This is a genomic window from Vibrio amylolyticus, from assembly GCF_023145695.1.
Taxonomy (GTDB): domain Bacteria; phylum Pseudomonadota; class Gammaproteobacteria; order Enterobacterales; family Vibrionaceae; genus Vibrio; species Vibrio amylolyticus.
Genome location: NZ_JAJHVV010000002.1, coordinates 1 through 57671, shown reverse-complemented (window position 1 = coordinate 57671; position 57671 = coordinate 1). Strand labels below are relative to the sequence as shown.

The following is a 57671-nucleotide window of genomic DNA, read 5'->3' as shown; positions in this document are numbered from 1 at the left end:
AGGAAGAAGAAGATGCTGAATAGGTTCACTCAAAGTGACATGAAATTTATGTGCACTCTGAGGATCAAATTCCAGAACCTGATCAAGCGCCTGATCTATGATGCCTGTCGCCATTTCTAATTGTTCAGCAAGGAGGTTTGCTGAAACGGTTGGGGCAATTCCTCTCCCTTTGCGAATAAACAATGTCACACCTAGGTTCTCCTGTAAGCGCTTTAATGCATTGCTTACACCAGGCTGTGTCATATTGAGCACCTCAGCCGCTGTCGTTATCGAGCCAAGGCGGTAGACTTCAATAAAGACACTAAATAGGTTCCAGTCTATTTTTTTCTTTTCCATCAATACATCACCACTGAGAATGTTTTAACGAAATTTTACTTTATGTATATAAATGTTTCATCTGTTTATTATTACCTCAATCCAATACGAATACTTCTTCGAGGTTAAGATGAAAAATACCACATTAAACAAATCAGTTATCGCTCTTGCTGTTATCATTGCGCTTCCAGCAACGGCGGCATCTAATAAGCCTGTTGGCGATATTAGCGCTAACGGTAAGCCAGCGTCAGAGCACACGGCGACTGCCAACCATAAGCTTGCAGCAGAACTTAACTTTGAAGATGTTCGTGCATTTGAGAACAATGACAAAGGCTTAATTACCCCACTTACTGAAGCAACTCGCAAGAGCCTAAGTGATCGATTCTCGCACCTGCATAAAGGTCAAACGATTGCAGCTGATGCACCAGATACGGTAAACCCATCACTATGGCGACAAGCGCAACTTAACCACGCTGCTGGCGGATTGTATGAAATTCGTGAAGGTATTTATCAAGTTCGTGGGACCGACCTTTCTTCTGCATCCTTCATTCGTAGTGAGTCAGGCTGGATCGTCTACGATGTTCTGCTAACTAAAGAAGCGATGGCTGCTTCACTAGAATTCTTTCTAGACAACGTGCCTGAAGGTGGCGATCTTCCCGTTGTTGCTATGATTTACTCACACAGCCATGCCGACCACTTTGGTGGTTCAAAAGCGATTCAAGAACGCTTCCCTAATGTAAAAACGTACGCCCCTCATGGCTTTATTAAAGAGACGATTGATGAAAACGTACTAGCGGGCAATGCGATGTCTCGCCGTACCGCGTATCAATATGGTGGCACACTAGGCAAAGCGTCGGAAACTGGCGCTATCGATGCCGCATTGGCAAACGGCCTCTCTTCTGGCGCTATCACTCTAGTTGCACCGGATGTGACTTTCCCAAGCGGCGAAGATCAAAAGTTCTTCACCACTGAAATTGATGGCCTTGAGTTCGTCTTTATGGATACAGCCGGTACAGAAGCGCCAGCGGGCAGTACCGCATTTATTCCATCAATGAACGCACTTTGGACTGGCGAAATGATGTACCACGGCATGCACAACGTATACACACTGCGTGGCGCTAAAGTTCGTGATTCACTGAAATGGTCAAAAGACATCAACGAAATGATCAATGCATGGGGCGGTGACATTGAGTACCTATTCGGCTCTCACTCATCACCTATCTGGGGCAATGAAGAAATTGCTGAATTCATGAAGCTTCAGCGTGACAATTATGGCTTTGTTCATAACCAAACTCTTCGCCTAGCGAACAACGGCATGGTGATGCAAGACATTGGTGCGAAGATTAATGATGAGCTGCCTGAATCCATCAAAAACTCTTGGCACACGAACGGCTATCACGGTACTTACAGCCACAATGCTCGTGCGGTATACAACATGTACCTAGGCTACTTCGATATGAACCCAGCCAACCTAAACCCGCTTCCTGTTCAAGAAGAAGCAGAAAAGTTCGTTGAATACATGGGTGGTGCAGATGCCGTTGTTGAACGTGCAAAGAATGACTTTAGTGAAGGTAACTATCGCTTTGTTTCAACCGCTCTAAACAAAGTGGTTATCGCACAACCTGAGCACAAAGAAGCACGTAAACTGCTGGCAGATAGCTACGAGCAGCAAGGCTACCAAGCGGAAGGGGCTGGTTGGCGTAACATCTACCTAACAGGTGCCCAAGAGCTTCGTATCGGTACGATGCCAGGCGCACCAAAGACAGCGTCTCCGGATGTTCTTTCTGAAATGACAGTGACTAACTTACTTGACTACTTAGCAGTTCAAGTTGTCGCAACTAAAGCGGATAAAACACCGTTTACCATGAACGTTAATGTTCCTGACATCGGGGAAAAACACTTTGTTGAGATGTCTCACGGTAACTTAAACAACGTGATGACCACTGAACTTAACGAGAATGCCGACGCTACGCTTCATGTTAATAAGGCGGATTTGACGAAAATTCTTCTTGGTCAAGCAACCATGGCAGAATTGCTGAAATCAGGCAGTGCTGGAATCACTGGTGATGCGACAGTTCTAGAAAAAATGAAACAATCTATGGTTCGCTTTGACGATAAATTTGAAATCGTACCTCGCCCCGCGAAAGGGCAAGAAGTCGATGCTGATATCTACCGTCCTCTCGGTCATTAAATATCATTAAGTTATTGGTTTAACCGCTACTAGGACAACAATATAAGGCCATGACAACATGGCCTTTTCTCTTCAAAAGTACTCATCACTATTTGTTTCTCCGCATGGATAACCACACGCTAGAGGTTCATTATGAAATCTAAACTGACGACAACACTGCTCACTGCTCTACTTGGGTTTTCATCGGCGAATACCATCGCATGTGGCATTGATGGCGGCGCTTTCTTTCAAACGATAGGAACCATGCCTTCGGGAACATTCAGTGTTGCTCTTGCGATTAATGAAGCAAAAGAAAATCAACAGATTGTCATTGCTGAAAAGCACTCTCAACGCTTGGATATGGTGTTGTGGCAAGTGCAGCAACGATTGAAACCTCATTATCAAGGCGAAGAGTTTGAAGTGACCATTTATGATATTGCTGGCAATCACTTCCTTAACATCAAAGCCGATGGAAACTCATTAAGTAGCGCCGCTCATGAACTACCAAAAGAAGGGGAAGAGATCGTATTTGGTGTTACTGATGCATCGGTTCTATTTGCTCTTGCTACAGATGAACTAAGTTTTAGCCAAGCTCAAGAGATGGGAGTATGGACTAGTGAAGAAGGTTCTGAAGCATTTAATAGCTTACTTCACGCAGCCTTTGGTTAAGAAAAATTAGTTACATAAAAAGAGGCTCCATAGCTGACTTAGCTTTGGAGCCTCTTTTTCCAAACAATAAATGCTATTTAATCATCAACAGTAAAAAGTTAGTCGACTTTATTTAAATGCACATCCATTTGAGGGAATGGGATTTCAATACCATTTTCATCCAATGCAATTTTGATTGCTTTAAGAGAATCAAAGTACACATCCCAATAGTCAGCTGTTTTACACCACGGACGAACGACAAAGTTAACTGAAGAATCAGCAAGTGCACTCACACCAATCTGAATCCCCTTCTCTTCAATAAGACGAGAGTCCGCTTGTAGTGTCTCGCGAATGACCTGCTCTGTCTTTTTAAGATCGGCGCTGTACGACACACCAATAACCAGATCGACACGACGCGTATCATGACGCGAATAGTTAGTGATTGGGCTGCCAATTACGCTACCATTCGGCACAACAACCATTTTATTGTCAGGTGTTGTTAGAACAGTTTGGAAAATCTGAATTGATTCAACTGAGCCTGCAACTCCACCAATCTCCACGTAGTCACCGGATTTGAATGGACGGAAAGCAACAATCAGCACGCCTGCGGCAAAGTTTGAAAGCGAACCTTGCAATGCAAGACCTACCGCTAAACCAGCGGCACCAATAACAGCAACAACGGACGCCGTTTGAACGCCTAGTCGACCTAATGCAGCAATAAGAACAATAACAAACAGTAGATAACGTACTAAACCATGAATAAACTCGACGACAGCTTTATCCATGTCCTTTTTCTTCAGTACTTTAGCAACACTATTGGCCACTGCTTTAACGATCATATTACCGATAAACAGAATGAGTACTGCAGAAATAATGTTTACACCATACTGAACAAATAAGTCAGAATTATTTGTTAACCAAGTTTCCGCTTGAGTTAATCCGTCAACCAAAGGAGTTTCAATCTCCAGTGAACCATCTGCCATAACTTAATCCTCTAAAATTACATCTAATTCGTAAAACCAATGAATACACAAAAGGTCACTGACACACTCAGTTACATTTAGCGTTGATTTTTGGGCACGATATACTGTTTTGGGCGAACTGAAAAGTAAGCGTTTGGTCAATTCTGACCTTACTTACCAAAAGTACGCTCCGTTTGATAACAACCTGTTACAGGTTACGCATAAATGTAATATTTCGCTAGGTTTAATAACGTCTTAGAAATGAATTTTAGGCATAAAAAAACCCGCCAGTGGCGGGTTTTTGAAACGGTTATCGAAGACTAAATTATAGTACGTCGATTGCGTTTAGGTCAGCAAATGCTTTCTCTAGACGTGTAACCATTGAAGCTTGACCTGCACGTAGCCATACGCGTGGATCGTAGTGCTTCTTGTTTGGTTGGTCTTCGCCTTTAGGGTTACCGATTTGACCTTGTAGGTAATCGAAGTTCTCAGCTGAGTAAGTACGGATACCGTCCCATGTTGCCCACTGTGTATCAGTATCGATGTTCATTTTGATAACACCGTAGCCGATAGACTCTTGGATTTCAGCTTCAGAAGAACCAGAACCACCGTGGAATACGAAGTTTAGAGCGTTAGGTGCAATACCGAACTTCTCTGCACAGTATGCTTGAGAATCACGTAGGATAGTTGGAGTAAGTACTACGTTACCTGCTTGGTAAACACCGTGTACGTTGCCGAAAGAAGCAGCGATAGTGAAACGTGGGCTAACAGCGTTTAGGATTTCGTAAGCGTATGCAACATCTTCAGGAGAAGTGTATAGCTCAGATGCGTCCATATCAGTGTTATCAACGCCGTCTTCTTCACCACCAGTACAACCTAGTTCAATCTCAAGCGTCATGTCCATTTTAGCCATGCGCGCTAGGTATTTAGCACAAGTTTCGATGTTCTCTTCTAGAGACTCTTCAGAAAGGTCGATCATGTGAGAAGAGAAAAGAGGCTTACCAGTTTGTGCGAAGAACTCTTCACCCGCGTCTAGTAGACCGTCGATCCACGGAAGAAGTTTCTTAGCAGCGTGGTCAGTGTGTAGAATTACTGGAACACCGTAAGAAGCAGCAACAGCGTGTACGTATTTTGCACCCGCTACAGCGCCAAGGATTTGTGCACCTTGACCTTCAAGTTTAACGCCTTTACCAGCGAAGAAACCAGCACCGCCGTTAGAGAACTGAACAACAACTGGCGCTTTAACTTTAGCAGCAGCTTCTAGAACACCGTTGATTGAATCAGTGTTTACTACGTTTACAGCTGGAAGTGCAAATTTGTGCTCTTTCGCTACTTCAAATACTTTTTGTACGTCATCGCCAGAGATTACACCTGGTTTTACGAAATCGAAGATCTTAGACATGGAATAAGTCCTATTTTCTGTCGTTTTAATTAAAAGATTGCAAACGTTTGCTCACATTGCGCGGCATTCTATCAAAAAATGACCACTTTCAGCAAACGTAAAAAAGGCGAGATAGTATTCCCGCCTAGATTAATTCGTTATGCTTTAGCACGCTCTTCAAGCATTGCTACAGCAGGTAATACTTTACCTTCTACAAACTCAAGGAAAGCGCCGCCGCCTGTTGAGATGTAAGAAACGTCAGCTTTGATACCGAACTTGTCGATAGCCGCTAGCGTATCGCCACCGCCCGCTACAGAGAAACCTGCAGACTCAGCGATTGCTTTAGAAATGCCAGCAGTACCTGCTTCAAAGTTTTTGAATTCAAATACGCCTACTGGGCCATTCCATAGAATAGTTTTCGCGTTGCCGATGATTTCAGCCAGTGCCGCTGTTGAGTCAGGGCCAAGGTCAAAGATCATGTCGTCGTCTTGAACTTCAGAAACATGCTTGATTTCAGCTTCTGCGTTTTCGTCGAATGCTTTTGCACATGCAACGTCAGTAGCAACAGGAATAGCACACTCTTTCATTAGCTTTTGCGCCGTTTCAACAAGGTCAGCTTCGTAAAGAGACTTACCTACGTTGTGGCCTTCAGCAGCGATGAATGTGTTTGCGATACCACCACCAACAACCAGTTGGTCAGCGATTTTAGATAGTGACTCAAGAACCGTCAGCTTAGTTGATACTTTAGAACCACCAACGATAGCAACTAGTGGACGCGCAGGGTTATCCATTGCTTTGCCTAGAGCTTCAAGCTCTGCAGCAAGTAGAGGACCAGCACATGCTACAGGAGCGTGAGTACCAACACCGTGAGTAGATGCTTGTGCACGGTGAGCCGTACCAAATGCGTCCATTACGAAGATGTCACAAAGTGCAGCGTATTGCTTAGAAAGCGCTTCTTCGTTCTTCTTTTCGCCTTTGTTAAAGCGAACGTTTTCAAGAACAACTAGCTCACCAGTGTTTAGCTCTAGGCCATCTAGGTAATCTTTCGCTAGTTTAACGTCGCAATCTAGTGCGTCGTTTAGGTAGTTAACAACAGGTGCTAGAGAGAACTCTTCGTTGTATTCGCCTTCAGTAGGACGACCTAGGTGAGAAGTAACCATTACTTTAGCGCCAGCTTCTAGGCAACGCTTGATTGTTGGTAGTGATGCAAGAATACGTGCATCTGAAGTTACTTTACCGTCTTTTACTGGCACATTAAGGTCAGCACGGATGAAAATGCGTTTACCTGCAAGTTCCAGGTCAGTCATCTTGATTACAGACATGTTTGTCCTCTCAAATTATTTAATAAATAAAGTTTTTGGAAACCCGGCAACCTTGCCGAGCCTAATAATTCTTCAAACTGGTTACTTATATGGAGATACTTCACATTTATTTCAAGTCTCGAAATAAACATTTCTCCACGGCATCCTTTCCATTCTCTAATCGAATTCGGATGCTTGCATTGCGAGCGCGGTATCCAGCATCCGATTCGCAAAGCCCCATTCGTTGTCACACCAAACTAGCATCTTAACAAGGTGCCCATTGCTTACTCGTGTTTGTGAACCATCAACAATCGCGCTATGAGGATCGTGATTAAAGTCGATAGAAACGAGCGGTGCTTCAGTATAGTCAACAATGCCATCTAATGTACACTGAGATGCGTCTAAAATGGTTTGATTTACGTCATTAACTTTCACATTTGTATTAATTGTGACACTTAAATCCATCGCTGTGACGTTTACTGTGGGAACTCTTACAGAAATCGCTTCAAACTTGTTGGAAAATTTCGGAAAAATACGTTCAATGCCTTTATGAAGTTTGGTATCAACCGGAATAATGGATTGACTGGCTGAGCGCGTTCGACGCAAGTCACTATGATAGGCATCGATCACTTGCTGATCATTCATTGAAGAGTGAATGGTTGTGATCGTGCCCGATTCGATACCAAAATGTTCATCAAGCACTTTAATGATGGGAACGATGCAATTCGTCGTACACGATCCGTTAGAGACAATAAGATCACTGGCTTTCAATGTGTCGTGGTTAACACCGTATATAATCGTGTTATCAAGATCATTATCACCTGGATGGGAAAATAGGACTTTCTTTGCACCAGCAGCGATGTGCGCTTCGCCATCGGCTCGACAACCATAGACACCTGTACAATCAAGAACAAGATCCACTTCAAGATCTCGCCACGGCAGCAGGTCGATTTCTGCTAAGTGTAGGATGCGAATAGAGTCAGTTCGGTCTTTATCATGATGGATGTAAAGATGCTCTTGATCATTACTGACCTTTTTACCGAATCGACCATGGCTGGTATCGTACTGAAGTAAATGAGCCATCGCATCTGGCTGGGCTAATTCATTAACAGCAACGACCTTAATTTGATGATCTTTCCCACTTTCATACAGTGCACGCAGAATGTTGCGACCGATACGGCCAAATCCATTGATCGCTACTTTTAACATAATTCCATTGCCTTACTTCACTCGAATCGTCTTCACAAAGTTTGTGCTACAGATACTAACTGATAGTGGTGAAAAGCGCATCAATATCGTGATTTGCGTCGACTAATGTCGATACTCTGTTTGAGCAATCACACCAACATATAGCATATTAATAATTGTGATACTGACGTATTGAGTGTGTGTATTTCTGGCTGTTTCTAACCTAATTTTTCAACCAGAAGGACCGCACTATGTCATACCCAGCTACTCACTTTTGTAAACAATGCAATCAAGACACCAAGCACGGTGAAGTCCTAGTGCGCAAGCCTAGCAGCTACGATACGCAGACAACCATGCGCGGTAGAATCTTACTTTTCTTGAGAGAGTTTATTAACGGCGGGCATTACTACAACATGGATCGTTATGTGACATGTAAAACGTGTGGTCATCGAGAACTCGACAATAAAGGCAATGAATTCGAATAATGAACGCATTAAAAAACCGAGCAGCAGCTCGGTTTTTATTTTTCATCGGACTAAAGCGCGTTATTTTTCGTCTTCTTCGCCTTCATCTTCTTCAACTAGCGCATCTTCACCTTCGTAGTAAGTGCCCCAACCGTCATAAATAATGTCGAATTTCTCAGCAAGGTTCACTAGCTTTTCAACTTGTGCATCAATAGCTTCGGCGTCTAGAACTGACTCCATTGTTGCATCACAGCAAAGTAGTTTTTTGCCATCTTCATCTTCTGTCTCTTCTGCTTCTAAAACTTCAAAACCTAATTTAAAGGCTTCAACTGCCGCTTTTTCTAGCGTTGCAAAATCTTCAGCAAACAGGTGATGTTCAATCTCATACAGCGAGTCTGGTTCACTTCCATCTTCCAACAATGCTTGAATGATATCGCGAGTCTCTTCCTTTTGAATCTCAATTAAGTCTTCTACTGATAGATATTCATCTTCGTGAGACATAGTTTGTGCTCCAGATCGTGTTCATAAAATTGAAAATATTCGCGACGAATTTTCACATGGATCGAAAATAAATACCACCAACAAAACGATCCAGTGTGGATCTTTATCTTTGCTTTATCGTTTTCACCTCGTCGCCCCCTCCTTTAGTCACAATTCCCTAACATTTGTTACGATATTGCTTAATTCAGAGTTTTATCTCTGCTTTGTAACCCTCAATTTTATGCGAATTGTGGGTGAATATGGCCAATTGTTGAATAGTTCAACCAAACCTATTATGAATAAAGATTTAAAGATCATCTCCGTTTGCGGATTTGATGAATATCTATTCGTGATTAACCTCATTATTTTCTTCTATCCTTAAAAGGAGAAACGCATAGACAAGCATTCATCAGTGATCGGTAAGAAAACCTCTATTTGGAGTTTTTATCTAGTTTACATGCAAAAAAAAGAGATAATAGCTCAATAAGTCAGCAGCGATAGATATAAACATCGCTTTTGTCACTTGCATCTTTACAACAAGCTTGTCATTAATACGGGTTGGACTATTAGTAAGGATACGAAATGAGTAAGTTGTACGTTGGATCTGAAGTCGGTCAGTTAAGACGAGTATTATTAAATCGACCTGAGCGCGCGCTCACTCACCTCACCCCATCAAACTGTCACGAGCTGCTGTTTGATGATGTATTAGCGGTAGAAGCTGCAGGTGAAGAGCATGATGCCTTTGCCAAGACTCTTACTAATCAGGGCGTTGAAGTCCTATTACTGCATGATCTGCTTGTCGATACTCTAGCGATTGAGGAAGCAAAACAGTGGCTTTTGAATACTCAAATTTCAGATTTCCGCTACGGCCCTATCTTCGCTCAAGATCTGCGTAATTACTTATCGCAAATGACGAATGATCACTTAGCGACGGTACTACTGGGTGGATTAGCGTATTCTGAATTGAAGATTCAATCATCATCGATGCTGCCTAAGATGCATCGACCACTCGATTTTGTTATTGAGCCCCTGCCTAATCACCTATTTACTCGTGATACCTCTTGCTGGGTTTACGGCGGTGTGTCTCTTAACCCGATGATGAAAGCTGCTCGTCAACGCGAAACCAATCACTTGCGTGCTATCTATCGTTGGCACCCTGTTTTTGCAGGCCAAGACTTTATTCAATACTTCGGTAACGAAGATCTTCACTATGACAATGCCAATATTGAAGGTGGTGATGTACTGGTGATCGGTAATGATGCGGTCTTAATCGGTATTTCCGAGCGAACTACGCCACAAGGGGTTGAAAACTTCGCCGCTAACCTATTTAAGCATGGCCAAGCAAAAGAAGTGATTGCGGTCGATTTGCCTAAACATCGATCTTGTATGCACTTGGATACTGTCATGACACATATGGATATTGATACTTTCTCCGTTTATCCAGAAATTATGCGCAAAGATCTTGATACATGGCGTCTAACACCGAAAAGCTCTGACGATACTTCCTCTGCCGATGCGATGAAAGTGGAGAAAGTCCCGAGTTATATTCACGCGATTGAAAACGCGTTAGATCTCGACTATTTAAAGATCATCACAACAGGTGGTGATAGCTATGAAGCAGAACGTGAACAATGGAATGATGCGAATAATGTTCTGACTGTCAAACCGGGTGTGGTTATTGGTTATGAGCGCAATGTCTACACCAATGAAAAATACGATAAAGCAGGGATTGAGGTATTAACCATTCCTGGAAATGAGTTAGGTCGAGGACGTGGTGGCGCTCGCTGTATGAGTTGTCCGATTGAACGAGATGGGATCTAATTTAGCTTAGTTATCTTAAAGAACTCCTAAAACAAAAAGCAGCGGAAGGTCGTCCCGCTGCTTTTTTTATTTTTCAATTAAAGGGCTTTTCTTTCATGTCCCTTTATTAACAATACTGACTCTTACTCAGTGCCACCAACAGTTAACATATCGAGCTTCAATGTCGGCTGACCAACACCAACAGGGACACTTTGTCCTGCTTTGCCACACACACCTACGCCGCGATCAAGGCTCAAATCATTGCCCACCATAGAAACTTGCTGCATTGCTTCAATACCAGAACCAATTAATGTCGCACCTTTTACGGGATGAGTGATCTTACCATCTTCAATCATGTAGGCTTCAGAGGCTGAGAAAACGAACTTACCAGAGGTAATATCAACCTGACCACCACCAAAGTTAGGTGCATAAAGACCTTTTTTAACCGTCGAGATGATCTCTTCTGGGGAGTGCTCTCCCGGTAGCATGTAAGTATTGGTCATACGAGGCATTGGCAAGTGCGCATAAGATTCACGTCGACCGTTACCTGTTGGCGCAACACCCATCAAACGAGCATTCAGCTTGTCTTGCATGTAGCCTTTCAGCTTGCCGTTCTCAATTAACGTATTGTATTGTCCACTAACACCTTCATCATCGACATTCAACGATCCACGAAGATCTTTTAATGTGCCATCGTCAACGATTGTACAGTGCTTAGATGTCACCATTTCGCCAATCTTGCCAGAAAAAACGGACGACTCTTTACGGTTAAAGTCCCCTTCAAGACCATGCCCTACCGCTTCATGTAACAATACGCCAGGCCAACCGGAACCAAGAACAACTGGCATTGCCCCTGCAGGTGCAGCTACGGCTTCTAGATTGACTAGAGCTTGACGTATTGCTTCATCAGCAAATTGATACGCTACCTGAGCGCCTTCTTGACCAGATAAGAAGAAGTCATAACCAAAACGGCCACCGCCACCTGAACTACCACGCTCACGACGATCGCCTTTTTGTGCTAGAACCGTAATCGATAAACGAACTAATGGGCGAATATCCCCTGCGTAGGTGCCATCAGTGGCTGCGACAAGCATGTTCTCATGAACACCACTGAGACTAATTGAAACTTCTTCAATCAGTGGTTCTTTCGTTCGGATATAAGCATCAAGCTCTTTCAATAATTCTGTTTTTTGTTGTTTTTTCCAGCTTTCTAACGGGTTTACTGCGGAATAATAAGCTTGATTATCATGGCGGCGAAATGCTTTTACTTGCGCATTTTGACCTTGTTGAGCGATACCACGTGCCGCAATTGCACTTTGGGTTAAGCCATCGAGCTGAATTTGGTCTGAATAAGCAAAGCCTGTTTTTTCACCCGAGACAGCACGAACACCGACGCCGCAATCAATATTAAATGACCCATCTTTAATAATGCTGTCTTCAAGCACTAGCGATTCATGCCAGCTTGATTGAAAGTAGATGTCAGCATAATCAATTTGACGAGTGGCAATGCTGGCTAAAGTATCTGAAATATCTTGCTGCGTGAGGCCGGTTGGCGATAACAACGCATCTTCGATTCGGTTTAGGCTCATAATCTACTCTTAATTATTTTTAAATGTATTATCAAACCGAGTGTGCGACGCCACTGGCATGGTTTTTCTAATTTCGTCCACTTGCTGAATATCAATCTCAACAAGACCACTGCGTAGTTCATCCTCTAAGTTAAGAACAACTTCGCCCCAAGGGCTAATAACCATTGAGTGACCCCAAGTTTCACGACCACATGGATGGCGGCCAACTTGGTTGACAGCGACAACCCAAGATTGAGTCTCTATTGCTCGGGACCTTAATAGTGTTTCCCAGTGCGCCTTACCGGTTACGGCGGTAAATGCGGCAGGCACTAGTAGTATTTGCGCCCCTTTTCTAACTAACTCAGAATAGAGATGTGGAAAACGAACATCATAACAGATAGAGAGACCCAATTGACCAAAAGGCGTCTCAGCAACCACTACATCGGTTCCCGCAGTAAAGGTTTCTGATTCTCGGTAACGCTGATGCGTATCCTCTACATCCACATCAAACATATGCAGCTTGTCATAGTGAGAGACAATCACACCATGACTGTTAATCACTAATGAGGTGGTACTCACATCGCCACTTTCCGTTCGAATGGGCATGCTTCCCACTATCAACCAGACTGAATGCGATTTCGCAATGACGCGCAGTTGGTACTGCAAAGGGCCAGCATCAAGTGGCTCTGCATGTTGGTGGTAATCCTGACGGTGCCCAAAAATCAGAGCATTTTCTGGAGTCACAACCCACGCAGCACCTTGCTCTGAAAGTCTAGCCACTTCTTGTTTGATGTACGCCAAATTCTGCAAAGGATCTGACGACGATGTCATTTGAATAATACCAACACGTTCCATGTGTTTTACTCCGCTTGTGCCTCTTCAATGAGTTTTTCAGGCAGCTTAAATTCGCCTTTACTGCGCGATAATTCATTAACCGAAGGGGAATCTAGAGGGCCTTTTACTTCATAATTAACCTGAGTAAATACCTCAACGACGGGAGCGATGACGGTTGTTATCGCCAAGACGTAAACGGCTGTTTGAGGGGTTACCGCAAAGGCCGTTAGCACGGGGATTCCAGAGGTAATATCGGGAACAAAGTTCACCTCAGCATCGACGGTTCTATCATTAAGGTTAGCAAGACCCTTGATGTTCATCTCACCAGCGACAGCGTCCATTCGAATATCATTGGTCACAAAGATGCCATTACGTACCTCTCCGGTACCTTTGATTGAATTAAACGCCATGCCTTTATCAAAAACATCGGTAAAGTCGAGCTGCATTTTACGAATGATCGAATCAAGACTAAACAGCCCGAGTAAGCGTGCTGCGCCGCTCACGTCAGAAACGACCCCTTTTCCAAGGGTACTTTTCACTTTGCCTTCTAACGTGTCCACATGCATAGACCAAGGTGCACCGTCCCACTTCATTTGAGCTGAAAGATCAAACGGCGCCCTTTGTATACCAGAGCTAATCCCAAATCGCTCCATCAAGTCGCTGTTATTCTCTCCGCGGAGCTCCAGATTAAACTCGGTAAAGCTCTGGGTATCAGTCAAGGTCCACGCGCCATCGATTTCTACGCTATTAGACCCACTGGTGATGGAGATGTCTTTCCACTCTAGCTTGTCACCTTGACGAACTAGATCAACATTCACTTTTCCGACTTTATAGCCTTGCAGCCAAAAGTCATCAATGGTCAGAGTTAAGTTTGGCATTGACTGATGAAAAGCGCGATCAAAGCTTGAAATTAACTCTTTTGGCTCAGTTTCTACAGTCAATAGCGATTGATCGTCATCGATCTCATCAAGAGCGGGGATATAGATATGTAAACGATCAAGTGATACGGCAAGATCATAAGGCTCAATATAGCTCGCCTCACCGCTCACTTCTTGGCTCTCTAAATCAAAGTACCAACCTAAGTTCTTTCTTCTCGCTGAGAAGTCCACATCGTGCCATTCAATACCCGCAAGAGTTAAGTCCGCTACGTTAATATTGACTCTTTGAGGCATTGGAATCGTTGGCGTGTTGAGCTCATCAAGCACCGATTTCTGTGCGGTCACAGGTCGACTAGAGATTTCTAACCATTTATCAAGGTCAAATTTTTGCGTTCGAATCTGAGCGTGATGCCCAACAACCGGGCTGATCTTAAAACTGCCATTGCCCACCACTAAGTTGGTTGCAGTGATCACGGGAACGTCTGGTCGAATGTCAATTTCCGCTTGGTATTTGGCTCTTGGCATCAAAAGACGTGCACTGATGGACTCTTGATTTCCTGATGCTTGTAAACGAGCTTCACCTTTAGTCTTGAGTGGTTTACCCAATGGATATGGGTAATCACTCTGGACCATTTTCATGTCCGCATTAAGCTCTATCTGATAGGTAAAGCCCACATCGTTAAGTTGAATACTTATTTCTGACTGCCAAGGTGCGTGACCTGACAAATCTTGCGTCCAACGCTCTCCAATATAAGGCGTTAGTGGCCTAATGTCCCAGTCACCTAATAAGTCGATACCAACTGCGTAGCCTGTGCCAGAGTTTTCACCAGAAAAATCCAAAGAGATCGGCTGCTTTAACAGTTCAGCGGAAAGGCCTGCTGCTTGTACGACGTCATTATCAAACTCGATTCTTCCTGTAACAGACTCAAGCGTCATTGGCGGAGCATCAATCTCAACATGATTACTTTTTAGATCAGCATAACCCCAAGCTCGAGCCTCTTCTCCATCATGAAACGGAATATAGAGCTGAAATTCAGATTCGACTTCACCATCAATTTGAATCGCGGTTAACGCAGCGCCTACAGAGTCAACCAAAGGAGAGGCGGTCATGTAATTGCGTACGGCATTCCCTTGACCTCTTGCACTCGCTTCAATCTCAATATGACCATTGCCCGCCAATTCAGGGATACGCCCTGTAATGCGCCTTCCCTCAACATCCATAAGGGTGGCATCACGAGAGTCTAGATGCATGGCGTCATTTTCAAACAGTAGATCAAGTTGCAAGTCAGTAATTGGCGGCCAAGCGGTGTCAAAACTAAACTTCGCCTCTTCTAACCCTACCCACGCTTGGAACATGCCGTTATTTTTATGGTAAGGAAAGTTCCCTAATTCACCGTACCAAAGTAGCTTAGAGGTATTGACCTTACCCGCTTGAATCGCGGTTGATAAGTAATCCGTCAAGCTTTGGCCTAACGCTAACGTTGGCAAGTAACGCCAAGTTTGGCTTGCATTGTAAAGATCAGCTTCTGCATAAAAAGAGAGGAAAGGGCTTTTTCCTACAGGAAAATCGAGACGAAATGCCCCCAAGACCTGCAAGTCTGGTGTTGCTGCAGTAACTTTATCCGCCCACAATGACCAACCTTCATCGGTGTTTTCCCAAACAATATCGACCTGACCCTGCCTAATATTCAGCGGCGCTTGGAAAACATCACCATAAGGTAAGACATCATCTATAAGAGAGACCGACGCTTTTGCTTGCTCTGGAGTTCCAAACAAGGAGATCGACGCATGATGTACTTCAGGTAGTAGCCCCCATTGCGCCATACCTGCACTGTGGAGTTCGGCAGAGTACTTCAAAGACTCAATGCCTTTCCCCATAGAAACACGAATATCTTCTAGTTGACCGGTGAAGTTGAACTCTTCAATGAGCTTAACACTGTCATCAAACTCAGGAACGAGTCGAGCAAGTGGACGCAGTGCCTCAAAATCAAGTTGAGAGACATTCAATCGCCATTGTTTTGGCTGCCAATCAAGTGCGATATCTAACTCAGGCCACTCTACCTCATCAGTTCTTAGTTTTAGTGAGTGACCATTCACTATCCAGCCTTGTTTACTAGGTAGAAGCTTCACAATGCCTGACTCAAGCATTAGTACGTGTTGCTCTTTATCACTCCAAACCAGTTCTGAAGGATTAATATCGACAAATGCATCGACCGGACGACCATTTTTCAGCGTTATCCAACTGCTAAAGCTGACATACCCTTTTTCAATGCCCGTTTGCTTTTGAAACTCCCTCGGCAACCATGGGGTGATACGAATATTGTCAGCTGACACATAAAACTCTCCAGACACATCTTGCAAGGATCCATGATCATCGAAGTTAGCACTCACTTGCAAAGAGTTAAGAGAGGTACCTGCAATGCTAATCACACCCTCTGCTTTATGGCTATTACCTTGGTTAAGCCAACGAAGTTTTTCTATATCTAACTGACGAGGATTGCCATCAACCGCTTGATAAACAATTTGTGCATTGGTCATTGAAAAGTCATCAAGCTGACGAAGTAACAGCCTGTCTACCTTGGTAATGAAAGAGCTATCATGATCAGGGACATCTTCATTAAGCTCATCACTGCTTTTAAAAATATCAACAGATTGCATATCAAACTTGAACCCATCAACGGTCAAGTCTGTCACTATGGGCTGAAGTTGAAGCAGAGATTGGATCAGATCAAATTCCACCTCTAGGGTTTGAGCGGATAGATGAATATCTGAATGATCGGGAAGATCGGCTCTCATCCCTTTTAAGGCGATAGAGGGGTGAGTATTGCGCCAGAACCCTTTCACACTATCAATCTTAAACTCAATCCCAGCGCTATTACTTACCCAGGATTGAATCTCATCTTGAAAGTGATTTAGCTTAGGTAGCGCAACTCGCAAGCTTGTCACCAGAATTGCCAAAGTGACAAGTATGGTGAGAAGCAAGAACAAAAATAACCGTAAAAGGCGAACTAAAGCTGAATTCACAAACTGTCCATTACATCATAACAACGTCAAACTGTTCTTGAACATACAAAGGCTCAGCTTGGATGCGAACCTCTTTGCCAATAAACACTTCTAATTCAGCCAACGCATGAGACTCATCATCTTCTAATGACTCTGAAACTGCAGGTGATGCGTAAACCACAAATTTATCTGCATCATAAGCGCGATTGACTCGTGTGATTTCTCGCAGGATCTCAAAACAAACCGTCGCCACCGTTTTCACACTACCGCGCCCTTCACATGCAGGGCAACTGGCACACAAAATATGCTCAATGCTTTCACGAGTACGTTTTCGTGTCATCTCGACCAAACCAAGCTGGGTAAAGCCATTGATATTGGTTTTAACACGATCTTTATTTAAAGCGGCCTCTAAAGAAGTTAGCACTCGCTTACGGTGTTCTTCAGATATCATGTCAATAAAGTCGATAATGATGATACCACCTAGGTTTCGAAGCCTTAACTGACGAGCAATCGCCTGAGTCGCTTCGACGTTGGTGTTAAAAATTGTCTCTTCTAGATTTCGACGACCCACAAACGCGCCGGTATTTATGTCAACCGTGGTCATCGCTTCCGTTTGGTCGATGATCAAATAACCACCAGACTTGAGCTCAACCTTACGATCTAAAGAACGTTGAATTTCATTCTCTGTGTCGTACATATCGAAGATTGGTTTGTCGCCTTCGTACAGCTCAACTTTATCGGTTAACTCAGGCACATATTCACTGGTGAATTCGAGTAAGTTTTCATATTCCAAGCGAGAATCAATCATGATGTTATCAAGTTCAGTGCCTACAAAATCACGAATAATTCGCTGAGCAAGACCAAGTTCACCATAAAGAGTGCTGCGAGTTTTGTACTTCGCTCGGCGCTCGGAAATTTTGGACCATAAGCGCTTTAAAAATGCCGCGTCTTGAGAAAGCTCCTTTTCGTCTGCCCCTTCCGCAGCAGTACGAATAATAAAGCCGCCATGTTCATCACAATAGTGAGAGACGACTTTCTTCAATCGGTTACGTTCTTTTTCACTTTCGATACGCTGTGACACACCGACATGACTGGCCCCCGGCATAAACACAAGGTAACGAGATGGCAACGTAATGTCGGTGGTGAGTCGAGCACCTTTCGTTCCAAGCGGATCTTTAACCACCTGAACGACAATATCTTGCCCTTGACGTACAAGCTCTGAAATATCGCGAACTTGAAACTGCTTCTTCTCATTTTCAGCAACACATTCAGTGTGTGGAACAATGTCTGATGCATGTAAAAACGCCGCTTTGTCTAAACCAATATCAATAAAAGCTGCTTGCATACCCGGTAGAACACGACTGACTTTGCCTTTGTAAATATTGCCAACGATACCGCGTTTTGCTTCACGTTCAATGTGGATTTCTTGTAGGATTCCACCTTCTATCATCGCCACTCGCGTTTCACTTGGCGTGATATTTAACAGTAACTCTGCACTCATGAGCGCACCTCAAAATTATAATTATAAGAATTCGCGCAGCAGTTGATCGGTTTCGTAAAGCGGTAATCCCACCACAGCAAAGTAGCTACCTTCGATTCGAGTAACAAATCGGCCGCCTAGCCCTTGAATACCATAGCTTCCTGCTTTATCGCACGGCTCACCCGTTTGCCAATATTGTTCTATTTCATTATCTGACAACGGTTTAAACCACACGTTCGTTGATACAACAACTGAGCGATGTTTTTGATTCGATATAACGGTGACAGCGGTTAATACTTGATGGCAGCTATCTGAAAGTTGCATTAACATCTGTTTAGAATCAGTAAGATCGTTTGGCTTTTCTAATACATTATCACCACTAACGACTATTGTATCTGAGCCTAGAACAACATTTTTACTGCCACTTTGTAATAGTCCGGCTTTAGCCTTATCAAATGAGAGCCGCTTAACATATTGCTCGGGCGATTCACCAGTTAAACGTTGCTCTTCAACATCGGTAACCAACACTTGAAAGTCATAACCCAGTTGCGCGAGTAACTCTTTACGCCTTGGGGAGCCGGACGCTAAAACTAATGTAGTTGATTGCATTATTTAATTTGCCAATGTCGTCTCACTCGACGCATTAATAAGAACATCCAAGGCCATAAAATACAGTTTATCAAACCGCTCCATAACGAGAGAGGATTAAACGTAATATCTTGGATTAAGAATTCACCACCGAAGATCAACAGCTCAAGCCCTATGGATAATAGAGCTATGATGATCGCTTGCTGCCATAACGCCATGTTCCTAAGGACAAGGAAATTGATCGCGACAATATAGATAATGATCGATAGCATCATCCCTCGGATTCCGAGCGTCGAACCAAGTAGCAAATCCCACAGTAGCCCCAAAACCAACGCGGTACCTACGTTAACACGGTGTGGCAACGCAAGTACCCAGTAACATAGAACCAACAGTAACCAAGCTGGCCTTATAAGATCGAGCATCCCCGGCCACGGAATGGTTTGCAGTATTAGGGCAATAAGAAATGAGGTGACAATCACCAATCGACTAGAGAGCACTCTATTGGCCATCGGTTAACTCCTCATCCATAGTTTCAGGATCCGCTTGCATCGCTTTTTCTACTCTTGACTCATTTGGCCAGATAAGAAGCAAGTACCTTAACCTGTCAAATTCAACCACCAGCTCAGCACTAATGGCGGCAAATTCTTGTTGGGTATCTCTATCGACACTGGAAACATGGGCAACAGGGTAGCCTTCCGGATAGACACCACCCAAACCAGAGGTCACCAGCAGATCACCTTCGATGATATCGGTACTGGTAGGAATGTGCTCAAGCTGAATCTGGTCAATATCACCAGTACCTGAAGCAATCACTCGAATGTCATTACGTATGACTTGCACTGGAATAGCGCTGTTACTGTCAGTCAATAGCAAAACCCGACTGTTATGAGCCGCAACAAAGGTCACTTGCCCTACAATGCCAAATTCATTCGTCACGGGTTGGCCAACATAAACGCCATCGACACGGCCTTTATCAATCACTACCTGGCGGCGATAAGGGGTGGTATCGACTGCCATCACCTCAGTTACGACCTTTCGCTCATCTCGAATGAAAGATGAATCGAGTAATTTGCGTAGGCGATTGTTCTCTTCTCGGTATTGATCGAGCAACAACAGATCGTTTTTTAGCTTCAGCACTTCTCGCTTTAGCATTCGACTCGAATCTAACAGGGTGGTACGGCTATTAAAATTGTCATAGAAGCCATCAAACATCAGACGTGGCATATCCGCCGCGTACTGGATGGGAGCGACTAAGCTATTTAAGAAATATCGGACGCTTGAAAATGCACCTAAACGACTATCAGCCAGCATAAGGCTGGCTGATAAAGTAACCGCTAAAAATAGGCGAAATTGAAGTGAAGGCCCTCTGCCAAAAATCGGCTTCATGATATAGAGATCCTAATTTTCGCTTTACTGATCTTAGTGCTTTCTTTGACCATCACTTAACTCAGTGATGAAAACATCAAGTATTAAACACTAAAACCAAATAAACGTATTACTCTTCGCTAAATAGATCGCCACCGTGCATGTCGATCATCTCAAGGGCTTTACCGCCACCTAGAGCAACACAAGTCAATGGGTTTTCAGCAACAACAACTGGAATACCAGTCTCTTCAGTCAGCAAACGATCAAGATCTTTAAGCAGTGCACCACCACCTGTCAGTACCATGCCGTTTTCTGAGATATCAGATGCTAGCTCTGGTGGACACTGTTCTAGTGCAACCATCACTGCTGAAACGATACCGGTTAAAGGCTCTTGAAGGGCTTCTAAAATCTCGTTTGAGTTTAGGCTAAAGCTGCGTGGAACACCTTCTGCAAGGTTACGACCACGAACTTCGATCTCTTCAACTTCATCACCAGGATAAGCCGAACCGATCTCATGTTTGATCTTCTCAGCAGTTGCTTCACCGATCAAGCTGCCGTAGTTACGGCGAACGTAGTTAATGATCGCTTCATCGAAACGGTCACCACCAATACGAACCGAAGATGAGTAAACCACACCGTTTAGTGAGATAACCGCAACTTCTGTTGTACCACCACCGATATCAACCACCATTGAACCCGTAGGCTCAGATACGCGAAGGCCGGCACCAATAGCTGCTGCCATTGGCTCATCAATTAGGTAAACTTCGCGCGCTCCAGCACCTAGTGCAGATTCACGAATTGCACGACGCTCAACCTGAGTTGATCCACAAGGTACACAAACCAAAACGCGAGGACTTGGTTTAAGCACACTGTTGTCGTGAACTTGTTTGATGAAGTGCTGTAACATCTTTTCAGTTACATAGAAGTCAGCAATAACGCCATCTTTCATTGGGCGAATCGCTGAAATATTACCAGGCGTACGGCCTAGCATCTGCTTTGCGGCATGACCTACTGCTGCAACGCTTTTTCCAGCGCGTGCGCGGTCTTGACGGATTGCTACGACAGAAGGCTCGTCTAGAACGATCCCTTGTCCTTTAACGTATATTAGTGTGTTGGCTGTACCTAAATCGATAGATAGGTCGTTAGAAAACATGCCACGAAGTTTTTTAAACATATTCTTCGTTCGTCCTGCGAGAATTAGAAGATAAAAATTGCACTAAATGTACCAATGCCTTGCCACATCGGCAAGGCATTGAGGTATAAACATGGACCAAAATCCGCTATTTCTAACAGTTTCCTTACTTAACGCATGAAATGATGATAATTACTGCCCAGTTAAACCCGATTCACCTCGGAAAATCACTCGATCGTTACCGCGATGAATTCCAAAAGTGACGACGGTGGATGGATCTTCTTCGTCACCATCTGCTCCATCCCAATTGTAACGAAGCCAAGGTAATCCATTATCACTTCCATTACAGCTGCTACTTTCTCCGTTCTCTTCTTCGGGGCTACCGAGAACGAGCCAAAATCTCACTTGTTCTCGTGTAGGATCAGATTGCGATGCGACAAGCTCTCTAGACTCACCGAGTGAAACACTCCCTGTTCCTGATAGACTCGCATTATCTGTACCGATATCCGACCAAATCAATTGATGACAATAGTCACCACCCTCAAATGCAGTGCTGTTATCCTCACTGTTAGTTATAAATCGACTACCATTCCAATATTCGACAGTCAGTGGGACAGTGATGTTAGTTTCTTGGTTGCCACCAACATCTTTTAAACGAATACGACCAAAACGGATATCTGGCTGATCTGTTAAGATCTTACCATCAGTTGTATAAGCAATAGGATCAGTATTTATAATAGATAAAGCACCATCAAGAATGATATTCGAATCTTCTATATCTTCAGCCGCGTTGAACGGACCATCAGGATCAACGTTGTCTTGCTTATTCCAACAGATACTATCTGAGCAATCGTTCGCAACTGTATTGTTAAATGTTCCAACAGAGCGACTGTTATTCACGGCCCAACTTCCATCACCAAATGCAGGGGAGACAAAACGTGAACCAAAAGAACTGTCTTCAAAGAGGTTAAACTTAGCTTTCAGTCCAGTAGCAAATAGAGGGTAGTTTTGTACTGCACCGTTATTGCTGTTTAAGGCCTCTACATCAAAATCTAATCCATCAAACGGTTGCCCCATATATACGTGTGGTAATGAGTCTGGATAATCCCAACGAGTATCGATAACTTTAAAGAAAGCTGGATAGAAGCGACCTATATTGCGATAACCTTGGTTAATATCCATGCCAAGATAAGTCCCTTGAGTATCCACTTTCAGCCTGATACTCCCGACCTCATCCCAACTCAAATTAGAATAGTCGTAATGGGAACCAGCACTTGATTTATTGTCATGATTCTTTTCTAGCGTGCCGGTTAGGTTTCCATTTATGCCGCCAGAAGGAGTATCAACGTCATGGGTCATCTCAACTATTGCGCCTGGGGCGTCAGAAATAAAGAAGTTTTGAGTAACGGTCGCACCACAGTAACTTGAAGTATCAACAGGTTCAGTTTCGCTACCACCACTTTGCCAAGCGATAGGTTTGACTGTAGTTGAAAATACAGTGCCCGACGCTTTGTAACTTGTACTACTAGCGTCTGTCGCATTACCACTCACATCGTCATCAGAACAAATTGCAAATGTCCAAGGGCGAGATCTCACTGAAAAAGCACCCGTCAACTCATCTTCCCCTTCAATAGGGCAATCATCATAACCATCACAATTGAAGCTTCCGTCAGTCAACGTGACGGTTAACTGACCAGATTCACTAAATTCAATTGAGCTTGATTCATCTGTTGACGTTCCACCACTAAATATTGGGGCGTATGTCAGTGTCCCTGAACCCGAACTTGGCTGCACCATATTACTCGTAATTGTAGGCGTACCAGAATAACCAACATCAACGACTTCTCCTGAATCACAAGCCAATACTTTAGCAGTAACACTTTCAGGTTTTGCTGCTATTAGATATTGGTCTGGAACGTCAAATTTATACGGTACAAAGTCATAACTGCCATCATCGGTATAAGTTGAACTATCAATTGTTGTCGAAACTTCTGCACTGACAGTGCTTGTTTGAGTGACCGATAATGAGAACTCGGCAACGCCTTCAACTGCGTTTTTATTTTGATCTGACTGTCCATCGTCAGTTGAAAAAGTAATACTGCCATTATATGAGCTATCGACTACATCATCTTTATAGACGGTGGCTGTCAAAGAGAGATCTTCACACGTTAAGGCGATATCAGAGGCTGGAGTAAGCTCAATTCGGTAGGTAGAAGATGGAGGTGTGCCGCCACATTCATTGGGAAGGATACCATTTAGCTCATTCCTCCAGCCACTCATCGAAATATTATAAGCGGTAATTCCCCCATGGAATTGGTTATCATCGCCTTCAACATCAAACCCACCTTGATTAGTCGCTAAGTGATCAACATACCAATAACCAAAAAACTCAATGTTACTGGCTTTCACCTCTGCAAATGCATCTTCACCGTGTCCAATCAATAAAAGATTATTTGGGTCGCCGTCCTTATTAATCAATGCTCCATCTTTTTGTAAATATATTTTCTTATAATGAATCTCTACCTCACCATTCACTCTTAACTCAGCATTCTCTTCTTCAAAATTCAACTCATTTACATAATAGACACCTGAATTCAAAGTAAGAATTGAGTCTTCCGAGATTTTTACATCTTTGTAGGTTCCAGGTTCTAGAGTACAAGATGTATCTGTACAATTAACATCGGAAGCCGAATTTGTGTCAAAATCATCTAGTTGAATAGGAAAATCTGGATAGATAATGGAATCATCAACAATACAAGACTGCTCGCTACTTGGGTAAACACACTGAGCGATTCCTCCGTCGTTATCTTTAAATGACATGGCAAGTCCATCTTCTGGCACAGCAATTTTATTACCAGCGCCTGATGTAAAAACCAAACGACCATCATAAACTGCGCCATTATAGTAACTATTGGTTTGAGCTATCGAGGGCGTATATTTACATATATCCATAAAGTCTGATTCAAGTTGTTCAAAAGCAAAGTACCCAAGTTCTTCTTGTAAGTGAGTTCTATCTCTAAAGTCTTCATCAATAACGAAGCTAACTTGATTATCATCTTTTATTTCACAACGACGAGTCCAGCCGCCGTGACCACCACGACGTTCTTGCTTTTTACCGATAATACCGTCAACTCGATCTAATGAACTGATGTCTGCATATGCTTTTGTACAGCCATCATACATCGGGTCTTGACCTTGCTGATTAACACTCTTAAAGCCTCGTTGAAAAACAACACTATAGCCATCAACGTCAATGGAACCACTTGTAGAATTTGTCGCTATAAATCCAATTCTCTCCTCTTGGTAGCGATTACCTTCTCGTGAGGCTGACAACTCCAAAAATAGCCTTGCTTCCGTGTTTTCCCTATTACCGATAGCCTTACCGGAGGTTATCCACTTATTACCATTTACCCTGGTTTGGACTTGATGTAAAACAACAGGAGAATTAAATACTTGCCGTGCACCAAATTCATAATATACAACGGCCTCAGCATTGCCATTTGTACCGTTTTTTGACTTATACCTATTTGTATCCAAGTATCCTGCAATGACTTCATGGCCGTTAAAGTCCGCAACACCAGGTTCAATAATCAAATAGCTCACTTCCGTTATTAAAACATCATTATCCATCTGGGGTATGTTGACTGTATCTTTATTTATTTGAACAGATGTAGAACTAGCGGTTAACGTTGAAGATATATAGAGAGTGGCAGGTTTATCCTCATCAGGGTCAACAGTGTCAATCGTTGGCATGACAAACACTAGCGGGGTGAAATCATAGTCTTTAGTAAAGTTGATAGTACATGGCATAGAAGCACACTGTTTCACGCCAAATTCATATTGAGCGTCATCGGAATACTCAGGGAGGGGCGGAGGAGTAAGATCTGTTGAGCACTCTAATTCATCAACCCCCTCTTCATCAATTTCAACATTAACAGAACTAAGTCCTGATAAATCGGCAATGTTGCTAGAAATTTCATCCCAACTACCACCTATCCATAAATAGTAGGTGAGTAGTCCTGACTTATTGTTTCCTCCCTCACTACTTTTGTAAGAAAGCCATACTTTATAATCGTTATCTTCCTCTATCTCAGACCCAGCACGAATAGTTGAAGCTAATACAGATAGATCATCCGTCCAAATAGCGATCGGATCTACAGGGTTATTTCCAACGCCTTTCTCAGCCCAAATGGTTTCTTCAAGATCCGCATCTTCAATTTCAAACCGAACCGAGAAATCACCATTAGAGCTCAATTCTTCACATGTGTCAGAGTCGAAACCACTAGCCGAAGAAAATGTCGAGTAGCTCCATACTGATATGAGGACCAAAAAGCTCCAAAACTTCATTGCCTTACTCCTTCACCCAAACTTCTTGCATGCGCTGCACATAGTTAATACCAGTTCCACATATGGTGGAGCTTTCTACCTTATAAAAAGATTCGTCATCTAACGAACCGATTGAACTGCAAGTCGTCGTTATATCTGAGCAGTTAGCATGTTTCGAAGCTAATGCTGATAACGAGTTTTGAACGGCAGCTGGGATAGGGTCTGTACAAATTGAGGAAACGGCTGCTGACGCATTCAATGGATACATATAGGTTAAAACAAGTTCATTCGCCGAGTGTGATAGCAGCCAAGCCTGTGTTCCCAAAGCATCGCGAGTAAGTGCATCACTGTTTGACCACTCTATTTTCGCTAAGGCAGCTCCCAGAAATCCCATCACAACTAATACAAAGATAGCGATAATGTACACGCTTCCTGACTGCTTGTGTCGACGTAGTATGAGGGGGAGATTATGGGACATTGAGCACCTGTATATCCTGTTGGAAACTGGTTGATTCATCATCGCTTTCAAAAGTCACATCTATATGGACTACACCACCACGTTGAAGCGTTGGAGCGTCATAGCTGATATCACCGTTCGTCACACTGTCGGCAACTTGAGTGCTATTTCGGACAATAGCCTTACTTGAAGAATTAAAACAATAGCTCACAAGATCCTTATAAATATAGTGCCTATTCGCTATAGATTCACTAGCGAGAGGTTGGGCTAATGTAATACTCGTACTTGCCCCAGATAAAGCGATGAAAATATCACTGTCTGTAAAGTCATCCTGCTGACTTGGATTAATGATCATATTTAAACCATCATAAGTCGCAGGTGAATTATCATTCCCTACTAAAAATGAGAGACTTAGATTGTCTGCAGACGATACTGAATAGAAACCCGAATAAAGAATGGGATAGAAAGAGACACATTTATCCGTTGAGCCAGTGACTTCAATACTATTAGGGACAGAATGGCGAATTTCACGCGAAATCTTTTCTAACACAAAACGAGCTTGAGTCTGTAAGCGCTGTCTTTCAGCCGTGTCTGAATACCCTTTCATCCCTAACTCAAGAAAACCAGCGATCCCCAAAACCAGAATTCCACCAATAATAATGGTCATAATCATCTCGATGAGCGTGAAGCCATTACGTTTCATTAGTAATTACCTCTGTAGCCGATAAAGGTGTAATCACCCCACTTACCCGCTTGAATCAACAATGTGATTTTTTTCATTGTGGTGATGGCTGATACTTCCTCAAAGGAGCTACTATCAACATATCTTGTAGTGACAAGTACCGTGAAATTTTTATATTGATCTGAAGAGTCATTTCCAAGAATGTCCATCAGATCGTATTCTGGATAATCTTCTGGCGATCCGGCACAACTAGAAGCATTTGTCCCCTTCCAGCAGCCAATATAGTCATCTACGTCGTTAAAACTCTCGGGATCAGTTTCTAATATATCCCTGCCAAATGCATCAGTAACGGTACAGCTATTCGTTGGATTGCTCGGGTTAGTTACCAAAGCGGCTTCACCACAGCGAACAGAACCACCGTCAAAGTCACTCCAGTGGTCAAACCCACGCGCCAAGATCTGACTAAGCATGCTTTGCCCTAAAGTCACGGCGCGTGTTTGATATTGAGAGGCTGCGGATCGTTCAATTTGCGGGTATAGAAAACTAGTAAGCGTTACCATGGCAAATCCCATAATGACAATAGCAACAACGCTTTCGATGAGGGTAAAGCCCTTCACTATTCTCATAAGCAGGCCCCGCCATACACATAGCCTTGGGGGTTAATACAGACATTGGCTGCACTTTGCCCTGCGGTAATTAAAATACTCACACCGCCACTCGCAGAGCCCAGAGGGTTACCCAATAGATCAAACGTAATCGTTGAGAGTGGTGGGGTGGTACTAAATGAAACCTTGTCAGCAGTCACAACATCACTTCGAGTGGTAGAGTCACTCGAGCTACAACCACTTGAACTGCCAACACAGCTTGAGTTTGCAGTGACTCTGCTTCGCAGACATAGCTCTTGAAGGTCAGGATTGCCTACATCATTACAGTATGTATAGATATCGGAAATATTGGTTTGAATACGGTTAACTTGAACTTGGCGAATAACAGAAATGATTTGTTCTTGTGCGGTAAACGCTGAAAAGCTAGACACACCCAAGTAGCGAGTACCCGCATACACAGAGACGATTGCAATCAACAAGATAACAACGATGAGCTCAACTAATGTAAAGCCTTGTTGTATTGAGCGATTGTCATCCATGAATCACCTGAGCTTTAACAGCAATTAGATAAAAACTAAGTAATTAATATTATAGTAAAAGATAAGAAAGGTATTGTGTTGGGTGATGTATTTATGACGGGCTTAAAAGGCCAGCAATGCTGGCCTTTTTTAGCTATGGAGCGACTGCAATTGTACAGTCATCTTCACCTACAGAGGCGATTGCCTGTGTATTTTCATCGCTAGCTTCAGTGTATTTAACACAGCTTGTTGTATAATCTGGAATACCAAAAGTAGCCTCTACTGGATCGCTATTAGGCACCACTTGAATAAACTCAAAGTCTCCATCAGCTCCCAAGCCTGTAACGATATTCGCCATATCATCTTCTGATGCCGCAGGGTAACCAAATACGGTATTAATAAGATCACCACTCAGAGTTACACTTGAACTTGAGACAGCTTCTGTTCCCTCAATTGCCGATTTGCCATATACAATTCCAGCTGCTCCTTGCATAGCTCCAGCTAGGCCTTCCAATGTTGCGTTTCTAGCGTCATCCTGGATGTTCAAGAACCTCGGTGCCGCAGTAACAGCCAAAATACCCAGAATTACAATTACCACCACTAGTTCTATTAGGGTGAAACCGCCTTGTTTTTTCATAGCTTACTTCTCTCTATGTTTTAAGTTAATAATGCAGTATTACTGCAAAGTTACGGTCACACGACCAGTTTCAATTTCATATACAAACTCATGATTCGTGCCACCCTCTTGCTGTACATAAGTACAAGTGTAGTCAGTATCATTTGCTTGAGCTGAATACTTCACATTAGATTCTGTAGCGGCATTTTCCACCGTATCAACTTTCGGTGGGTTCTGAAGCAAGTTATTCATTAAATCTATACAGTACTGATCTGTTAGCGCTGATGGAAATGCACCACTACCATCATTCAGTGAAAATGGGTACCCATCACGAAAACCCGTGTCAACGCCAGAGTTAGTTTTTGAGCGAGTGAGCCAAAAATCAACACCGTCATAGTCCACTGTGTTGTACTTTTCATTGCTGATGGTTTCTGAAGGCCTTGCTTCTGCTTCCCACTGGGCACGCGCAGAAAGTACACCAGTTGCATAACCACCTGCAACACCTTCAATACTGGCTTTTTTCGCTTCGTCTGTCACATCCAAAAATCGCGGTAATGCTGCAACTGCGAGCAATCCCACAACAACGATGACAACAACAAGCTCTACTAAAGAGAAACCAGTCTGTTTATTATTCATCTTAACTTCACTCACTTTATTCGTATGGCGTATTATACGGCAAAATAAATCACTTGCTATCAATAATACGTCAATAATTACGCTTCTGTTAGAAAATCGACACTTACTGTAAATCTGTCATTAACTAATTGAATAACAATGACTTGATTGCTTGCATAGATATACCTACATTGATATTTCATGCTATTTTCATCACCTTCAAGGTGATCTTGATAAAGCGTCAAGTCTCGATTATCTGGGTGCAAAACGTCCAACCAAAAACTACAATTTTCTTTACCACTCTGGTCAATCGGCATCACCCAACCAGACTGGCTCATGGTTAGTATTGTGTCATCTATTAACAGTTTAGGCGGTTGTTTGCGTAACAACCACTCTTGCTTATAATAACTTGCTCGTTCAATGATCCGCTTGCTGGTCACAAGTAAAGCAGTATCACTCGCCTCTTCATCCACTTTTTGCCAAGCCAACATGAATCCAAGCACTAACACGATAACAATCAGTAGCCAGATAACAAATTGAGAGCGTCCTGTTTCCACGGCTCAACTATCCTTTCATGGCATCTAACATGCCCCACATAGGCAGGAAGATACCCAATGCAAGTATCAGTACCATGCCCGCAACGATAACAAGCAAGATTGGTTCGATTCGTGCTGTGAGGGTTTTTAAATCATAGTCGACTTCACGATCATAAAAGTCGGCAACTTCTAATAAAAGCTCATCAATTCGGCCTGTCTCTTCCCCCACAGAAATCATCTGAATAACCAATGGGGTAAATATATTCGCGTTAATAGCGGTAGAAGAGATAGCGGTACCCGCTTCAATGGCAGCCTTCATCTCAAGCAATCTTCTTTCCAAAAACTTATTATCAAGAGCCTCTGCGGAAAGTGCCAAAGATTGATTGAGCGGAACACCGGCTTTAAGCATTAGAGCAAACGTTCTTGAAAATCGAGACAATTGCGCTCGATTGACAATCCCACCGACAATCGGCATGCGTAGACGAAATAGATCCCAGCGCTCTCTTCCTGAGGCAGTATTAACCCAGGCTTTAAAGGCGAATAACAGCCCAACCATGACACCAATCATGAACGCCCAATAGTTAACAAAAAAATCAGACATTCCGATAAGAATTCTCGTCGGTAGAGGCAAATCAACGCCAAAACGGCTGAACATGGTCGCAAACTGTGGGATCACCTTAATATTAAGGATAAACAACGCAACCAGAATGAAACCAATAACAAAGGTTGGATAACGCATCGCGGTTTTTATGCGCTTGCGAGTCTCTACTTCTTGTTCATAGTATCCCGCGAGCTGAAGCAGTGCTTGATCAAGGCGACCGGTATTTTCACCAACACTGATCATAGAGACAAACAGCGGGCTAAACACCTTTGGGTGTAGTTGCATTGAGCCCGATAAATTTCGACCATTAGTCAACTCAGCCGCAACTTCTTCCAACGCTTCTTTGAGTTGTTTGTTGGCACAGTTTTGCGTTAACCCTTTCATAGAGCGAAGCAAAGGAACTCCAGCCTTGGTTAAGCTATAAAGTTGACGACAAAAGATGACTAATACTTCAAGCGGAACAGTAGGAACAAAAAGTGTTTTCAGTTCAAAATCGAGTGAAAAGCTTTTGCCTCCAACTGAGATATTGGTAGGAATAACCCCTTTATTCATTAACGCTTCCGCTGCAAGATCTTCCGTTGCGGCTTCTATTTGCCCCGTGGCTTTACTGCCATCGGAGTTACGTCCGTCATACTGATACGTTGGCATATCTTTCCCAAACTAACATGGCTTCCCTACATTAAAATCGCTTTTTGAATACCCGAAGCATCACCTTCACTAAGGTTCATCACCTCGTCTAAGCTGACTACCCCTTGCAGTGCCAATTCCATTGCCGAAGCAAGCAGTGGTTTATAGTTCTTAGAGTTTCGTGCCGCGTCAGAAAACGCAACGGCATCTTGAGAACGTAGTGCATCCATCATATCTTGCTCAAGTTCGAGCATTTCAAATACACCAATTCGACCACGATAGCCCGTCAAATTACAGTTCTGACAACCACTACCGCGAGAGAAAGAAGAGTGAGCTTGATTTGGAAACCTTACAGTAAGCCACTGCCTTCTTGATTCATCCACATCCTCTTCAACTTTACACTCGGAACAAATTTTTCGTACAAGCCGCTGAGCAACAACAGCGCGAACGGCACTGGCAACCAGATAGCCCGGTGCGCCCATGTCCATCATACGCAGTGCGCTATCTACTGCATCATTGGTGTGCAAAGTACTTAACACTAAGTGACCAGTCAGGGCAGCTCTTAATCCTATTTCTACCGTCTCTTGGTCACGCATTTCCCCAACTAAAATAATATCGGGATCTTGACGTAAGAAGGTTCTTAATATGGTTGAGAAGTCTAAGTTAATCTTAGGGTTAACCTGTACCTGATTAATTCTAGGTAAGCGGTATTCCACCGGATCTTCCGCAGTGATGATCTTCTTTCCCGGCACGTTTAGCTCTGAAAGCGCACCATACAAGGTGGTAGTTTTACCTGAGCCCGTAGGTCCTGTCACCAAGATCATTCCATGCGGTCTTTTTAACTGCTTTCGTAATTTTTCTAATAAGTCCGCAGGTAAACCCGACTCTTCAAGCTTTCGCACGCCAGATGATTGGTTTAATAAACGCATCACCACAGATTCACCATGCTGTACAGGCATCGTCGACATACGAATATCAACCGACTGACCCTTGGTGCGAATATTAAAACGCCCATCTTGAGGCAATCGTTTTTCTGAAATGTCTAAGTTCGCCATCAACTTAAGGCGCAAGACTAGGGCTGATGCTATGTTCACTTCATTGAGTAACGTCTCATGTAATACGCCATCAATACGCTGACGCAGACGAAGCACATTGGCATCTGGTTCGATATGAATATCTGAAGCACCCATTTGAATTGCATCTTCAAACAGGGAATTGATCAGCTTAACAACGGTAACTTCATCGCTATCCGTCGTTTCATCCAGGTTGTTGATATCAAACGCATCATTAACTTGGTGCTCTGCTTGAAGCTGCTCTGCAAAAGAGGCGATTTCCTTGGTTCGACGATAATAACGGTCAAAGCCTTCAACCAACTGGCTCTCCGGTGCAATCACAAACTCTAGGCTAAATTTAGATAGTTGACCAAGCAATGCCTCTTGAGCAAAAAGATCCGCTGGATCACTCATGGCAATACGCACCGTATCACCACTGCGAGAGATCACTAAGGCACGCAAACGTCGAGCATGTACTTCTGGAAGAAGCTGAACAGCATCAACATCGATATTGGCTCGACTGATATCAATTAACGGTAGGGCAAGCTGCTGAGATAAGAAGGTTAGCATTTGATGTTCGGTCAAAAAGCCGAGTTCAATGAGCATGGCCCCCATTTTTCTCCCAGTACTTTTCTGGGCAGCTAACGCTTGTTCGATCTGCTGTTCGGTAACAATGCCTTCTTCAACCAGCAAATCACCAAGACGTTTACGAAGCTTAATTTGCACTGCTGTTCTCCTCAGGCGTTCCGCTTTGTTGCAAGGTAGTGATTAATTTTAGTCTCTCGCGAACAAATGTTTGTGACTGTCGAGACAGCCCTACTTTAGTTAACGCTTGTTGGTACGCTTTTTCTGCCGACGGTATGTCTGCATTACGCTCTTGTTGAATGGCTAAACCTAACCACCAACGAGCGTTACTCTCGTCAACAGCCACTAATTGTTGGTAAGTTTCTAAGGCGATATCGTCGAAGTTATTTTTTTGGGCCAATGCTGCGCGGAGTGATAAATAATCGACGCTAGGTTGATGATTTAGATGCATCAATGGTGTCAGAGCGGCTTCATGCTGCTGCTCTTTAATCAACAGTTTTGCCAATGCGATACGCAACACTTCGCTGTCGTTATCAATTTTAATCCCTTCTTGAAGTATCTCAAACGCTTGTCGAGCATTTCCTTTACCATAATAGAGGGCAGCAAGCTGCTGACGAACATTCTCATCTCTTGGGGTGTATCGAAGTGCATCACTATACCCACTAAGCGCTTCATCAATGTTATTGCTATCTATTGCTTTTCGAGCTCGCTGTACTGCTTTTTCCGCCAACTGTACTGGAGTAAGCTCAACCTGCTCAATAATGACGGTGTTACTTTTTGGTTTTGTCGGCGCTGAAGAGGCTTCTGAAGGCGCTGGCGAAGTAGATGCCTTAGGCTTCTCTTTGACTTGGGAGCTAGGTTGTTCACTAACCGTGTTATTACTCGCCAGTAATATACTCGTGTCAGAGACAGCGGTTTTACTCACGACCTCTTCTGCTTGAGTCTTCTTACTTGGTGTTTGGCTTACGTCATGATTCACTTTAGCGTTAACAGGCACTGACTCTTTATTCGTCGAGGCTTTATAGATGATCACCTGCTGAGCGGAACCTTTACTTGTTGAGACTTCAACAACACTCGTTATTGGCTCAAGATCAGAACTTGTCTCTACACTTGTTTGCTGTTCAAAAGCAATACTAACAGGCACCGATTTTTCAACCAAAACCGGCTCTGCCGTTATGACTTTTTGCTCAATCACTGCGGATTGCTCGACAATAGAAGATTGCTGTGAGACAGCCCAGCCACCAATCGCTAGGCTAAGCGAAAAACCACCAATCACCCACGGCAGTACCGGACGAGATTTTACTTTCTCAATGTGAGCTTTTTCAATCTGAGTGGTCGCGCCCTGCTCCTTTTCTGATAGCTCAGATAGCGCTTGATTGATGGTACTCATTAATAACTCCATCCCCATAGAAAGGGGGCTTTAAATTTTGGCTTACAGCTATCAAACGTGTCGTGTATTGCACTATAAACATGTTTGCTATGTACTTTTGATGCCTTAGCACCAAACGCTAAAATAAGTGATTTATGACAGATTTGATTGATCAAGCGAGGGTTCCCATGACTTGCTCGCCAAATCGACTTTTTAAGTGAAACGCTAAACAAAGCTTCACTAACATCACTTCGATTTACGCGGGTATCAATATAGGCAACGCTCTCATCAACAGATAACGGGCGTAGCTTAGCGTTAAACGTAATTCTCTGTCGAAACTGCCTGAGATGATGCTGAGTTAATCTTTCATCAAGCTCAGGTTGGCCTATCAAAACAATGTTGAGTAGCTTCGCCTGCTCAGTTTCCAAGTTACCAAATAACCTTAATACCTCGAGCGCTTCATCGGATAGAGCTTGGGCCTCATCAACAATCACGATCGTTTGTTTTCCCAATTTAGAAAGCTGAATGAGCCGCTCTTGAATCTTATCAACCACGGAAATGGACGCTTGAATCTCTAAACCGAGCTCACTTGCAACCGCTTGACGAAGCTCATCACCGGTTAGTACCGGATTAGGTAGGTAGACAAGTTCTACATTCTCTTTGAGATGGTTAATTAACATCCGGCAAACCATGGTTTTTCCAGAGCCCACTTCTCCCGTCACCTTAATGACGCCTTCCCCCATATTCAATGCCGCCATCACCATTTGAATCGCTTCATAGTGAGGCTCTAACCCCAAAAACAGCTCTGTATTTGGGGTTAGGTTAAAGGGGTATTGGCTGAAACCAAAGTGCTCTAGGTACATTGCTAATTTAAACCTAACCTTGCTTATTTTGAGTTTAACCTTTTAACCAAAGGCTAACTTCATTCGTCACTGTATCGAGAGTCGTTCTGATTACTGAGAGTCAGGAAACCACTCTTGTAGAATATCTCGGGAGCGTTCTAGCTCTTTTTGCCAAGTATTCACACCAACAACCGTGGGCCTAAGTAAGATCACCAACTCTGTTTTTTGTGTTAATTGAGTGGTATTTCTAAACAGGTGACCAAGCGCGGGGATATCGCCAAAAAATGGAACTTTCGATACTTGATCAAAGGTATTGGACTTCATCAAACCACCTATCACGACCACATCCCCATCGCGGGCTCGAATAATCGAATCAGACTCACGAATTGAGCTTTGAGCCAGAGGCAAGGAAATCACTCTATCCCCGTAGCCAATCTCTTTAACCTGCTCTTGAACATCAATAACAGCAGGATGTACATGAAGTAATACATTGCCTTCATCATCGATTTGCGGCGTCACATCCAGTGATATACCAGAGAAGAATGGTGTAAGCTCTACTTCAGGCGAAGCTTCGGAGTTATCACCACTGCCTACAACACTCGAAAAGTCAGTCACGTAGTATTCATCGGTACCCACTTTGATCACTGCTTTTTGGTTATTCGCAGCAGTCACTCTTGGGCTTGAAAGTACATTCAAATCCCCTTGGGTATCCATAAAGCTAAGAACGGCTTCAAAGCTACCATCAGAAATCGTTACGTTGGTTTGTCCGCCTAAAAGGCTACCGATAGAATCTAGGCCTGGAAGCGCTGCCGCACCGAGGCGATCAATCACAACCTTACCGTCACCCATTGAAATATTTGACCAATTAATCCCTTGTTGGTAACCATCATTAAGCGTCACCTCTAGGATCTTCGCTTCCAAAATAACCTGACGCTGTAGGCGCTCTTGAGAAACGCCTAAGAAGTGCCTTACTTCACGAATTGCATCAGGATATGCACGTACCGTGATAACACTCGCTTGTGGTGTAACGACAACACTTTGTCCATCGCCTGAACCAATCAATTGAGAAACGGCTGTCACTAACTGCGGCCAAAAATCACTCTCGCTGATGGTCTCGATTTCTGTTCCGCCTTTAGAGCTCGAACTAGAAGTATTTGATGAAGAGTTCGAGTTAGAAGAAGAGTTCGAAGACGACGAAGAGCTGGTATCTGTATTGGTTATGGTACCGGTGGTAATCGAAGTTAGTGAACGGCCTTTACGCTGTATCTGTAAGTAATCAACGGGAATGGTTACCGTGCGAATGCCAGCCGGATAGACCTGAATGATCTTGCCTGTACGCTCAACTTCATAGCCGTACATATCACGCACCACAGACAGCACTTCATCCAATGTTACATCCGACAGGTTAACCGTAATGTTCCCCTTTACCGAGGGATGGATCGCGGCGCTGTATTCCGTACCTTTCACTAAGCTGGCAAAGAAAGTACTGGCTTCAACACCATCGGCACGGACTCTAAACCGTTTTACATTCGTTTCAGATGCTAAGTTGACGCCATCAATATTAGGCATAAGGTCTTGCTGAACAGAGGCGGGGAGCTCATTGAGCTTTAAGCTGTTTGCTTCATTGATCGCTTCGTTGAGCGCTGCTTTGGCTTCGACCGGATCACGATGCCCCATAGAGCACCCAGCAAGAGAAATCATAGCGATTGCAATTACGATTTTACGCATAGAATTATTCATACCTTAATTCTTAATATCTAATGAGAAGAGCTCTAAAGTCCAGAGCCTACTTCCGCGTACCAAGGTCACTTTGTCATCAGAAATCTGACGAACTTGATACCCATTTAATTTATCCCCTTTCTTAACAACCGTGTTATTAAGAACCGCATTACAGCGCTTGGTTTGATCACAAGCAATGCTCTTAAGCGTCGGCAAGCGATAAATCACGGTTTTCTGGGTCGTTGACTTTGACTCTGCGGGCTTTTCCCACCCTAATGGTGCCGTTGGGTCTTGGCCTTCAGGTTGTTTGTCGGCCGCTGAAGAGAACATACTTACAAATAGGAAACCAGCTATGACGGTTATTCTTAAAAACATGATTGGCTAGCCCCCGATAAACTCTTTACGAGCTCCTAAAGTGTAGACTTCCATAATCAACCGTGCCGTTGGGTACTCTTCCACCTGATAGTGGAAACTACGCCAATAATATTTTGCAGGCATTGCTTCTAATGCTTCTAAATACGCCAGAATATCAAAATAGCTACCTGTCACTTCAATTCTGACCGGATGAATATAGTAGCCTGTCTGTTGTGATTGCTTTTTAACAATCGATTCCGCTCCAAGAGTCTCTAACGAGACAAGGTGAAGGCGATTACTCTCCGTCAATACACTCTCAAGCAGCAGTGCCATTTGAGTAGGGGAAACTAATGTGGCAATCACTTCTGATAGCTCGAGAGACAAATCTTGGCTCTGCTTTAATAGTTTTTTAAATTCGACATCAATCTCTTTATCAGGGTCTCTTTTTAATTTGGCCGTTAAAACCATAATTTCACCCTGCATACGCTGAATATCAGCCTTAGTTATTACAAGCTCCTGACTCAATTGATTATTTCTTTTAACTGCAGGTTCAAAGACAAAAGTAAAAATAACCAGAGCTGTCACGACCAATCCACCAAGTGAGATCAACCACTTTTCCCGTTCTGATAATTGATTAAACTTACTTTCAAGTTGTGTTAATGCCTGCTTCATCGCTCCACGTCTCCTTGAGTCATCAACTCAAAAGTGATGATGTTTTGATCGTTTCGACCAATTTTAAGCTTTTCAAACGTTCGCCCAACGAGATTTAACTCTTGTCTAAATTGATGCACCCAATTCGGTACCGCTTCTGCATTTCTGGCTAAGCCATGTAAATTGAGTTTATGGCTATCAATCTGAATTTTCTCTAGTGAAATATCTTTTCGTCCAAGTGTCGCCAAAGAGACCATCACACCAGAGTAGCCTTGTCTTTGAGACTGATCGTAATCACCAATTGCTTTTAATGAATCTCGGTGCGTCTGGATCTCAAGCTTAAGTCGAGCAACGGCTGCCACTTTATCAGGCGATGGGGTGTGACTTTCTAGCTCTTTTTTTAACTTTGCAGTCTGCTGAGAGAGAGATTTGGACTGCTGCCTCTCTGCGGTTAACTCGACCTGTAAATTCCCTGAACGATAATGATAAAAACCACTCAACGCGAGCAGTATCGAAGCCACTGTAAGCCATGAAATCGCCACATTTTTGAAAGTAAAATACTGCTTTTTAGGCTTTAAGTGTGCAGGGTATAAATTGACACGATCCGCTGATAGAGTATTTGCGGCAATCGCTAGGATCTCACCAGAGATAAGAAGCTCATCTGGCACCTGAGGCTCGCCGTCAGAAGAGAGTTCCTCAGCCAGTGGTTTTACTTTTACATTCAGTCGCTCATCTAATGCTTGTGCTAACTCTTGCTGCTGCTCTTCATCACAACAGGTAAAGAGCGTGTGTAAAGGGATACCTTTTAACTGCGAGGAGAGGTAATCAATAGAGCGTTGTAACTCTAACGCCATACCATCTAACTGAAGCGCTGAGCTTGCTGTCCCAGTCAATGGAGCCGCTACATTACGGATTGTTCGTTGAAAAACGCACCGGCCTTCGTGAAACGCACCTATTTTATAACTGCCACGTGCGCTTCTTTGCAGCAGTAAATAACTTTTCAGTTCAGAAGCAGTCGAGCCCCACACATCGTCTTCAGTGAGAAGCTCTCCTAGTTGGCAGTTATGCTTACTGAGTAGCAGAGTAAGATCAGAGATTAATGTTCGATTGATCACATACGCTTGAATCTTATTACTACTAGGTAATCTAAAGGCATCTGCAACAATATCGGTCACTTTTTCAGTGACTAAATCCTTGAGCAAAAAAGGCAGTGCAACAGACCACTCATTCTGAGGAATGTTAGGGGTCTCGAGCTGGTAGGTTTGATATAAGCTAGAGTCAAGAATCACGCTAACAGTGATCCCTTCTACCGAATATTTTTTTAGGTTCGCTGCTAATGTTTGCTGCCAACTACTATTTTCAAGCACGGCTTTCGGTATGGAAAATGCTGGATGCTGCGAAAAATAGATAGCGTCAGGTTGCACTATAACCAATAAATTGGAATGCTCATTCTTTGTTGGTTTCAGCTTGTCTATGAGTGACTTAATTTTCATCCACTGATCACTTTCGTTTTCTCTATGTCTGTTTTCGCCAACGATTTCGTCGGCCTGGCTTTATCTTGCTAGAAACTGCGGTCTGCGCTTTTTCATTTATTTTAGCCCATACTTCCACTTCTGTATCGAAAAGACGACCTTGCACTCCGTATACCCCAAGATCAATCAGTGTTTTATGTTCTGACTTACTCTCAACGCCAACGGCAATGACTTTCGTTTTTCCACCACTGCAAGCCCCAATCATACTCCGCACAAACAGCTGATTCTCATCTCGCTGATCGATTCGTTTAATCAAACTTCTATGCAGCTTTAGGTAATCGATATTCAGATCTTTCAAGTAGTGTGTGCTGACGATTGTTCGCCCTGCTTGACCAACAATAACTTGGCACCCAAGGCCAGATAACATTCGTATTACTGGGCGCATATAATCTAAGTGCTTGATCAGGCGACCTTCTGCAAACTCAAAACTCAACTGTGCACGTGTTTGAGACGTTAACTGTAACAATTCACTTCTCAGCCACTTAAAGTTAGCTTTGTCCGCAAAAGGTTTAACATGAAGGTTTACAGAATAACATAGGTTTAACGGGGATTCTTTCACATATGTGATTGTTTTGCTAAGCATTGCACGATCTAATTTATGCTCATACCCAACTTGCTCAATGGCTGAATTGAATCTCGACGCTTTAATAATTCCTTTTTCAGGGTCGTCTATACGTGCAAACAGTTCCTTGTGTAATAATTCCTGATCATTATTATCTGTCTGTCGATAGCATGATTGGGCAAAAACACGTAAGTTATCGACGGTTAAGGTCTGATCAAACAGTGTTCGCCAGCGAACACTTCCGCGATCTTCTTTTTCAGACTTCCCTTTATTGAAACGGGTCCAGGTGTTGATCTGTTGAAGCTGAGCACTCTTTAATGCCACTTCGGCCTCATCCATAATTTTCCCCTGGCGATCCCCTTCTTTAAACTGAGTCACTCCCATGTGACACCAATTCTCTTTATCCAATGGAGATGGCGGAGATAATTTTTCAATTTGCTTTAAACACGATGTGACTAAATGAGTCACTTCTTTCAAGCCTTGATGCGGTATAAATATGGTGAAATCAGAACTGTAATATCTCGATAGAAGAACATCGGGGTAGCGCTGTATAACTCCGTTAAGCGCTTCTGCTAACTGAACAATAAAATCATCGTTGGTGCTTTTACCATTGAGCTCTTTTACATCACCCCAACTATCGATTCTTAACAAAACAACAGCACCATGTGAGCCACTTTCATGTAAAACGGACTCAAGTTTACTATCGAATAGAACTCGGTTAGCGGTGCCTGTTAGTTGATCGAGAAAGGTCTGGGTTCGAATAAAAGTATCGAATCGACTGCGTTCTTGGCGAGCATCTTGTAATTCTTCAATTAAACGGTCTAGCGCTTCACTCGCGGTATATGGCCACTCTCTTAAGTCCCCTTTAGCAAACTGCTCAACCCGTCCTGCCAAGATCATTCGTCCGCGCTCTTCCAGCAGTTCTGAGCCAAGTAGTTGCTCTTTGAGCCATTTTACTCCGCTAATGAGACAAAAAATAATAAGTCCAACAGCTAGCGTAATCGTCCAGAGCGCACTAAATGAATCAGCGTAACCAAGGTAGGGAGGTACCGCCTTAAATTGGACCTGATAACCACTATTTCGTTCTAATGAGTACTGCTTGATATATAAGCGAGACGGATCGACACGTGAAGCCGTGTCTTTAAATCGATACACCACACCTGCACTTGAAGAGAGTTCCATCTCAACGATACGGGAAGCTTGCAGCATTTTGGGCATCCAACGTTGCATTGACTGAGCCGCTTCTGGATCTTCCATCTCTCTGTCTATGACAAGAACAACACCATCTAAATAGTGTCCAAGGTATTCTTGACCAATTTTTTTAAAGGTTAGCGTTCCACCAACAAAGAGAATAAAAGTCGCGCTAAGAACGATAATGGTGACAAAAGCCACTAACCGAGTGCTGAGTTTTAAGGTTGGTGTAAACCTCATAATATAGAGAATCCTTTCTTAATATTGTCGGCAGCCATCATTCAAATAACCGTCATTGAGAGATAACTCATTTACCTCTTTGTTCACTATATAAAAAAGCCGCGAAAATCGCGGCTTTTTTCAAATACTTTTCCCTTAGAACGGGATGTCATCGTCAAAATCCATCGGCGGCTCATTGTATTGAGGCTGAGCTTGCTGAGGAGCTTGTTGAACAGGCTTCTGCTGAGGAGCAGATTGAGGCTGATGCATAGCCGGTTGTTGTTGCTGTTGCATAGCAGGTTGCTGAGGTTGACCCCAGTTATTGTTCTGTTGTTGGTTCTGCTGACCACCACCTTGACCACGGCCACCAAGTAGCTGCATTTGACCTGCAGGCCATTGAACGACAACTTCCGTTGAGTAACGATCTTGACCACTCTGATCTTGCCATTTACGCGTTTGTAATTGGCCTTCAAGATAAACTTGAGAGCCCTTACGTAAGTATTCACCTGCAATTTCAGCCGTTTTACCGAATAACACGACACGGTGCCATTCTGTTTTCTCGCGCTGCTCGCCAGTTTGCTTATCGCGCCAAGTTTCAGAAGTTGCAACGGTAATATTTGCAATCGCACTACCATTGGCGGTGTATTTAACCTCAGGATCTTGCCCAAGATTACCCATAATGATAACTTTATTTACGCCACGGCTTGCCATGCTCTGCTCCGTCTATGATGTCTTTTAAAAAATTAAGTGCGCTAGGATAGCACGCTTTATCAATAGCTGAAATGGGATCATAAAATCCTTCCACCTTCATTTTCTCCTTAGTTTGCTTAATTTATTGATTATTTGAAGCGGCTCAAACTCAAAGTTAATGATAAATACCTAAATTACCCCACAATATGAAACAAGACGCAAAAAGACCGACTGTTATTCGGTAAATCTAGCTCTTGTCCGTTATTTGCTTCATTTTAGTTATAAAAATCAACGTCATTAACCAGGCTGGAAAAACATAATGAGCAAAGCAGATTACACAAGAACCATCTATTTTTTATGTGAAGATAAAAATGCCGACTACCCGCATGTCAATACATTGCAACAAGCACTGTCAATAGAGCTACCAAAGATACAACCAGAAGATCTTATGCAAGCGAACCCTAAGCATCGCCATAAAATACTCCTGATCGATTACCAAGCCCATAAGGTGCTGCAACAACAGGTTCGTAACCTCCCTATTACCGACAAAAACTTTGAGGTGATCATCTTCAATCTTAACAAGCGACTCACCACCGATGAGCTGCTCTACTTTGGTAACCTAAAAGGACTGTTTTATACCCATACCAGTGTGGAAGATATTGTTAGAGGGCTAGAAGAGATCATTAATGGTCAAAATTGGCTCCCGCGAAAAGTGGCCAGTCAACTGCTGCATTATTATCGACATGTCCTAAACAGTAATACTGCGCCCGTTATTGTTGATCTCACTTCTCGAGAACTGCAGATCTTGCGCTGCTTACAAAACAATTCCTCCAATATTCAAATAGCCGATAGCCTATTTATCAGTGAATTTACGGTGAAATCGCACCTTTATCAGATTTTTAAAAAACTCTCTGTTAAAAATCGAGTACAAGCGATAGCATGGGCGAATCAAAATTTGGCGTCTTAGTTCTTCGAGTTAAAAGCATGAATTCTGTACTAGATATTGCACGGCTCATAAAGCTTTCATAAAAATCATGTTATCTTGACGCCAAATCATTATTTATACGGAATTTAAAGGGTTTTATCATGATCAAAAAGTGCCTCTTCCCAGCAGCTGGCTACGGTACTCGCTTTCTTCCTGCAACGAAATCAATGCCAAAAGAGATGATGCCAGTGGTCAACAAACCATTGATTGAATATGGCGTAGAAGAAGCTATCCAAGCAGGCATGGACGGTATGTGTATTGTTACCGGACGTGGTAAGCACTCAATCATGGACCACTTTGACAAAAACTATGAGCTAGAACACCAGATCAGTGGTACGAATAAAGAAGAGCTATTGGTTGATATTCGCAAAGTGATCGACAGCGCCAGCTTCACTTATATTCGCCAACAAGAGATGAAAGGTCTTGGCCATGCCGTCCTCACAGGTCGAGAGCTAATAGGCGACGAACCTTTTGCAGTGGTATTAGCGGATGACCTTTGTGTTAATGAGCAGCAAGGCGTTCTAGCGCAAATGGTGGCACTTTATAAGCAGTTTCGCTGCTCTATCGTCGCTGTTCAAGAGGTTCCAGAAGATGAGACTCATAAATACGGTGTGATCTCTGGCGAGATGATTAAAGACGACCTATACCGTGTTGATGATATGGTTGAAAAACCAGAGCAAGGCACAGCACCAAGTAACCTTGCCATTATCGGCCGTTATATCTTAACACCCGATATTTTTGAACTAATCGAGCAAACGGAACCAGGTAAAGGTGGTGAAATTCAGATTACCGATGCACTACTAAAACAAGCTAAATCAGGTTGTGTACTCGCGTATAAATTCAAAGGTCAACGCTTTGACTGTGGTAGTGTTGAAGGCTACATCGAAGCGACTAACTACTGTTTTGAAAATGTATACTTAAAAGATAAAAAAACCACAGAATTGGGTAAGCAAACAACGCACAAAGAGTAGTTTACTCACTTCCATTATTTACGTAGAGCCACTTGTTGTTTCATCAGCAAGTGGCTCTACTGTTTTTTTAACCAGTATTTTCTTTGCACAATTCTCACACTATGTAATACTTGCTTCACTTAGTATTTCAACGAGTTTAGAAGATGGACACAATCGAAGTTCGCGGTGCACGAACCCATAACCTAAAAGATATTAGCTTAACCATCCCTCGCGATAAATTGATCGTTGTCACCGGGCTTTCAGGCTCAGGTAAATCCTCTCTTGCTTTTGATACTCTTTATGCCGAAGGGCAGCGCCGATACGTTGAGTCTTTATCCGCTTATGCGCGTCAATTCCTCTCTTTAATGGAGAAGCCAGACGTTGATCATATTGAGGGACTATCACCTGCTATCTCTATTGAACAGAAATCAACGTCACACAACCCACGCTCAACCGTAGGCACCATTACCGAGGTGTACGATTACCTGCGACTTCTCTATGCTCGGGTTGGTGAGCCTCGTTGTCCTGATCATAATACCCCTCTTGCAGCGCAAACCATTAGCCAAATGGTCGATAAAATTTTAGAGCTCCCTGAAGGCTCAAAACTGATGCTCTTAGCACCTATCATTAAAGAACGAAAAGGCGAGCATGTTAAAACATTAGAAAATTTGGCGGCTCAAGGCTTTATTCGTGCACGTATCGATGGTGAAACTTGTGATCTGTCCGATCCACCAACGCTAGAGCTTCATAAAAAGCACACCATTGAAGTGGTCGTTGATCGATTCAAGGTACGTAAAGATCTGCAACAAAGACTGGCAGAATCTTTAGAGACAACCCTTGAATTGTCTGGTGGTATCGCCGTTGTTACCTATATGGATGGCGATGGTGATGAGATTATTTTTTCAGCCAACTTTGCCTGTTCTCATTGTGGCTACAGTATGCAAGAGCTTGAGCCGCGTCTCTTCTCGTTTAACAACCCAGCAGGCGCTTGCGGTACTTGTGATGGCCTTGGTGTACAACAATACTTTGATCCAGAACGCGTGATTCTTGATGAAAATGCCAGTCTAGCTGATGGGGCAATTCGAGGCTGGGATCAAAAGAACTACTACTACTTCCAGATGCTTAGTTCTTTAGCTGAACATTACGGTTTTGACCTCAATACACCGTATAAAAAGCTACCAAAAAAGACGCAAGATATTATCCTCAAAGGCTCAGGTCGAACTGAGGTTGAGTTCAAATACATTAATGACCGAGGGGATATTCGCGTTAAACGTCACCCATTTGAGGGAATATTAAATACTCTTGAAAGGCGGTATCGAGATACTGAATCTAACGCAGTGAGAGAAGACTTAGTTAAGTATATCTCCACTAAATCCTGTACCGACTGTGATGGCACCCGCTTACGAGTTGAAGCGCGTAACGTCTTTATCAATGATACCGCTTTACCACAAATCGTAGAGTTTAGTATTGCAGAAGCGCTTGATTTCTTCCAAAACCTCAAGCTAGACGGACAACGTGGAGAGATTGCCGATAAAGTGATGAAGGAGATCAATGATCGCCTGCACTTTCTGGTGAACGTTGGTTTGAACTACCTAAACCTATCCCGAAGTGCGGAAACTTTATCAGGTGGTGAAGCGCAGCGTATTCGTCTAGCAAGCCAAATAGGCGCAGGACTCGTTGGGGTGATGTATGTATTAGATGAGCCTTCCATTGGCCTCCACCAGCGAGATAATGAGCGCTTACTAAAAACACTTACCCACTTACGAGATCTTGGTAATACCGTATTGGTTGTTGAGCATGATGAGGATGCGATTCGTTGCGCCGATCATGTCATTGATATAGGCCCTGGTGCAGGCGTTCATGGTGGTCATATTGTGGCTGAAGGTACAATGGAAGAGATCATCGCGACCCCAGGCTCTCTCACTGGTCAGTATTTAAGTGGCGTTAAAGAGATCGCAATACCAAAGAAAAGAACAAAAAAAGATCCTAAAAAAACCGTCGAACTCATTGGCGCAACAGGAAATAACTTAAAAGAGGTGACTCTCTCGCTTCCTGTAGGGCTATTTACCTGTGTAACTGGCGTTTCAGGCTCTGGAAAGTCCACTCTCATCAATGACACTTTCTTTAAGATTGCCCATACCGCATTAAACGGCGCTACTACATCAACCCCTGCACCATATAAGAAAATTAAAGGCCTTGAGCATTTTGATAAGGTTATTGATATTGACCAAAGCCCGATTGGTCGCACACCACGCTCAAACCCTGCCACCTATACCGGAATTTTCACACCGATTAGAGAACTGTTTGCTGGCACTCAAGAATCTCGCTCTCGTGGATATAAACCTGGACGTTTTAGTTTCAATGTCCGTGGTGGTCGTTGTGAAGCTTGCCAAGGTGACGGGGTCATTAAAGTGGAAATGCACTTCCTTCCAGACGTATACGTGTCATGTGATGCTTGTAAAGGTAAACGCTATAACCGTGAAACTCTTGAGGTTCACTACAAAGGGAAAAGCATAGACGAAGTTCTTCAAATGACGGTTGAAGATGCTCGAACATTTTTTGAGCCTGTTCCTGTCATTGCACGAAAACTCCAAACCCTCGTTGATGTTGGGCTTTCTTACATTCGTTTAGGCCAAGCCGCAACCACTTTGTCCGGTGGTGAAGCGCAACGAGTGAAACTTGCTCGTGAACTGTCTAAACGTGATACCGGTAAAACGCTGTATATTTTAGATGAACCAACAACAGGGCTGCACTTTCACGATATTCAACAGTTGTTAACCGTTCTGCATCGTCTGCGTGATCATGGCAACACAGTTGTTGTTATCGAGCATAACTTAGATGTAGTGAAGACCGCTGACTGGGTTATTGATCTAGGACCAGAAGGTGGGCAAGGCGGAGGAGAAATTGTCGCACAAGGCACTCCAGAATCTGTCGCAAAAGTGAAAGGCTCACACACTGCACGTTTTCTTAAGCCTATGTTGAAATAGAAAAAAACGCTAAGATAAAGAGACCAGCATTGACGCTGGTCTTTTTTGTATAGGATTTATAAAAATATGGCAATACTGCATACTAGTGGCACACGACTTGAGCCTCATGCACCTAAAATCCCACTCAATAGGCCTTTTTTGGCTTCACTTGCGGTGGTGTTTATTATTGCTATGCACTTCTTTATGCCGAACCCAGGAGGCTCAGGGTTAGCGCTATCTTTTAACACCACGACTTGGCTCGCTCTCTCTGTCACTCTCGCCATCGGTTTATATCAACTTGCGACCAACCGTTATCTTGTCTATTCAAAATTAACGATTGGCCTTTTTGCCTGCTGTATTTTAATGACGGTGCCTGCTCTATACAGTAACTCGATTGCCTCAGAGGTATTTGGTCGACTGACAGGGCTTTGGCTTGGGTTATTGTTGTTTGTCCTGTTACAGCAGTTCCGCTTTAGTAACAAGCACAAGCAAAGGTTACTTTGGTTTATTATCATTGCCGTTGTAATAGAAGCGCTATTTGGTTTCTACCAATATCTATACCTTGATCCTAATAATATATTCGGCTACGACGCGACTAGAAATCGTCCTTACGGGATATTTCAGCAGCCGAACGTAATGGCCAGTTTTCTTGCTACAGGCTTAGTTATCTCAGGGTACTTACTTGCAAGACAAACCAATAAATACAGTCGAAACTTCGAAATTGTCTTTCTATGTCTAACACCATTGCTAACAGCACCGCTACTAATCATCATCGCCTCTAGAACAGGTTGGCTAGGTGCTATAATCGCTCTGATCTTTGTTCTTCCCTATCTATACAAGTACGCATCAACTAAGCGCTTCATTAGCTGGTTAATTTGTTGCTCAGTCGGTATTGGCCTTGGCTTTTTTGCGACTAACATACAAGGCACAACAGGACTACTTTCAAATAAAGTGGATCTTGAAAGCCCAAGACGATATACCTTTCCCCAAACACTCGATATGGTCATCGAGAAGCCGTTTACTGGCTATGGCTACGGTAAGTTTGAATCTGAATATATTCTATATACAGCACGTCAGCATCAGTTAAATCCGAATTACAAACCAGGTCTTCCTGCGATGGATCATCCACATAATGAATTACTATTTTGGGGAGTAGAAGGTGGGCTAGTCCCCGTTCTGGCAATCGTTCTGGCGGCTAGCTTGGTGTTGGCACGTATTTACTATGCGAAGAAAGGAACTCGACTTGCGATGTTTGCTTTGTTTGTGCCGATTGTCTTGCACTCGCAGCTTGAATACCCATTCTATCACTCAGCCATTCATTGGGTCACATTTATCATCTTACTGTATTGGGTAGATCAGCGAGTGGCCAACTATAAGCAGGTGCGCTTTACTCGAGTAACGAAGAGCCTATTAAGAGTCGCTTGCCTAGTTCTACCATTTGTCACCACTGTTTATATGGTCAGTGCCTTGCACACCAATTATGTTCTAACTCAGTTTGAACGTTCATCGCCAAAAGAACCAGAGATTCTTAGTCGAGTTACTAACCCTGTCGTTTGGAAAGATCGTTATGATTGGGATATTTATAGCACTTACCTAAACCTTGGTTTGTATCAGCAGGATCCAGAGTTGATCCGCCCTTATATCGATTGGTCTTTATCTATAATACAGGCTAAGCCACGACCAGCCTTTTATAGTAATCTTATCTTGGCGTATCAAGGTTTGGATGATAGTAGTCGAGCAGAACAAATTCGTGCAGAAGCACAATACCTGTTTCCTGAAAAAGATTTTTCTATGGTTCAATATCAGCCTAAATTGGCAGAGTCATCTTCCCTGTCAGCAGCGACAGGGGCTCAATAGTCTCTATCAACTAACATTGACTCAAAACAAAATAATTAAGGGGCTAAATAGCCCCATAATTATTACGTATAAATGCTATTGCTGTAGTGTTTCTTCTAATGCTCTCAAGCACAAAGACACATTTTCATTTCGAGCGGCATAGCCCATCAACCCTATTCGCCATGCCTTACCAGCAAGCGCACCCAGTCCAGCGCCGATTTCCAAGTTATACTCTTCAAGTAGCGTTGTTCGAACCTTTGCATCATCAACACCTTCAGGAATGTAGACCGCATTAAGTTGTGGTAATCGACTCTGCTCTTCTACTACAAATTCAAAGCCGAGCTTTTCCAGACCTTGTTTGAGCTTTTGATGCATCTCTGCATGTCTTTCCCAAGCGTTCGCTAAACCTTCTTGTTTGAGCATAAGCAGTGATTCATGCAAAGCATAAAGACTATTAACTGGCGCAGTATGGTGATAGCTACGTTTTCCTTCACCACTCCAATAACCCAGTACTAAGCTTTGATCTAAAAACCAACTTTGGATAGGTGTCTTGCGAGACTGTATCTTTTCTATCGCTTTCGAAGAGAAAGTTACAGGAGATAGACCTGGCACACAAGAAAGGCACTTCTGACTTCCAGAATAAACGGCATCTAACTGCCATTCATCCACTTTTAAAGGCACACCACCGAGTGATGTCACTGCATCTACAATCGTCAGTGCATTATTATCAATTGCAATACGACTCAAGGCTTGTGCATCGGAAAGTGCACCTGTAGAGGTTTCGGCGTGTACAAACGCTAAAATCTTCACATCTGGATGAGCTTCAAAAGCTTCTTTAACCTTACTAGGAGTGACAGGTGATCCCCATTCATCATCCACCATTATCGCTTCCGCACCTGCGCGAATGACATTTTCACGCATTCGATCGCCAAACACACCATTGCGACAAACAATCACTTTATCGCCAGGCTCAATGAGATTTACAAAACACGCTTCCATTCCCGCACTCCCAGGAGCAGAAACAGCTATAGTAAAATCATTCTCAGTTTGAAAAGCATACTTAAGCAGCTGCTTTACCTCATCCATCATGCCAATGAAGAGTGGGTCTAAATGCCCAACTATCGGGCGACTCAAAGCTTGTAAAACTTGAGGAGATACATCTGATGGTCCCGGCCCCATAAGTATTCTATGAGGAGGGAGAAAACTTTGAATTGGCATAATAGCTCCTTGTATACAGAAGTGTGAACAACCACATTAATGTAATTCTCCAAGCCGAGCAATGCGCCGTAAGTCTAGTGTGATTGCTCGCAACATTATTCGCCCAAAGAACTCAATAAATTCTGGCTGACAAATATCCGTTGACATTTGTTGCGCAAAACCGTTCAATGAAGATGCTTTATGCAGAAGAGGAGCACTGCCCAGGCAGATAGTTTGTGGAACCTTATTTCCAATACACTCTATCAATGGGGAGCAGTGCCGAGATAATTGAAATGTAAGGATTTCATTTGTCGGTTAAGTGGGCTGAATCCCCTTAACTGTCACTAGCACTGTCTAGTGATGAGCTTCTGAGGTCAGTCTATTCTAAACGCACCTCGTTTTGCTCATACCTCTCTTCTCTAAAGAACCTTAGGTTAATGTTAACCTGTTTATCTTATTCGAATATTTAGGGAGAAATACTGTGAGCGCATTCAATGTCGCCAAATTTGGTGGAACCAGTGTAGCCAACTTTGAAGCAATGAGCCGTTGTGCTGTTATCATCGAGAACAATCCGGAGACAAAGCTTGTCGTTAGCAGTGCATGCTCTGGAGTGACCAATCTACTTGTTGAGCTAGCGAATGGTGTTTCAAATCAAGAGCGACGTAGCGAGCTACTAACAAAGATTGCTTCAATTCACGATTCTGTTTTATCTCATCTCAACCACTCAGATGAAGCAGCAGCAGAGATCTATAAGATCTTAGACACAGTAACTAGCCTAGCAGAAGCCGCTTCCATTCAGGCAAGTAAAAAGTTGACCGATCACTTGGTTGCCTGTGGTGAATTGATGTCAACTCACCTTCTTGCTCAGCTTATGCGTGAAAGAGGGATTGATGCCGTTCGCTTCGATATTCGAGAAGTATTAAGAACAGACTCTACTTTCGGCCGTGCTGAACCACAATTGGCTGACATATCAACTTTAGCCGGTGAAAAGCTCGCTCCCCTTTGTCAAAAACATGTTGTGATTACACAGGGCTTTATCGGTTCAGATGCTGAAGGAAATACCACTACTCTTGGTCGTGGTGGTAGTGACTATAGCGCAGCTCTCATTGCTGAAGGTGTTGAAGCATCAGGTCTTGAAATATGGACTGACGTTCCAGGCATTTACACGACCGACCCTCGTGTCGCTCCCAAAGCCTCTCCTATTGCAGAAATAAGCTTCAGTGAAGCCTCTGAAATGGCAAACTTTGGAGCTAAGATCCTACACCCTTCGACACTAGTTCCTGCTCTTCGTCATGATATCCCTGTTTTTGTTGGATCATCAAAAGAGCCAGAGCGTGGTGGTACTTGGATTCGCCATAATGCAGAAACATCACCACTGTTTCGTGCTTTAGCACTGCGTAGCAACCAGACAATGGTGACCTTACGAAGTGCTAACATGTTCCACGCTTATGGCTTTCTAGCAAAAGTATTTGAAATTTTAGCCAAGCATAAAATCTCTGTTGATTTGATTACGACTTCAGAGATCAGCGTGTCACTTACACTGGATCAAACGGATACTGCAGGTGGAGCCCCTCAACTGCCAGAGCAAGCAAGATTTGAGTTAGAAGAACTTTGTCACGTAGATGTAGAACACGATCTTTGCTTAGTCGCACTCATTGGTAACAATATGAGTGAAAGTAAAGGCTATGCTAAGCAAGTCTTTGGCACTCTTGAAGACTTTAACTTACGCATGATCTGTTATGGTGCAAGCCCACATAACTTGTGCTTCTTACTGCATGAGTCTGTTGCGAAGTCAGCAATTCAAAAACTGCATACTGAATTATTTGAGTAAGTGGTGTTTAGATAACTAAATAATAAGTGCTGCTAACTCGGCAGCACTTTTTAATTCACTTCCCCTTCGTACAGCCTTTCAGCACACTTCAACAATCATCCTTTCAAATCGACCTATCGAAGAAACAACAGACAACTCTTACTTTGATAACCAAGTGAATCACTTATGCAGATTTGAACGCTTGCTCACTAAATACTCACATAAGCCTGACATAAAACCATTGCTATTTAGACAGATGAGCATGAAGATCGATTGAAATATTTAGTTACACTTAGGCTAATTATGTCCATCTACTATACGCTTTGCTTTCTATCCGCAGCAGCTATGTTTATCGCTTTTGTTAATAGTAAAATCGGCAAGATGCAAAGCACTATCGCCATTACTGCTGGCGCAATGATTTTGTCCTTACTGATCTTAATCGCGGGTCAGAATAATTGGTTTCAGTTAACCGAGTTGTCAGCATCAACGATTGCCAGTATTAACTTTGAAAACTTTCTTTTAAAAGGGATCCTTGGGTTTCTTTTATTTGCAGGTGGGCTTGGTATTCAGTTACCACACTTAAAAGATCAAAAATGGGAAATTACCGTTTTAGCTCTAGGGGCGACTCTTATATCAACATTCTTCATCGGTGTTGTGCTTTATGGTTTTTGTCAGCTAATTGGTATTCAATTTGAGTTCGTCTACTGCCTACTTTTTGGCGCTCTAATTTCGCCGACTGACCCTATTGCAGTTTTAGCCATTGTTAAGAAACTCGACGCGCCAGAAAGAATCTCGACACAGATAGAAGGTGAATCACTATTTAACGATGGGTTTGGGCTCGTCATCTTCGTCACTCTATTTACTATCGCATTCGGTACTAACACGCCTACTTTTTCAAGTGTTGCTTTCCTATTCTTCCAGGAGGCTATTGGAGGCATAGCTTATGGCTTTGTTCTTGGCCTAATATTTCACTACCTGATTAGCTCAACCAATGATCACTCAATGGAGCTCTTGCTGACTATTGGAATACCTACGGCTGGATACGTATTTGCTGATGTGATTCACGTTTCTGGGCCATTAGCCATGGTTGTCTCAGGAATCATGATAGGAAATTGGACACGTTATGTTGGTTTTTCTAAAGAGAGCGAAGAACATCTGGATAAGTTTTGGGAACTCGTTGATGAGTTCTTAAATGGGATTCTATTCCTTCTTATCGGTCTATCTATGCTTCTATTCAAATTCCACCAAGAAGATTGGATACTTATGGCGTTTGCTATCCCATTAGTATTATCAGCCCGATACTTAAGCGTATTTATCTCGTATCTCGGCTTCCAACGCTTTCGCCGTTACAATTCTTGGTCGGTAAAAATATTAACTTGGGGAGGGTTACGAGGGGGATTAGCTTTAGCAATGGCACTCTCTATCCCGTCCGGAATTTTAGTTATTCCTGATAAAGGTATTGACGTAAAAGAGATCATTCTCGTTATGACGTACTCTGTCGTGATGTTCTCTATCTTAATTCAAGGATCAACCATTACTCCTATGATAGAGAAAGCGAAACTCGTCGAAAAAGAGAGTGCGGCTTCTCCAGATTAAAATAAACACACTCTACAAGTTCACGAACTAAATACAAAAAGAGTCGCTTGTTAAGCGACCCTTTCAACTAGACTAAAAATGACTTAGTTAAGGTTTGGACCTAACCACTTTTCAGCCTCTAGAAGATCCCAACCTTTACGTTCCGCGTAGCTTTCCAACTGATCTTTCTGAATTTGAGCGATAGCAAAGTAACGACAATCTGGGTGCGAAAAATACATACCTGAAACGGAGGCGCCCGGCCACATTGCATAACTTGTCGTCAGAGACATATCAATGGCCTCTTCTACATTCATGAGCTCCCAAAGCGAGCCTTTCTCTGTGTGTTCTGGACAGGCAGGATAGCCAGGGGCAGGACGAATACCTTGATACTTTTCACGAATCAAATCGTCGTTATTAAGATCTTCATCAGGTGAATAGCCCCAAATATCCTTACGTACTTCTTTATGAAGATATTCGGCAAACGCTTCGGCCAATCGATCGGCAACGGCTTGGATCATAATCGCATTATAATCATCACCTTTAGCTTTATATTCATCAGCCAGCTCGCGCTCTCCTATACCACCTGTTACGGCAAAGCCACCGATCCAATCCGCTTTACCACTCTCTTTTGGCGCAATATAGTCCGACAAACAGTAGTTGAAGCCTTTTGGCTTTTCAGTTTGCTGACGAAGATTATGTAATACCTTTAAGACCTCTGTTCGAGACTCATCGGTGTACACTTCAATATCATCACCTACACTGTTTGCAGGGAACAAACCACAGATACCACGAGCTTCTAGAAGCTTCTCATTTTCAACTCTATCAAGCATATCGTTGGCGTCTTTAAATAAACGTCTTGCTTCCTCCCCTACTTCTTCATGGTCTAAGATTGCAGGGTATTTACCCATTAATGTCCAAGTCATGAAGAAAGGTGTCCAATCAATATATTGGCGCAATACTGATACATCAAAATCTTTAAAGACGTGAAGTCCCGGCTTTACAGGAGCTGGAGGCGTATAGTTAGCCCAGTCGATATCAACACGATTCTGTCTCGCTTTCTCAAGCGTAACTGGCTTGGAGCGAGGTGTTTTGCGATTGTGCTGATCACGTACCCGTTCGTAGTCCAAATCTAGTTTTTCTACGAATGCGGGTTTTAGCTCATCAGAAAGCAGTGAGGTACAAACACCAACGGCACGTGAAGCGTTATTCACATAAACTACAGGCTCTGAATAGTTTTGCTCAATTTTAACTGCTGTATGGGCTTTAGAGGTCGTCGCACCACCAATCAAGAGAGGGAGTTTGAAGCCTTGACGCTCCATCTCTTTCGCTACGTGTACCATTTCGTCCAAAGAAGGAGTAATCAAGCCTGAGAGGCCAATGATATCGACATTCTCTTCTTTCGCTACCTTAAGAATCTTTTCACAAGAAACCATCACACCTAAATCAATAATGTCATAGTTATTACACTGTAGAACAACACCGACAATGTTCTTACCAATATCATGAACATCGCCTTTTACTGTTGCTAGCAAAATTTTACCGTTACTTGCTCCAACATCTTTAGTCGCATTGATAAATGGCTCTAAATGAGCAACAGCTTGCTTCATAACCCTTGCTGATTTTACTACTTGAGGAAGGAACATTTTCCCTTCACCAAATAAATCGCCAACGACATTCATGCCATCCATCAGAGGGCCTTCAATCACTTCTATTGGACGAGAGGCCTTGAGACGAGCTTCTTCTGTATCTTCAACAATGAAGTCGGTGATACCTTTAACCAGCGAGTGTTCTAAACGCTTTTCAACCGGCCATGTTCGCCATTCCAATGCAGATTTATCTTCGACTTTTCCAACCGCTCGTTCTAAGTATTCCGTAGCGATGTCCAATAAACGTTCTGTTGAATCGTCTCTGCGGTTAAGCACCACATCTTCTACGGCTTCGCGTAAATCTTCTGGGACGTTATCGTAGATCTCTAACTGTCCGGCGTTCACGATCCCCATATCCATACCATTCTTGAAACAGTGATATAGGAATACGGCATGAATCGCTTCACGTACGTAATTATTACCACGGAATGAGAAAGATACATTCGATACACCACCCGAGATCATCGCATGAGGAAGGTCTCTTTTGATATCACCCACAGCATCAATAAAATCAACGGCATAATTGTTATGTTCATCAATACCCGTTGCGACAGCAAAGATATTCGGGTCAAAGATAATGTCTTCAGGTGGAAAGCCAACTTCATCAACGAGAATATTGTAAGCATTGGTACAGATCTCTAACTTTCGTTCTCGTGTATCTGCCTGACCCACTTCGTCAAAGGCCATCACAATGACGGCTGCACCGTAACGGCGAACGAGCTTCGCTTGCTCCACAAACTTCTCTTTACCCTCTTTAAGGGAAATAGAGTTTACGATGCCTTTGCCTTGGATACACTTCAGGCCAGCTTCAATGACTTCCCACTTTGATGAATCGACCATTACTGGTACTTTAGAAATTTCAGGTTCTGAAGCACACAGGTTAAGGAACCTAACCATACACGCTTCCGCGTCTAGCATCCCTTCATCCATGTTAATGTCGATTATTTGAGCACCGTTTTCAACTTGCTCCCTTGCTACACTAAGAGCCTCATCATAAAGCTCTTCTTTAATTAAGCGTTTGAATCGAGCTGAACCCGTAACGTTGGTTCGCTCACCAACGTTAACAAATAGAGATTCTTTTGAAATAGTCAGAGGCTCTAAGCCAGAAAGACGACAAGCAACTGGAATTTCCGGTAGGGAACGAGGCGCTACACCTTCAACAGCTTGTGCCATTTGGCGTATATGCTCTGGCGTGGTACCACAGCAACCACCAATAAGATTAAGGAATCCACTTTCCGCCCACTCTTTTACGTGCTCTGCCATGTCTTCTGGCGATAGATCATATTCACCAAATGCATTAGGTAAGCCAGCGTTAGGGTGAGCAGAGACACTACATTCTGAAATACGTGACATCTCACTTACGTATTCACGTAATTCATCAGGGCCAAGTGCACAGTTCAAACCAAATGAAATCGGCTTAACATGGCGAAGTGCGTTATAGAAGGCTTCCGTTGTTTGCCCAGAAAGCGTTCGTCCAGACGCATCCGTTATAGTTCCGGAGATCATTACCGGTAAAGTAATACCCACTTCTTCAAACACGGACTCGACAGCAAACGAACACGCCTTTGCATTCAAAGTATCAAAGATAGTCTCAATAAGAATAAGATCAGAGCCACCGCGAATTAGAGCGCGTGTAGACTCAGAATAAGCTTCAACTAACTCGTCAAACGTAACATTACGAAAGCCCGGATCATTAACGTCTGGAGAGATTGTACAAGTTCGGTTAGTTGGACCAAGAACGCCAGCAACATAGCGTGGTTTATCTGGCGTTTTAGCTGTCCACTCATCAGCCACTTCCCTTGCAAGCTTTGCAGCTTCGAAGTTAATCTCCTCACTCAGGCTTTCCATATCGTAATCAGCCATCGCGATAGTTGTCGCGTTGAAAGTGTTGGTTTCTAGGATGTCAGCACCCGCTTCTAGGTACTGCCCATGAATGTCTTTAATCATTTGAGGCTGAGAAAGAACGAGTAAGTCATTATTTCCTTTAAGATCACAATGCCAATCAGAGAATCGGTCACCGCGATAATCATTCTCTTCAAGTTTATAATCTTGGATCATAGTGCCCATACCACCATCTATAAGCATAATCTTTTGCTTAAGTTGAGCTTCGATCTGTTGTCTTACATTACTTCCCACGTTACAGCCTCATTCCTTTTATATTACCTACATCCTACCACAGTCTATACAGCTGTCTAGACGTCTAAATATAAAGAATATGCACAATTTTATTTTTCAAATAAATGGTCGTTTTATTTAGATAAAGTTACGTCCAAAATTCACGTAGAAATCATGAACTCAAAAAATGAATCGAAAAGAAAACACGCTCGCTGGTATTTTTGGTTACCAGAAGAACCTTTTGGTACACAAACAAGTGGTCTAGCTGTAGAACTTAAAAAGCTAGGTTGGTTTAGGCGAAAGCTTGGTCGAGCAGTCATCAAAGATATTAGTTTAGGTGGTGCTGGGGTTCTTATATCGAATAAACACAAGATACCAGGAAAAATCGTTATTGTTACACCAGAAGGACTAGAACTAATGGCCGATGTCGTCTATCAGCGCCCTGAAGGAAAATCCTTTACCTTTTTAGGCCTAACATGGTCGGATGGTAATGAAGATAAAATACTTGAATTAATCAGTGATGTTCAAGAGATTACCAACTCGAAAAGTAGAGTTGAAACAACATCCGATTAATTTGAAAAAACCCCTTAAAGTAAGGGACAGCATAGGTACCTTAGTTTCTATTTAGGTGAAAAATGATTCAGACGTAAAAAAGCCCGACTCTTTCGACTCGGGCATTTCTAGT

Annotated in this window: 45 protein-coding genes and 1 riboswitch (1 of these 46 running past the window's edge); of the genes, 11 read left to right on the top strand and 34 right to left on the bottom strand. The window is 43.1% G+C overall.

The window, feature by feature from the left end:
- Positions 1 to 336, bottom strand: partial view of a LysR family transcriptional regulator gene (locus KP803_RS03245; RefSeq protein WP_248007412.1) — the 5' portion only. 582 nt of this gene lie to the left of the window's left edge; 336 of the gene's 918 nt are visible here — the first part of the coding sequence; it begins with the start codon at positions 334 to 336; its stop codon lies off the left edge, out of view.
- Positions 337 to 445: 109 nt separating this feature from the next.
- On the opposite strand from KP803_RS03245, the gene KP803_RS03240 reads away from it, so the two are divergent.
- Positions 446 to 2506, top strand: coding sequence for an alkyl/aryl-sulfatase (locus KP803_RS03240; protein WP_248007411.1), 2061 nt, complete (start codon positions 446 to 448; stop codon positions 2504 to 2506).
- A 132-nt stretch (positions 2507 to 2638) separates the two neighbouring features.
- Complete coding sequence (locus KP803_RS03235; protein WP_248007410.1) at positions 2639 to 3154, top strand: hypothetical protein; 516 nt, start codon at positions 2639 to 2641, stop codon at positions 3152 to 3154.
- Between the two features lie 98 nt (positions 3155 to 3252).
- Here KP803_RS03235 and mscS read toward each other — a convergent pair whose 3' ends face one another.
- The 4 genes from mscS to epd all read right to left on the bottom strand — a co-directional run bounded on the left by mscS (position 3253) and on the right by epd (position 7986).
- The gene (mscS, locus tag KP803_RS03230) at positions 3253 to 4116 is read right to left on the bottom strand and encodes a small-conductance mechanosensitive channel MscS (RefSeq protein ID WP_248007409.1); all 864 of its coding nucleotides are present in this window, start codon (positions 4114 to 4116) and stop codon (positions 3253 to 3255) included.
- Between the two features lie 304 nt (positions 4117 to 4420).
- The gene (gene fbaA / locus KP803_RS03225; RefSeq protein WP_248007408.1) at positions 4421 to 5497 is read right to left on the bottom strand and encodes a class II fructose-bisphosphate aldolase; all 1077 of its coding nucleotides are present in this window, start codon (positions 5495 to 5497) and stop codon (positions 4421 to 4423) included.
- 137 nt (positions 5498 to 5634) lie between these two features.
- Complete coding sequence (locus KP803_RS03220) at positions 5635 to 6798, bottom strand: phosphoglycerate kinase (protein ID WP_248007407.1); 1164 nt, start codon at positions 6796 to 6798, stop codon at positions 5635 to 5637.
- Between the two features lie 156 nt (positions 6799 to 6954).
- Positions 6955 to 7986 (bottom strand): erythrose-4-phosphate dehydrogenase, encoded by a 1032-nt coding sequence (gene epd / locus KP803_RS03215; protein ID WP_248007406.1) that lies wholly within the window; start codon positions 7984 to 7986, stop codon positions 6955 to 6957.
- Between the two features lie 230 nt (positions 7987 to 8216).
- On the opposite strand from epd, the gene KP803_RS03210 reads away from it, so the two are divergent.
- Positions 8217 to 8450 (top strand): hypothetical protein, encoded by a 234-nt coding sequence (locus KP803_RS03210; RefSeq protein WP_017035143.1) that lies wholly within the window; start codon positions 8217 to 8219, stop codon positions 8448 to 8450.
- Positions 8451 to 8510: 60 nt separating this feature from the next.
- On the opposite strand, the gene rraB is transcribed toward KP803_RS03210, so the two are convergent.
- Positions 8511 to 8930 carry a ribonuclease E inhibitor RraB gene (gene rraB, locus KP803_RS03205; RefSeq protein WP_248007405.1) on the bottom strand — a complete coding sequence of 140 codons (420 nt, stop codon included), beginning with the start codon at positions 8928 to 8930 and terminating at the stop codon, positions 8511 to 8513.
- Between the two features lie 561 nt (positions 8931 to 9491).
- Here rraB and arcA point away from each other — a divergent pair.
- On the top strand, positions 9492 to 10730 hold the full coding sequence (arcA, locus tag KP803_RS03200; protein ID WP_248007404.1) for an arginine deiminase: 1239 nt from the start codon (positions 9492 to 9494) through the stop codon (positions 10728 to 10730).
- Positions 10731 to 10852: 122 nt separating this feature from the next.
- On the opposite strand, the gene tldD is transcribed toward arcA, so the two are convergent.
- The 26 genes from tldD to KP803_RS03070 form a co-directional block, all read right to left on the bottom strand.
- Positions 10853 to 12298 (bottom strand): metalloprotease TldD, encoded by a 1446-nt coding sequence (tldD, locus tag KP803_RS03195; RefSeq protein WP_248007403.1) that lies wholly within the window; start codon positions 12296 to 12298, stop codon positions 10853 to 10855.
- A gap of 9 nt (positions 12299 to 12307) precedes the next feature.
- The gene (locus KP803_RS03190) at positions 12308 to 13132 is read right to left on the bottom strand and encodes a carbon-nitrogen hydrolase family protein (protein WP_248007402.1); all 825 of its coding nucleotides are present in this window, start codon (positions 13130 to 13132) and stop codon (positions 12308 to 12310) included.
- Between the two features lie 5 nt (positions 13133 to 13137).
- Positions 13138 to 17013: a YhdP family protein gene (locus KP803_RS03185; protein WP_248007401.1), complete on the bottom strand. Its 3876-nt coding sequence runs from the start codon at positions 17011 to 17013 to the stop codon at positions 13138 to 13140.
- Between the two features lie 10 nt (positions 17014 to 17023).
- Positions 17024 to 18493, bottom strand: a complete 1470-nt coding sequence (gene rng / locus KP803_RS03180) for a ribonuclease G (protein ID WP_248007400.1) — start codon at positions 18491 to 18493, stop codon at positions 17024 to 17026.
- 21 nt (positions 18494 to 18514) lie between these two features.
- On the bottom strand, positions 18515 to 19081 hold the full coding sequence (locus KP803_RS03175) for a Maf family protein (RefSeq protein WP_248007399.1): 567 nt from the start codon (positions 19079 to 19081) through the stop codon (positions 18515 to 18517).
- Positions 19081 to 19569, bottom strand: a complete 489-nt coding sequence (mreD, locus tag KP803_RS03170; RefSeq protein ID WP_248007398.1) for a rod shape-determining protein MreD — start codon at positions 19567 to 19569, stop codon at positions 19081 to 19083. Before mreD ends, KP803_RS03175 begins: the two co-directional genes overlap by 1 nt.
- Positions 19559 to 20446: a rod shape-determining protein MreC gene (gene mreC, locus KP803_RS03165; RefSeq protein ID WP_248007397.1), complete on the bottom strand. Its 888-nt coding sequence runs from the start codon at positions 20444 to 20446 to the stop codon at positions 19559 to 19561. Before mreC ends, mreD begins: the two co-directional genes overlap by 11 nt.
- A gap of 109 nt (positions 20447 to 20555) precedes the next feature.
- Entirely contained in the window at positions 20556 to 21599 is a 1044-nt protein-coding gene (locus tag KP803_RS03160; protein ID WP_248007396.1) for a rod shape-determining protein, read from the bottom strand.
- A gap of 150 nt (positions 21600 to 21749) precedes the next feature.
- A complete protein-coding gene (locus KP803_RS03155; RefSeq protein ID WP_248007395.1) occupies positions 21750 to 25904 on the bottom strand; it encodes a DUF6701 domain-containing protein in 4155 nt (1384 codons plus the stop codon).
- 4 nt (positions 25905 to 25908) lie between these two features.
- Positions 25909 to 26361 carry an MSHA biogenesis protein MshP gene (locus KP803_RS03150; protein WP_248007394.1) on the bottom strand — a complete coding sequence of 151 codons (453 nt, stop codon included), beginning with the start codon at positions 26359 to 26361 and terminating at the stop codon, positions 25909 to 25911.
- A complete protein-coding gene (locus KP803_RS03145) occupies positions 26351 to 27043 on the bottom strand; it encodes a prepilin-type N-terminal cleavage/methylation domain-containing protein (protein WP_248007393.1) in 693 nt (230 codons plus the stop codon). The genes KP803_RS03150 and KP803_RS03145 overlap by 11 nt, the downstream gene beginning before the upstream one ends.
- Positions 27043 to 27654 carry a type IV pilus modification PilV family protein gene (locus KP803_RS03140; RefSeq protein WP_427916922.1) on the bottom strand — a complete coding sequence of 204 codons (612 nt, stop codon included), beginning with the start codon at positions 27652 to 27654 and terminating at the stop codon, positions 27043 to 27045. Before KP803_RS03140 ends, KP803_RS03145 begins: the two co-directional genes overlap by 1 nt.
- Entirely contained in the window at positions 27645 to 28166 is a 522-nt protein-coding gene (locus tag KP803_RS03135; RefSeq protein ID WP_248007391.1) for a pilus assembly FimT family protein, read from the bottom strand. The genes KP803_RS03140 and KP803_RS03135 overlap by 10 nt, the downstream gene beginning before the upstream one ends.
- Positions 28167 to 28299: 133 nt before the next feature.
- On the bottom strand, positions 28300 to 28782 hold the full coding sequence (locus KP803_RS03130) for a type II secretion system protein (protein ID WP_248007390.1): 483 nt from the start codon (positions 28780 to 28782) through the stop codon (positions 28300 to 28302).
- A 39-nt stretch (positions 28783 to 28821) separates the two neighbouring features.
- Entirely contained in the window at positions 28822 to 29397 is a 576-nt protein-coding gene (locus tag KP803_RS03125) for a prepilin-type N-terminal cleavage/methylation domain-containing protein (RefSeq protein WP_248007389.1), read from the bottom strand.
- 77 nt (positions 29398 to 29474) lie between these two features.
- On the bottom strand, positions 29475 to 29933 hold the full coding sequence (locus tag KP803_RS03120) for an MSHA biogenesis protein MshF (protein WP_248007388.1): 459 nt from the start codon (positions 29931 to 29933) through the stop codon (positions 29475 to 29477).
- Between the two features lie 7 nt (positions 29934 to 29940).
- Positions 29941 to 31161, bottom strand: a complete 1221-nt coding sequence (locus KP803_RS03115) for a type II secretion system F family protein (protein ID WP_248007387.1) — start codon at positions 31159 to 31161, stop codon at positions 29941 to 29943.
- Positions 31162 to 31187: 26 nt separating this feature from the next.
- Positions 31188 to 32918 (bottom strand): MSHA fimbrial ATPase MshE, encoded by a 1731-nt coding sequence (gene mshE, locus KP803_RS03110; RefSeq protein ID WP_248007386.1) that lies wholly within the window; start codon positions 32916 to 32918, stop codon positions 31188 to 31190.
- Positions 32908 to 34167 (bottom strand): tetratricopeptide repeat protein, encoded by a 1260-nt coding sequence (locus KP803_RS03105; protein ID WP_248007385.1) that lies wholly within the window; start codon positions 34165 to 34167, stop codon positions 32908 to 32910. The genes mshE and KP803_RS03105 overlap by 11 nt, the downstream gene beginning before the upstream one ends.
- Positions 34167 to 35009, bottom strand: a complete 843-nt coding sequence (locus tag KP803_RS03100; RefSeq protein WP_248007384.1) for an ExeA family protein — start codon at positions 35007 to 35009, stop codon at positions 34167 to 34169. The genes KP803_RS03105 and KP803_RS03100 overlap by 1 nt, the downstream gene beginning before the upstream one ends.
- A 90-nt stretch (positions 35010 to 35099) precedes the next feature.
- Positions 35100 to 36716, bottom strand: a complete 1617-nt coding sequence (mshL, locus tag KP803_RS03095) for a pilus (MSHA type) biogenesis protein MshL (RefSeq protein ID WP_248007383.1) — start codon at positions 36714 to 36716, stop codon at positions 35100 to 35102.
- A 15-nt stretch (positions 36717 to 36731) separates the two neighbouring features.
- Positions 36732 to 37082, bottom strand: a complete 351-nt coding sequence (locus KP803_RS03090) for an MSHA biogenesis protein MshK (RefSeq protein WP_248007382.1) — start codon at positions 37080 to 37082, stop codon at positions 36732 to 36734.
- A 6-nt stretch (positions 37083 to 37088) separates the two neighbouring features.
- Positions 37089 to 37733 (bottom strand): type II secretion system protein GspM, encoded by a 645-nt coding sequence (gspM, locus tag KP803_RS03085; RefSeq protein ID WP_248007381.1) that lies wholly within the window; start codon positions 37731 to 37733, stop codon positions 37089 to 37091.
- A complete protein-coding gene (locus KP803_RS03080) occupies positions 37730 to 39205 on the bottom strand; it encodes a type IV pilus biogenesis protein PilM (RefSeq protein ID WP_248007380.1) in 1476 nt (491 codons plus the stop codon). The genes gspM and KP803_RS03080 overlap by 4 nt, the downstream gene beginning before the upstream one ends.
- 22 nt (positions 39206 to 39227) lie before the next feature.
- The gene (gene csrD / locus KP803_RS03075) at positions 39228 to 41237 is read right to left on the bottom strand and encodes an RNase E specificity factor CsrD (protein WP_248007379.1); all 2010 of its coding nucleotides are present in this window, start codon (positions 41235 to 41237) and stop codon (positions 39228 to 39230) included.
- A gap of 135 nt (positions 41238 to 41372) precedes the next feature.
- Positions 41373 to 41927, bottom strand: coding sequence for a single-stranded DNA-binding protein (locus tag KP803_RS03070; RefSeq protein ID WP_248007378.1), 555 nt, complete (start codon positions 41925 to 41927; stop codon positions 41373 to 41375).
- 298 nt (positions 41928 to 42225) lie between these two features.
- On the opposite strand from KP803_RS03070, the gene KP803_RS03065 reads away from it, so the two are divergent.
- From KP803_RS03065 to KP803_RS03050, 4 genes are all read left to right on the top strand, one after another.
- Positions 42226 to 42873 (top strand): LuxR C-terminal-related transcriptional regulator, encoded by a 648-nt coding sequence (locus KP803_RS03065; protein ID WP_248007377.1) that lies wholly within the window; start codon positions 42226 to 42228, stop codon positions 42871 to 42873.
- Positions 42874 to 42992: 119 nt separating this feature from the next.
- Positions 42993 to 43862 (top strand): UTP--glucose-1-phosphate uridylyltransferase GalU, encoded by an 870-nt coding sequence (galU, locus tag KP803_RS03060; protein WP_248007376.1) that lies wholly within the window; start codon positions 42993 to 42995, stop codon positions 43860 to 43862.
- A 143-nt stretch (positions 43863 to 44005) separates the two neighbouring features.
- Positions 44006 to 46828 carry an excinuclease ABC subunit UvrA gene (gene uvrA, locus KP803_RS03055; RefSeq protein ID WP_248007375.1) on the top strand — a complete coding sequence of 941 codons (2823 nt, stop codon included), beginning with the start codon at positions 44006 to 44008 and terminating at the stop codon, positions 46826 to 46828.
- A gap of 66 nt (positions 46829 to 46894) precedes the next feature.
- Positions 46895 to 48664, top strand: a complete 1770-nt coding sequence (locus tag KP803_RS03050; protein WP_248007374.1) for a PglL family O-oligosaccharyltransferase — start codon at positions 46895 to 46897, stop codon at positions 48662 to 48664.
- A gap of 75 nt (positions 48665 to 48739) precedes the next feature.
- Here KP803_RS03050 and KP803_RS03045 read toward each other — a convergent pair whose 3' ends face one another.
- Positions 48740 to 49861 (bottom strand): pyridoxal-phosphate-dependent aminotransferase family protein, encoded by a 1122-nt coding sequence (locus KP803_RS03045; protein ID WP_248007373.1) that lies wholly within the window; start codon positions 49859 to 49861, stop codon positions 48740 to 48742.
- 178 nt (positions 49862 to 50039) lie between these two features.
- A riboswitch (Lysine riboswitch) is annotated at positions 50040 to 50216 on the top strand.
- A gap of 105 nt (positions 50217 to 50321) precedes the next feature.
- Between KP803_RS03045 and lysC the strand changes: the two genes are divergently transcribed.
- Positions 50322 to 51671 (top strand): lysine-sensitive aspartokinase 3, encoded by a 1350-nt coding sequence (gene lysC, locus KP803_RS03040; RefSeq protein ID WP_248007372.1) that lies wholly within the window; start codon positions 50322 to 50324, stop codon positions 51669 to 51671.
- Positions 51672 to 51953: 282 nt separating this feature from the next.
- Positions 51954 to 53246, top strand: a complete 1293-nt coding sequence (locus tag KP803_RS03035; protein ID WP_248007371.1) for a cation:proton antiporter — start codon at positions 51954 to 51956, stop codon at positions 53244 to 53246.
- A gap of 83 nt (positions 53247 to 53329) precedes the next feature.
- On the opposite strand, the gene metH is transcribed toward KP803_RS03035, so the two are convergent.
- Entirely contained in the window at positions 53330 to 57007 is a 3678-nt protein-coding gene (metH, locus tag KP803_RS03030) for a methionine synthase (RefSeq protein ID WP_248007370.1), read from the bottom strand.
- Between the two features lie 153 nt (positions 57008 to 57160).
- Here metH and KP803_RS03025 point away from each other — a divergent pair, with 153 nt between their 5' ends.
- The gene (locus KP803_RS03025) at positions 57161 to 57559 is read left to right on the top strand and encodes a PilZ domain-containing protein (protein ID WP_248007369.1); all 399 of its coding nucleotides are present in this window, start codon (positions 57161 to 57163) and stop codon (positions 57557 to 57559) included.
- Positions 57560 to 57671 lie beyond the last annotated feature (112 nt).

What these genes read in the sequence shown, in the direction of transcription:
- KP803_RS03240 (WP_248007411.1), top strand. Translation starts at nt 446, where the DNA reads ATGAAAAATACCACATTAAACAAATCAGTTATCGCTCTTGCTGTTATC.
- KP803_RS03235 (WP_248007410.1), top strand. Translation starts at nt 2,639, where the DNA reads ATGAAATCTAAACTGACGACAACACTGCTCACTGCTCTACTTGGGTTT.
- mscS (WP_248007409.1), bottom strand. Translation starts at nt 4,116, where the DNA reads ATGGCAGATGGTTCACTGGAGATTGAAACTCCTTTGGTTGACGGATTA.
- fbaA (WP_248007408.1), bottom strand. Translation starts at nt 5,497, where the DNA reads ATGTCTAAGATCTTCGATTTCGTAAAACCAGGTGTAATCTCTGGCGAT.
- KP803_RS03220 (WP_248007407.1), bottom strand. Translation starts at nt 6,798, where the DNA reads ATGTCTGTAATCAAGATGACTGACCTGGAACTTGCAGGTAAACGCATT.
- epd (WP_248007406.1), bottom strand. Translation starts at nt 7,986, where the DNA reads ATGTTAAAAGTAGCGATCAATGGATTTGGCCGTATCGGTCGCAACATT.
- KP803_RS03210 (WP_017035143.1), top strand. Translation starts at nt 8,217, where the DNA reads ATGTCATACCCAGCTACTCACTTTTGTAAACAATGCAATCAAGACACC.
- rraB (WP_248007405.1), bottom strand. Translation starts at nt 8,930, where the DNA reads ATGTCTCACGAAGATGAATATCTATCAGTAGAAGACTTAATTGAGATT.
- arcA (WP_248007404.1), top strand. Translation starts at nt 9,492, where the DNA reads ATGAGTAAGTTGTACGTTGGATCTGAAGTCGGTCAGTTAAGACGAGTA.
- tldD (WP_248007403.1), bottom strand. Translation starts at nt 12,298, where the DNA reads ATGAGCCTAAACCGAATCGAAGATGCGTTGTTATCGCCAACCGGCCTC.
- KP803_RS03190 (WP_248007402.1), bottom strand. Translation starts at nt 13,132, where the DNA reads ATGGAACGTGTTGGTATTATTCAAATGACATCGTCGTCAGATCCTTTG.
- rng (WP_248007400.1), bottom strand. Translation starts at nt 18,493, where the DNA reads ATGAGTGCAGAGTTACTGTTAAATATCACGCCAAGTGAAACGCGAGTG.
- KP803_RS03175 (WP_248007399.1), bottom strand. Translation starts at nt 19,081, where the DNA reads ATGCAATCAACTACATTAGTTTTAGCGTCCGGCTCCCCAAGGCGTAAA.
- mreD (WP_248007398.1), bottom strand. Translation starts at nt 19,569, where the DNA reads ATGGCCAATAGAGTGCTCTCTAGTCGATTGGTGATTGTCACCTCATTT.
- mreC (WP_248007397.1), bottom strand. Translation starts at nt 20,446, where the DNA reads ATGAAGCCGATTTTTGGCAGAGGGCCTTCACTTCAATTTCGCCTATTT.
- KP803_RS03160 (WP_248007396.1), bottom strand. Translation starts at nt 21,599, where the DNA reads ATGTTTAAAAAACTTCGTGGCATGTTTTCTAACGACCTATCTATCGAT.
- KP803_RS03155 (WP_248007395.1), bottom strand. Translation starts at nt 25,904, where the DNA reads ATGAAGTTTTGGAGCTTTTTGGTCCTCATATCAGTATGGAGCTACTCG.
- KP803_RS03150 (WP_248007394.1), bottom strand. Translation starts at nt 26,361, where the DNA reads ATGTCCCATAATCTCCCCCTCATACTACGTCGACACAAGCAGTCAGGA.
- KP803_RS03145 (WP_248007393.1), bottom strand. Translation starts at nt 27,043, where the DNA reads ATGAAACGTAATGGCTTCACGCTCATCGAGATGATTATGACCATTATT.
- KP803_RS03135 (WP_248007391.1), bottom strand. Translation starts at nt 28,166, where the DNA reads ATGGATGACAATCGCTCAATACAACAAGGCTTTACATTAGTTGAGCTC.
- KP803_RS03130 (WP_248007390.1), bottom strand. Translation starts at nt 28,782, where the DNA reads ATGAAAAAACAAGGCGGTTTCACCCTAATAGAACTAGTGGTGGTAATT.
- KP803_RS03125 (WP_248007389.1), bottom strand. Translation starts at nt 29,397, where the DNA reads ATGAATAATAAACAGACTGGTTTCTCTTTAGTAGAGCTTGTTGTTGTC.
- KP803_RS03115 (WP_248007387.1), bottom strand. Translation starts at nt 31,161, where the DNA reads ATGCCAACGTATCAGTATGACGGACGTAACTCCGATGGCAGTAAAGCC.
- KP803_RS03105 (WP_248007385.1), bottom strand. Translation starts at nt 34,167, where the DNA reads ATGAGTACCATCAATCAAGCGCTATCTGAGCTATCAGAAAAGGAGCAG.
- KP803_RS03100 (WP_248007384.1), bottom strand. Translation starts at nt 35,009, where the DNA reads ATGTACCTAGAGCACTTTGGTTTCAGCCAATACCCCTTTAACCTAACC.
- mshL (WP_248007383.1), bottom strand. Translation starts at nt 36,716, where the DNA reads ATGCGTAAAATCGTAATTGCAATCGCTATGATTTCTCTTGCTGGGTGC.
- KP803_RS03090 (WP_248007382.1), bottom strand. Translation starts at nt 37,082, where the DNA reads ATGTTTTTAAGAATAACCGTCATAGCTGGTTTCCTATTTGTAAGTATG.
- gspM (WP_248007381.1), bottom strand. Translation starts at nt 37,733, where the DNA reads ATGAAGCAGGCATTAACACAACTTGAAAGTAAGTTTAATCAATTATCA.
- KP803_RS03080 (WP_248007380.1), bottom strand. Translation starts at nt 39,205, where the DNA reads ATGAAAATTAAGTCACTCATAGACAAGCTGAAACCAACAAAGAATGAG.
- csrD (WP_248007379.1), bottom strand. Translation starts at nt 41,237, where the DNA reads ATGAGGTTTACACCAACCTTAAAACTCAGCACTCGGTTAGTGGCTTTT.
- KP803_RS03070 (WP_248007378.1), bottom strand. Translation starts at nt 41,927, where the DNA reads ATGGCAAGCCGTGGCGTAAATAAAGTTATCATTATGGGTAATCTTGGG.
- KP803_RS03065 (WP_248007377.1), top strand. Translation starts at nt 42,226, where the DNA reads ATGAGCAAAGCAGATTACACAAGAACCATCTATTTTTTATGTGAAGAT.
- galU (WP_248007376.1), top strand. Translation starts at nt 42,993, where the DNA reads ATGATCAAAAAGTGCCTCTTCCCAGCAGCTGGCTACGGTACTCGCTTT.
- uvrA (WP_248007375.1), top strand. Translation starts at nt 44,006, where the DNA reads ATGGACACAATCGAAGTTCGCGGTGCACGAACCCATAACCTAAAAGAT.
- KP803_RS03050 (WP_248007374.1), top strand. Translation starts at nt 46,895, where the DNA reads ATGGCAATACTGCATACTAGTGGCACACGACTTGAGCCTCATGCACCT.
- KP803_RS03045 (WP_248007373.1), bottom strand. Translation starts at nt 49,861, where the DNA reads ATGCCAATTCAAAGTTTTCTCCCTCCTCATAGAATACTTATGGGGCCG.
- KP803_RS03035 (WP_248007371.1), top strand. Translation starts at nt 51,954, where the DNA reads ATGTCCATCTACTATACGCTTTGCTTTCTATCCGCAGCAGCTATGTTT.
- KP803_RS03025 (WP_248007369.1), top strand. Translation starts at nt 57,161, where the DNA reads ATGAACTCAAAAAATGAATCGAAAAGAAAACACGCTCGCTGGTATTTT.